This window comes from Microbulbifer taiwanensis, from assembly GCF_014904815.1.
Classification (GTDB): Bacteria; Pseudomonadota; Gammaproteobacteria; order Pseudomonadales; family Cellvibrionaceae; genus Microbulbifer; species Microbulbifer taiwanensis.
On the sequence record NZ_JACZFR010000021.1, the window covers coordinates 57,672 to 114,240 of the forward strand.

Consider the following 56,569-nt stretch of genomic DNA (forward strand, 5'->3'; position numbering starts at 1 on the left):
GGTGCTTGTCGGGTGCCCACAGGATCTTCTCGCCGTTGGCATCCAGGTAATCCACCACATCCAGCGCAATACTCGAGGTCACCACCCAGTCGGCGCGCGCCTTGACCGCAGCCGAAGTGTTCGCGTAGACCACCACGGTGCGGTCCGGGTGCTGGTCACAGAAAGCGGCGAACTCCTCCGGCGGACAACCCAGGTCCAGGGAGCAGGTGGCTTCCAGGGTCGGCATCAACACGCGCTTGTTCGGTGTCAGTATCTTGGCAGTCTCGCCCATGAATTTCACCCCGGCGACGATCAGGGTATCCGCCTGGTGCTCGGCGCCGAAGCGGGCCATCTCCAGGGAATCGGATACACAGCCGCCGGTCTCCTCCGCCAGGGCCTGGATCAGCGGGTCGGTATAGTAGTGAGCCACCAGCACCGCGTTCTGCTCTTTCAGCAGCCGCTTGATACGCTCGCGCCACAATTCCAGCTCCTCTTCGCTGTACTGGTGCACGGCGGGCTCCGCCAGGTGCGCCTGCACCAGCGAACGGGAATCAGGGGTCTCTGAGGCAACGGATTTCTGACTCATGACTTACTACCACTAGCGGAAAAGCGCGCATTATAGCCTATCGACCGCACTTCCATCGAAATGCCATTTCAATGTGGTCAGCTGTGCGGCTCTCACGGCGCCAACTGCCGATGCGCGGCAGATCGAAAACAAAAAAGGGCCACCTGGCGGCAGCCCTTTTCGGAAGATGGTGGGTCGTGCTGGACTCGAACCAGCGACCAATTGGTTAAAAGCCAACTGCTCTACCAACTGAGCTAACGACCCGGTAGAGAGGCGCGCATCATACCGATCCGCGCTAAAAACGCAAGTTGCATCACTTCCGCAAGGGAAGGCAACAACAAAACGGCGGGACTCCGTTTTGCACAGCCGAAGGCTTCCCGCAGGGTGAGCGGTTCGGCGTTCCGAGCCATGGACGGCCCGAATGAAAAGGGCCGCCTGCCGGCAGCCCTTTGCAATATGGTGGGTCGTGCTGGATTCGAACCAGCGACCAATTGGTTAAAAGCCAACTGCTCTACCAACTGAGCTAACGACCCTTAGATGCCTCAACCTGAGGAGCTGCGTATCTTACGGATCTATTTCAAAAAGACAATACCCATCGGCAAAAATATCTAAAGAATTGAAGGAGTTAGCACCTGCTCCTGCAGCTGGCGACTTCAACTCCCTCAATCGGCATAGACCGTGGGGTCCGCCAGGCCCGCCTCGATAAATCCCGCGGCGCGCAGGCGACAGCTGTCACAGCGACCACAGGCGGCGCCACTCGGCTGCGCCTGGTAACAGGACACAGTTAAACTGTAGTCCACACCCAGTTCGGTACCGCGGCGCACTATGTCCGCCTTGCTCATATGCATCAGCGGTGTGCGGATACTGAGTTTGTGGCCCTCGACACCGGCGCGGGTGGCGAGATTGGCCATCTTCTCGAAGGCCTCGATATATTCAGGGCGGCAGTCCGGGTAGCCCGAGTAGTCCACCGCATTGACACCGACGAAGATATCCCGGGCTCCGACCACTTCTGCCCAACCCAGGGCAATGGACAGGAAGACGGTGTTGCGCGCCGGCACATAGGTCACCGGTATGCCACCGGTATCCTCTTCCGGTACATCGATGCCGTCGTCAGTCAGGGCCGAGCCACCGATGGTGCGCAGGTCCAGCTTGACCGCCTTGTGTTCCCGCGCATCCAGGTCCGCCGCCACCCGCTGCGCGGCCATCAGCTCGGCGCTGCTGCGCTGGCCGTAGTCGAAACCCAGTGCGTAGCACTCGTAACCCTCGGCGCGGGCCATGGCCAGCACCGTGGTGGAATCCAGGCCCCCGGATAGCAGGACTACCGCTTTCTTAGTGGTCATAACATACCTGTTCAGTACTTGCGTAGGATGCGCCGTGCGCACCATTCAGCCCTTGGTGGTGCGCGCGGCGTGCGGTAAGGATGGGGTCAAACGCCGGGAATATCGCCCCACAGCAGCTTGTGCATCTGCATCTGCATGCGCACCGGCAGTCCGTCCGCCAGGATCCACTCCGCCAGCTGCCGCGGCTCCAGCTGCTCGTAGCTGGGGGAGAAGAGCACCTCCCCGACCCGCTCCGGCAGCCGGTACTGGTCCAGGGTGAACCTGGCCCAGTCGTAGTCGGCTCTATCGCAGATAACGAACTTGATCTGGTCGCGCTGGTTCAGGGCCTGGATATTGTCCATGCGGTTGCGGTGCTGTTCGCCGGATGCCGGGGTTTTCAGATCCACTACCCGGGATACACGCTCATCCACCTGCTCCACCGCCATGGCGCCGCTGGTTTCCAGGGACACCGAATAGCCGGCGTCGCACAGGGCCGCCAGCAGCGGCAGGCAGTTGGGCTGCGCCAGTGGCTCGCCGCCGCTCACACAGACATAGCGGGCGGGAAAGCCCTGCACCTTTTCCAGTATTTCAGCCAGCGTCATGCGCTCGCCGCCGTAGAAGGCGTACTCGGAGTCGCAGTAGGTACAGCGCAGAGGGCAACCGGTCAGGCGCACGAACACCGTCGGCAACCCGGACTCCCGCGCCTCACCCTGCAGGGAATAGAAGATCTCGCTGATACGCAGCGATTCTCCGTGAAAGCGCTGTGACTCTGAATTCAAGTCGGTCATATTCACCCGGCCAAAAAACACAAAAGCCCGGGCGGCAATTGCCACCCGGGCGCGGGATCATAGAGCTTTTGTGTTCAAAAAACCAGCGGCCGGTCCTGTATCAGGAACAGGCTCGCGGCCTCAGAAGTTCTCGTCCAGGTACTTCTTCGCCAGACCCGAAGCGCGGGCGTCGCTGCCGGCCACCTGCTCGAGCAGATCGCGGGCTTTCTGCTGATCGCCCAGCTGGTGGTAGACGGTACCCAGCTTGTAGCGGCCGTCCCACACCTTGGTGGAGTTGGGGTAGCCGTCGAGCAGCGCCACAAACCACTGACGCGCATCCTCAAGATTGCCCTGTACCAGCGCTATCTCACCCAGCCAGTAGTTGGCATTGGGTGCGTACTTGCCGTTGGGGTAGTCCTGTAGCAGGCGCTTGAACTCGGCACTGGCGCCGTCGTAGTCGCCGTTGCGGGCCAGGCCAAAACTGGCCTGGTAGCGGTCGCGCTCGTCCTCGCTGGCGGCGGGGGCGGGCTCACCGCCCTGGGCGGGTCGCGCTGCACCGGCGTCTTCGCCGCTGTCGGCACCGGCTGGCGGTTGTTGCGACGGCTCAGTGCCGGCCAGGCGGGCGATGCGCCGGTCCAGGTCCATATAATCGTCGGTGCGCTGCTGCTTGAGGCGCTTGACCTCGTGGCGCAGCTCCTCCACCGCACCGCGCAGCTCCTGGACTTCCTGCTGCAGCACCTGCATCTGGTAGTAGGCCTCGGCCTGAGGATTGGCCTGGCGCGGGGCGGAAATCGGCGCGCGCGCTATCTGGGTTTCCCGGTACGCGGGTTCAGAGTAGGCGGGCTCGGAATAGGAGGCATCCGGATACGAAGGCGCCGATTGCTCCGAACTGTCATTGGATAGGTCGACGATCGGCGCCTGGGAGAATACGGGCGATGCCGCAGCCATAAGGGCTGCGGCAATCGCGATCTTTCTAATCGTTAAAGCCATTGGCATCCATTGACGATTAGTTGATTACAACGCGACGGTTCATCTGGCGCGCGCTTTCGCTGGAGCCGTTCTGGGCCGGGCGCTCTTCACCGTAGCTGATCACTTCCAGAGTGGAGGCATCTACACCCTGCAGTACCAGGAAGTCACGCACGGCGTTGGCGCGGCGCTCACCCAGGGCCAGGTTGTACTCGCGGGTGCCCAGCTCGTCGGCATGGCCTTCCAGGCGCACGGTACCGGCGTTGCCACGCATGCGGTCGGCGTGCTGAATCAGCAGCTCGCGGGTGTCCGGCTTCAGCAGGGACTGGTCAAAGTCGAAGTAAACGACATTGTCCAGCGGCACTGCAGTTTCCTGAGCCGGGGTATCAATTACCGGTTCTTGAACCTGGGTCATCTGCTGCTGCGCGCTGTCGTCGGTGTCGGTGCTGGAACAGCCCGCCATTACCGCCATTACGCAGGCCAGGCCCAGGCCTGTTTTTACTGATTTCAACATAAGCTACTCCGCTTTTAGTGTTATCGAAAAATCCTGTAAGACTTTTATCTGGTCTAAATCAAAACCCGCTGCAAACAGATTGGCGGGCACCCCGTATAATCAATCAAAGTAAGGCGACCACGCCGGTTCGCGTACATCGCCCCGCTGGGACGGCAGGTTGTATTTCACCCCCGCATCCAGCGATACCGCCGCCAGAATACCCTTGCCCCCCCGCTTGGTAGCGTACATCAGCATAGCGCCATTGGGCGCGATACTGGGGGATTCGTCCAGGGTCGTCTCCGTGAGGACACGCATCCTGCCGGTATTGATATCCATCGTCGCAATCGTGAATACCCCCCTGCTGCGATGCACCACTACCAGCGTTTTCCCATCGGGTGACACACGCGGCCTTGCGTTGTAGTCGCCATCGAAGGTTAAGCGGTCTACTTGACCAGTGGCAAGAGTCAATTGGTAAATTTGTGGCTTACCTCCCCTATCGGAAGTGAAAACCAGCGATTTACCGTCCGGCATCCAGTTCGGCTCCGTATCAATGGAGAAGTGTCGGGTCATCCGGGTGAACTTCCGGGTGTTCAGGTCCAACACGTATATCTCCGGATTGCCGTCCTTGGAGAGCACCATTGCCAGTTTGGTTCCATCCGGCGACCAGGTGGGCGAGCTGTTGATCCCCTTGAAGTTGGTCAACTGCTGGCGCGCACCGGTGCGCAGATTCTCGCGGAAGATCGCCGGACGCCCGGTCTCGAAGGACACATAGGCCACCTCCTGCCCGTTCGGCGACCACATGGGCGACATCACCGGGGCGCTGAAGCGGCGGATTTCCTTCGCCCGCGCACCGTCGATATCCGCCTGCATCAGCGCGTAGCTGGGCCGGCCGCCGCGCGTGTCCTCCTGCACATAGATCATCTGCGTGGAGAAGGCACCGCGAATGCCGGTGATCGCCTCGAAGATCTCGTCCGCCGCACGGTGGGCAACGTCCCGCAGCTGCTGGCTGCCGCCGCTGACCTGCTTGGTGAACATTTTCTGTCGCCCGAAGATATTCACCAGGTCAAAGGTCAGCAGGTAACCGGCCGCCTGGGGTTCTATACGACCCGTCACCACGTATTCAGTTCCCAGAATGCGCCAATCCCTGAAAACCACTTCTTCCGGGTTCTTGGGGAAAGACAGCATGTCCTCCTTGGGCACCGGCGCAAACAGTCCGCTGCGGCGCAGGTCCGCGGAGATGATGCCGGAGACATCCTCCGCCAGCACGCCACTGCCGGACCAGCTGAAGGGCGATACCGCTATGGGGGTCGGGTCGTCGATACCGCTGGTGATATCCACCACCAGCTGGGCGCGGGCGCCCAGGCTGATCGATGCGACGGCGATGATGAAAGCTGTTTTCAGTAGGTTCTTTATCATTGGCGCAGATCTTCGACTCTAAAGTTCAACAGGGTTTTGCGCACTTCGCGCTCAAACAGGCTCGGCTCCTTGCGAGCCAACTCCGCCACCTCCGGGAATACCTCGACCCGACGGATGGCAGTCAATACCGAGCGGTCCAGGGCGGCATTGCCACTGCCCTCGACAATATTGGCCGCCACTACGCGACCGGTAGGCACAAAGTTGATTTGTACCACGGTGAGCATGCCGTTGCGCGCGCTGGGCGGGCGGCTCCACACGGATTCGATGCGCTGCTGTATCGCCTGCGCCACGGACATCACCGCCTGGGCGCCCTCGCGCGCATCCAGCAGTTCCTCCTCTTCCTCCAGAGCCTCATCGAAGGCGCTCTGGCGCTCGCGTTCCAGCTGCTCCTTACGCTCCTTCTCTTTGCGCTCCTTCTCGCGGCGAGACTTTTCCTCGGCCGCCTTTCTCTTGCGCTCCGCCTCAGCCTTGCGCTTCTTCTCGGCTTCCAGCTTCTTCTTGCGCTCGATGGCCGCGCGGCGTTTCTTCTCTGCCTCCGCCTTGCGCTGCTGCTCCAGCTCGCGCTGCTGGCGCTGCTGTATCTTGTCTACCTTGGGCGGCGCCGTTTTCTTCGGTGCCAGCGCGTCGGCGCTCACCAGCTTGGCCTGCACAAACTTCGGCATCGGTTTGCGCTCCGGCTGGCTGCTGGCCTCCCAACCGTAGGTGAGCACGGCGATCAGGGCCCCGTGAAACACGAGACTGATCACAACGGCCAGTGCGTAAGAGCCTCCAGTGTTTCTCATATCAGTACCGACACCCTACTCCTGCGGCGGTTCGGTCACCAGGCCGACGCTGGGCGCGCCTGCCTGCTGCAAATGGGTCATGGCACTGACGATCAGCCCGTAGCGGGCATCGGTATCGCCCCACACCAGCACCGGCGTCCTGGGTTTTTGACGCAAAACCTTGGCCACTGTGTCCTTGATCTCTGCCAGCGGCTTGGCCTCCTTCTCCTCCTCGCCCAGATTCAGGTAGTAGGTGCCATCGGCGCGCACCGAGACGATCAGAGGCTCGTCATCGGTATCCTCGATCGGCGCCGAGGGCGCATCCGGCAGGTCCACCTTGACCCCCTGCATCAGCAGCGGCGCGGTGACCATAAACACGATCAGCAGCACCAGCATCACGTCGATGTAGGGCACCACGTTGATCTCGGATACCAGCTTCTTCTTGGTTCCCTTGCGAAACACACTCATAGGGCTCGCCCGTTCACTCAGCTGGAGTGCACTTTGCGGTGCAGAATCGAGGAGAACTCCTCGGCGAAAGTCTCATAGCTGGACAGCAGCCACTCCGCCTTGGCCGAGTAGCGGTTGTAGGCCATCACCGCCGGAATCGCCGCGAACAGGCCCATGGCGGTGGCCACCAGGGCCTCGGAGATACCGGGGGCAACAGTGGCGATGGTGGCCTGGTGCATGGTGGCCAGGCCGCGGAAGGAGTTCATGATGCCCCAGACGGTGCCGAACAGGCCGATATAGGGGCTCACCGAGCCGACACTGGCCAGGAAAGGCAGGTTCATCTCCACCTTCTCCTGCTCCCGAGACATGGCCACGCGCATGGCCCGCTCGGTCCCCTCCATCACCGCCTCGGGGCCGCTGCGACCCTGCTGGCGCAGGCGGGTGAACTCGGTGAAACCGGAGCGGAACAGCGATTCGACGCCATCGGTCTTGCCGCGCTCCGAGCGCTCGTTGCCCTCGCGGAACAGCTGGTTCAGGTCGGCACCGGACCAGAAGCGGCGCTCGAAGTTGACCAGGGCCCGCCTGGCGCGGGACAGGTAGAGACCGCGCTGGATGATCATGACCCAGGAGATCACCGAGGCCAGCAGCAGGAGCAACATCACCAGCTGCACCAGCAGACTGGCATTCTGTATCAGCCCCCACAGGGAGAGTTGTTCACCGGTTTCCATCTTCTATATGGCTGCCTTTAATGCTGAGTAAATGGGTTCGGGTAGCGCGCAGGGCCTGCGGCTGGCGTCGTCGACGCAGGCGACTTTGACCACACCCTCGCAAATAATTTCATCATCGCGCCAGATTTTTTGCTCAAAGGTCACCGCGGCGCGCCCCAGTTTGCCAATCGCGGCGGTGGCCCGCAAATTGTCATCGAGCCGGGCCGAGCGGCGATACTGGATCTCCGCCGAGTGCACCACCAGCAGCAGGCCCCTCTCCGGCATGGCGGGCTTATCATAGCCGAGGGAGCGGACCAGTTCTGTGCGCGCGCGCTCCATATACTTCAAATAATTGACGTAATAGACGATTCCACCCGCGTCCGTATCCTCGATATAGACGCGGATGGGGATGCTGAAAGCTTCTTTCACCCCTGCCTCTTGTGCTGTTCTGAAACTCCAATCGCGGCCATGGGCCGCTCCTACAAGGGGCGATTCGCCCTGTAGGAGCGGCGGGGCGGCCATCCGCCGTTGGCCGATTGAGTGCTCCCTGCACAATCGGCATTCCCGCCATCCATGGCGGTCGCCGCGATCGAACTATCCGATTACTTGTTGTCCGGCTTGGGAATGCCGAAATGCTCGTAGGCCAGCGCCGTGACCACCCGCCCGCGCGGGGTGCGGGCAACATAGCCCTGCTGTATCAGGTAGGGCTCGAGCACGTCCTCGATGGTGTCCCGCTCCTCGCTGACTGCCGCCGCCAGGCTGTCCACGCCCACCGGGCCGCCGTCGAACTTCTCGATCATCGCCAGCAGCATGCGCCTGTCCAACTGGTCGAAGCCGCTGGCATCCACATTGAGCATATTCAGGGCGGCATCGGCGATGGCGCTGTCAACGCTGCCGTCGCCCTTTACCTCAGCGTAATCGCGCACGCGACGCAGCAGTCGGTTGGCGATACGTGGGGTACCGCGGGCGCGACGGGCCACTTCCAGGGCGCCGCCTTCGTCCATCTGCACCCCCATCAGGCCCGCGGAGCGCTGTACGATACTGGTCAGGTCCGCGACATTGTAGAACTCCAGCCGCTGCACTATGCCGAAGCGGTCCCGCAGCGGCGAGGTCAGCAGGCCGGCTCTGGTGGTCGCACCGACCAGGGTAAACGGAGGCAGATCCAGCTTGATCGAGCGGGCCGCCGGGCCCTCGCCGATCATGATGTCCAGCTGGTAGTCCTCCATCGCCGGATAGAGCACCTCCTCCACATGGGGGCTGAGGCGGTGTATCTCGTCGATAAACAGCACATCACCGGGCTCCAGATTGGTCATGATCGCGGCCAGGTCGCCGGCCTTCTCCAGCACAGGACCGGAGGTGGTCTTGATGGCCACATCCATCTCCGCGGCGATGATATTCGCCAGCGTGGTCTTGCCCAGCCCCGGGGGACCGAACACCAGCGTATGGTCCAGGGCCTCACCGCGCAGCCTGGCGGCCTGGATAAAGATCTCCATCTGCTCGCGCACCACCGGCTGGCCGACATAGTCCGCCAGGGATTTGGGGCGCACGGCGCGGTCGTACTGCTCCTCCTGGCCGGAGGGGCCTATGGGCTCGGGGGCTATCAGGCGGTCGGCTTCGATCACAGGGGGCTCCCAGAATGCGGAATGATGAATGCGGAATGCGGAATGCGCGGGCAGGCACATTGCCGGATTCGGGTCCAGCGCCCGCGTTCAGACATTGGTGCCAGGGCCGGTTTTGATCGCGGCCATGGGCGGATGGCCGCCCCGCCGCTCCTACAGGTCGCTCTCTGATAACTCATTCCGCATTCCGCTTTCATCATTCCGCATTCATCAAGCTGGTGCCATGCTCTTCAGGGCCAGGCGGATCAGGGTCGCGCTGTCGGCGTCAGGTTGTTCCTTGCTGGCCCTGGCCACCATCTTGGTGGCTTCGGTGGGCTTGTAGCCGAGCGCCGCCAGGGCGCTCTCGGCCTCGCCAGCATGGTCGACTTTCGGCACTGCGGCGGCCATCAGCGGTATATCGTTGCTGTCACCGAACTGCGGCGCCAGCTTGTCGCGCAACTCTATGATCAGGCGCTCGGCGGTCTTCTTGCCGACGCCTGGTACTTTTACCAGAGCGGCCACATTGTCCTCGGCCACACAGCGCGCAAGGGCCGCCCCGTCGAGACCGGACAGTATCGCCAGTGCCATCTTAGGGCCCACGCCGTTGACTTTGATCAGGGTGCGAAACAGCTGGCGGTCGGCGTCGCGGATAAAGCCGTACAGGGTTTGTGCGGTTTCAGAAACCGCCAGGTGAGTGTGCAACTGCACCGACTGCCCCAGGGCTGGCAGTTCGAAAATGGTGGTCATGGGGGCGAGCACTTCGTAGCCCACCCCCTGTACATCCACCAGCAATAGCGGTGGCTGCAAGGCGGCCAATGTGCCGCTCAGTCTTCCTATCATTCTTCTATCTCTTAATGGCCAACTGGCAGAGTGCTCGATGCGAAGGCACTGATGCCGGTACTCCCTTGCGAGACTGTCGGCCGGAGGGACCCGGCCGCCAAGCCTACAGGGATGTATTCACGGCGTGTCTCGCAAGGGAGTACCGGCAGCAGTGCCGCCCCCCCCACGTGAACGCCTTCAAGAAATACTCAGACGGCCGCGACGGAAATGGCTGCGCGCGCCGCCGGCGGTCTGCACCAGGGTCTGCATGGTGTGCATATGGCAGAGGGCCACCGCCAGCGCATCGGCGGCGTCCTCCTGCGGCGAGGCCGGTAGTGACAGCAGCGTCTTCACCATGTGCTGAACCTGCAGTTTGTCCGCTGCCCCGGTGCCCACCACCGCCTGCTTGACCTTGCGCGCCTCGTACTCGGCCACCGGCAGGTCCGCATTGGTGGCGGCGACTATGGCCGCGCCGCGGGCCTGGCCCAGCTTCAGGGCCGAGCCGGCGCTCTTGGACATAAATACATTCTCGATGGCCATCTGTCCGGGCGAATACTGCTGCGCTATCTGACTCACCGCGTCGAAGATGAGTTTGAGGCGCTCCGGCAGCGGGCCTTCGGGTATACGGATCACGCCGCTGGCCACATAGGTGGCCCTGTTGCGCTGCACATCGATCAGGCCGTAGCCGGTTTTGCGCGAGCCGGGATCTATGCCCAGGATTCGGGTCAAGGGCTGCTCCCTGGATCTGTACGTTTATATAGTGGCGGGGAGTGTCCCAAGGCGGGGGAGAGGCGTCAAGGGAGGCGGTGGAATGATGAATGATGAATGCGGAATGATGAACAGGCGGGGTGGCCCCTCCCCCGCAGGCAGGAGAGGGGATAAAGAGGCGGGATCAGGCGAGTTGCTCCATCACCTCATCGGGAATATCGGCGTTACTGTAGACGTTCTGTACATCGTCCAGGTCTTCCAGCATATCCACCAGCGCCATCACCTTCTCGGCGCCGTCCTTGTCCATCGGCACGGTGGTGGACGGGATCATGGCGATTTCGGCGTTGTCCGGCTTGAAACCGGCTTCGGTCAGTGCATCCTTCACGGACATATAGTCCTGGAACTCGGTGGTGACCTCGATACTGCCGTCGTCGTTGGTCTCGATATCCTCGGCACCCGCCTCCAGGGCCGCCTCCATCAGCGCATCCTCATCCGCGCCCGGCTCGTAGTAGAGCTGGCCCTTGCGGGAGAACAGATAGGCCACGGAACCATCGGTGCCCAGGTTGCCGCCGCGCTTGGTGAAGGCATGGCGCACTTCGGCGACGGTGCGGTTGCGGTTGTCGGTCAGGCACTCCACCAGGACGGCGACGCCGCCGACACCGTAACCCTCGTAAGTCACCGCCTCGTAGTTATCGCCGTCGGCATTGCCGGCGCCGCGGGCGATGGCCTTGTCGATGGTGTCGCGCTTCATGTTCGCACCCAGGGCCTTGTCGATGGTGGCGCGCAGGGTGGGATTGTCATCCGGGTTGGGACCCGCTTTCGCGGCCACGGTCAGCTCGCGAATGATCTTGGTGAAAATCTTACCGCGCTTGGCATCCTGGGCCGCCTTGCGGTGTTTGATATTGGCCCATTTACTATGTCCCGCCATCTGTATCTCCGGTATAGCTCCGTTGTGGCTTGAAAACTCTTTTGACTGTCGTCATCCCGGACTCGATCCGGGATCCATCTCACTCACTGGCACCTGGATTAGGTGGCGCTCCTGCGCCACGCCCTTTCGGGCCATTCGCTTCGCGAATACTCGCTACGGCATCCATGCCTACGCGGTCCGGCCTTCGCCGGAATGACGACTGAAACTGTTAACCGACCTGCTCTTCCTTGAGGCGCAGTCTAATACTCAACTCACGCAGCTGCTTGGCGTCCACACTGCCCGGGGCATCGGTCATCACATCGGCCGCGCTCTGGGTCTTCGGGAAGGCGATCACGTCGCGAATCGAGTCACAGCCGGTCATCAGCATCACCAGGCGGTCGAGGCCGAAGGCCAGGCCGCCGTGGGGCGGAGCGCCGTACTTGAGCGCGTCTAGCAGGAAGCCGAATTTCTCGCGCTGCTCCTGCTCATCGATGCCGAGAATGCGGAATACCGCCTGCTGCATCGCCTGGTCGTGGATACGCACGGAACCGCCGCCCAGCTCGGTGCCGTTCAGCACCATATCGTAGGCGCGGGACAGGGCGTCCAGCGGATTCGCCTCCAACTCCTCCGGGGAGCAGGAGGGGGCGGTGAAGGGGTGGTGCAGCGCGGTCAGGCTGCCGTCATCGTCTTCCTCGAACATCGGGAAGGCCACCACCCACAGGGGCGCCCAGTCACAGGTGTAGAGGTTCAGGTCGGCACCCAGCTTGCAGCGCAGCGCGCCCAGGGCCTCGGAGACAACCTTGGCCTTGTCGGCGCCGAAGAAGATCAGGTCACCGTTCTCGGCCTCGAGGCGATCGAGTATCGCCGCGCGCACCTCATTGGGCAGGAACTTGACGATCGGCGACTGCAATCCGTTCTCCAGGTCGGACTTGTCGTTGACCTTGATATAGGCCAGTCCCTTGGCGCCGTAGATACCGACAAACTTGCCGTAATCGTCGATCTGTTTGCGGGTCAGTTTGTCGTTGCCACCCGGCACCTTCAGCGCGGCCACGCGTCCCTTGGGATCATTGGCCGGGCCGGAGAAGACCTTGAACTCGACCTCGGTCAGCAGGTCCTTGATCTCCACCATCTCCAGCGGAATGCGCAGGTCCGGCTTGTCGGAGCCGTAGCGCAGCATCGCCTGGTAGTGGGACATGCGCGGGAACTCGCCCAGGTCCACACCCTTCAGCTCCTGGAACAGGCTGCGCACCATGCCCTCGGTGATCGCCATGATGGCCTCCTCGTCGAGGAAGGAGGTCTCGATATCGATCTGGGTAAATTCCGGCTGGCGATCCGCGCGCAGGTCCTCGTCGCGGAAGCACTTGGCGATCTGGTAGTAGCGGTCGAAGCCGGACACCATCAGCAGCTGCTTGAACAGCTGCGGCGACTGCGGCAGGGCGAAGAACTTGCCCTCGTGGGTGCGGCTCGGTACCAGGTAGTCGCGCGCGCCCTCGGGAGTGGCGCGGGTTAGGATCGGAGTCTCGATATCCAGGAAGCCCTGCTCGTCCAGATAGTTGCGGATCGCCGTGGTCAGCTTGGAGCGGAAGCGCAGGTTGCGCTGCATCTCGTTGCGGCGCAGGTCCAGGTAGCGATACTTGAGGCGCACGTCCTCGCCAACCGCGGTGTGCTCGTCCAGCTGGAAGGGCACGGTTTCGGCGGTATTGAGAATCTCCAGTTGTGTGCCGTACACCTCGATCTCGCCGGTCGCCATATTCGGGTTCACCGCTTCCGGCGCACGGGCGCGCACGCGGCCGGTGACCTTCAGCACATACTCGCTGCGCACCCGGTCGGCCCTCTCGAAGTGCTCCGCCGCGTCCGGATCGAACACCACCTGGGCGATGCCATCGCGGTCGCGCAGGTCGATAAAGATCACCCCACCGTGGTCGCGGCGGCGGTCAACCCAGCCACAGAGGGTTACTTCGCGGTCAATGTCGGCGGAACGGAGGGCGCCACAGTAGTCGCTGCGCATGGATGCTTTCCCGTGTTTTTACGTTAGACGTTATCGATAAGTATTGGGGGGCGCTATCCGGCGCCCCCCGGCTCAGCTGGCCTCGGCCTTCTTGGCCGCGGGCTTGTCCGATTTGGCCTTGGACGCGTCCCCGGCCAGGTTCTTCTTGCTGCCGGTCTTGAAGTCGGTCTCGTACCAGCCACCGCCCTTTAGGCGGAACCCAGCTGCGGAAATCTTCTTCTGCAGCCCGGCCTTGTCACAGGCCGGGCAGTCGGTCAGGGGAGCGTCACTCATGCGCTGCAGGGCCTCCATCTCGTGGCCGCAGGCACTGCACTGGTATTCGTAAATCGGCATTGCTCAATACCCGGTACATTAAGGGGCGCAGATTATACATGAGCCCCACAGAGGGAAGAAGCAGTGCCCGCGATAGGCAATGACCCGACCAAGATCTGAGCACGGGGTTATGCCCTGACCACAAAAAACATGGAAAAAAGCACTATTTTTCCTGTATTTTCCCGTGCGGGCGAACAAAAACTATATATACTTCCCCTCAACACCCGCAGCGAACCCCGGGTTTCCGGTGGTACAACGGGCGTACGAACACACTCTCACTGGAAAAACAACATATAGAAGGAAGCTACTCATGGCCGCACGTAAAGCCGCAGCTAAGAAAGCCCCCGCCAAGAAAACCGCAGCCAAGAAGGCTCCAGCCAAAAAGGCAGCAGCCAAGGCCGCTCCGGCCAAGAAAGTAACTGCGGTGAAAGAGAAGTACACCAAAACCCAGATCCTGAACCAGATCGCCGAGAACACCGAGCTGAGCCGCAAGCAGGTGCAGTCTGTTCTGGACGAGCTGAACGATATCATTCACGGCCACGTGAAGAAGCGCGCTGTGGGCGAATTCGCCCTGCCGGGCCTGCTGAAGATCACCACCGTGAAGAAGCCCGCCAAGAAGGCGCGCAAGGGCATCAACCCCTTCACCGGCGAAGAGACCATGTTCAAGGCCAAGCCGGCCAGCATCCAGGTCAAGGTGCGCCCGCTGAAGAAGCTGAAGGAAATGGCCGAGTCCTGATTCGCGCCCTTCCCACACGAAAAACCCCGCCCAGGCGGGGTTTTTTAATGGCCAACGGCCAGTGGCTGCCGCACATTCCACCCCCATCGCCGTCCACCCACCGCTGACCACTCACCTTCCCCCGCCCAAATGCCGTAAAATAACCACCCTCAAAGCAACACGAACAGAACACTATCCTATGCGCGCATCCCGCTACCTGATCGCCACCCAGAAAGAAACTCCAAGCGACGCAGTCGTAATCAGCCACCGGCTGATGCTGCGCGCCGGCATGATCCGCCGCCTGGCCTCCGGTCTCTACACCTGGCTGCCCACCGGCCTGCGCGTGCTGCGCAAGGTGGAGCGCATAGTGCGCGAGGAAATGGACCGCGCCGGCGCCCTGGAGGTGCTGATGCCGGTGGTACAGCCGGCGGAGCTGTGGGAGGAATCCGCTCGTTGGCAGCAGTACGGCCCGGAGCTACTGCGCATCAGGGATCGCCACGACAACGCCTTCTGCCTGGGCCCGACCCACGAGGAAGTCATCACCGACCTGATCCGCAACGAGATCAAGAGCTACAAGCAGCTGCCGGCCAACTTCTACCAGGTACAGACCAAGTTCCGCGACGAGATACGCCCCCGCTTCGGCGTGATGCGCGCGCGCGAGTTCACCATGAAGGACGCCTACTCCTTCCATGTCGACGCGGACTCCCTGCAGGAGACCTACGACGTAATGCACGGTGCCTACTGTCGCATCTTCGACCGTATCGGCCTGGACTACCGCCCGGTACTGGCCGACACCGGCTCCATCGGCGGCTCCCACTCCCACGAATTCCACGTGCTGGCAGAGAGTGGCGAGGACGATATCGCCTTCTCCACCGAGAGCCGCTACGCCGCCAATGTCGAGCTGGCGGAGGCGGTCGCGCCCGCCGGTGAGCGCGCCGCACCGACACAGAAGATGGAGGAAGTACACACCCCAGGCCAGAAAACCATCGCTGCGGTGAGCGAATTCCTGCAGTCGGATCCGGCCCACTCGGTCAAGACGCTGATAGTGCTGGGTGAATGTGAGGAGGGTGAGACGGCGCCGCTGGTGGCCCTGGTACTCAGAGGCGACCACGAGCTGAACGAACTGAAAGCGGAGAAGCTGCCGGGTATCGCCAGCCCACTGCAGTTCGCCCCGGAACAGCGCATCGCCGACGAGCTCGGCTGCGGCATCGGCTCACTGGGCCCGGTCGGAATGAAAATCGAGACCATCGTCGACCGCTCGGCGGCGCAGCTGGCGGACTTCGTCTGCGGCGCCAACCGGGACGACTACCACTACACCGGTGTCAACTGGGAGCGCGATGTGGAGACTGGCCGCGTCGAGGACCTGCGCAACGTGGTCGCCGGCGATGCCAGCCCGGATGGTGCCGGGACCCTCGAGATCAAGCGCGGTATCGAGGTTGGCCACATCTTCCAGCTGGGTGACAAGTACAGCCGCGCGATGAGCGCGACTGTACTGGACGAGAATGGCAAGGAGCAGGTGATGTCCATGGGCTGCTACGGTATCGGCGTATCGCGTATCGTCGCCGCCGCCATAGAGCAGAATCACGACGAGGCCGGCATCATCTGGCCCGATGCAATCGCGCCCTTCCAGCTGGCGATAGTGCCGATCAATATGCACAAGAGCGATGTGGTCAGGGAGAAGTGCGAGCACCTGTACGCATCCCTGCGGGACAAGGGCATCGATGTGCTGCTGATGGACGAAACCAAGGCGCGCCTCGGCGCCATGCTCGCCGATGTGGAGCTGCTGGGCATTCCGCACCGCATCGTCGTCGGCGATCGCGGCCTGGAGAAGGGCGTGGTGGAATACAAGGGCCGCGGCGATGCCGAGAGCCAGGAGTTTGCCGAATCGCAACTGGAGGAAGTGCTGCTGAAGCTGATTGGCCGGTAAGCATCCCCTGTCGTCATCCCGGGCTTGCCCCGGGATCCACAGTGCAAAGGTCGGCGAACGCCATCTGTCCTGACACTGGATACCGGCCTGCGCCGGTATGACGGCTGCGAGTCCCGACCCGCAGTTCGCAATTGCCGCTGCCCATCCTCCCCGCCTTTCCGTAAAATCCCCTGTCATGATAAGAAAAAGCCTGACCACACTGCTGCTCTGCCTGGCACTTGCCTTTTCCCAGGCCCGGGCCCAGGACAAGATCCCGGAGATAGACCCGCAGCTCAAGCTCGCCCTGCAGGAAGCGGTCACCCAGGCGGACAGTTTCGCGGACCGTTTCGATGCGGAGGTCTGGCTGATGTCAAAGTCCCAGCCGCTGGCCCGCTATATCAAGGATCCCCAGAAGCGCATGCACGTGCTCAAGGCAGTGCATCGCGAGGCCACCCTCGCCGGCCTGCGCCCGGAAATCGTCCTCGCCGTCATCCAGATAGAGAGCGCCTTCGATCCCTATGCGGTGTCCCGCGTCGGCGCCCAGGGCATGATGCAGGTAATGCCCTTCTGGAAAAACGAGATAGGTCGCCCGGACGACAACCTGATCGATATGGACACCAACCTGCGCTACGGCTGCACCATCCTCAAACACTATATCGGCAAGGCCAAAGGCAACCTGGCCAATGCCCTCGCCTATTACAACGGTAGCTACGGCCGCCACACCTACTCGAGCAAGGTACTGGACGCCTGGGCGACGCGCTGGAGGTAAGCGATGAGTGCCAGCTATGTATTTTTCACCGGCGCCGCCTGCGGCCTGTTGCTGCTGGCAGCGGCCAAACTGGCCATCAGCTATCGCCGCCAGGACGCCGCGCGCTGGCTGCTTCTACTGATTACCGGGGCCTTCTTCTACCTGCTGCGCCCGGTACTGCCGGAGCGGGGCCCGCTGCTCGACTTTCTCGTCGATGTCCCCACCGAACTGATTCCCGGCGCCTTCTGGCTCTTCAGCTACGCCCTGTGCAGCGAGTGCGAGCGTTTTCCGCGGCTCGGCTGGTCACTGATCGCGGTCAGTGTCGCGGTCGGCCTCGCCGCCGCCCATCTGGACGCCGAGCATTGGCCGGCATTGTGCCACTGGCTGTATCTGCTCAAGCAGCCACTGCAACTCGGCCTGATCGCCGCCGGCCTGGTGACACTGTTGCGCCAGTACCAGTCGGACTTGGTGGAATCCCGCCGCAACCTGCGCGCCTGCCTGTTGATTGCCATCGGCAGTTACATGCTGATCGTGGTCTGCGCCGAGTTCCTGTTCTCCAACCGGACGGTGCCCGCCGGAGTACCGACGCTGCACGCGGTACTGGCGAGCGGGCTGGCACTGGGCGCCTGCCTGTGGCTGCTCGCGGTATCGCCCCAGGCGCTGGCCGAATCCCTGCCGCGAGCGCCGGAGGCCGAAGCCGAGGAAGAAGTACCCGTAGTGGAGCCGCAACCGCTGGACGAGCAGCAGCGCCAACTGCTGGAAAAACTACAGTCCCATATGCAGGGCGGCGGCTACCGCCACACGGGCCTGACCATTCGCGAACTGGCGGAACAGCTGGACGCCCGCGAACACGTGCTGCGCGCGCTGATCAACCGCCACCTGGGCTATCGCAACTTCAACGAATACCTGAACCAGTTTCGCATCGACGAGGCCAGTGCGCGCCTGGCGGATCCGGACCAGGCTCACCTGCCGGTGCTCTCCATCGCCCTGGATATCGGCTACCGCTCCCTGAGCCCCTTCAACGCCGCCTTCAAGCGCCGCCACGAGCAGACGCCGACCGAGTACCGACGGGAAAAGCTGCCGGCCTGAATCGTCAGATTTTCGGAATCCGTCAGCTGTTTTTTCGCTTTCCGCAAGCACCGACGCCGCAATTCCTCCAGACTTGGCCACTACCACTTGTAGGAGCGGCGGGGCGGCCATCCGCCGGTGGCCGCTCCTACAGGGAGACATACCCGAGTAAAAGAATAAGAAGGTGAGACTATGGAATTCCTGTGGGAAATGGCCCAGAGCTGGGCCGAACATTTCCAGCGCGACCTGTTCCGCTACCTGCTCGCCGCCACAGCAGTCAGCCTGTCGGTCAGCTGGCTGTTCCGCGGCTGGATGAACCGCCGCCGCCTGCAGAAGCGCCGCGCCACCTGGAGAGACGTTCGCCGCGAAGTCGGCTTTTCCATGCTCACCCTGGGCGTCTTCGCCACCATCGGTATAGTCACCGAGACCCTGCGCGACTGGGGACTGGTGCAGATCTACTGGCAGTGGACCGACTACCCGCTGTGGTGGAACCTGGCCAGCCTGCCGGTGGTGATACTGCTGCACGACGCCTACTTCTACTGGGTGCACCGCGGCATGCACCACCCGAAACTGTTCAGGCATTTCCACCGGGTACACCACCTGTCCCGCACGCCCACTCCCTGGGCCGCCTATAGCTTCTCCGTTGGCGAAGGCTTCCTGATGGCCATTTTCTCACCGCTGATTCTGATGCTGCTGCCACTGCACCTGCTTATCTGGCTGTCATTTATCTTCGTGATGATCTTCCGCAACGCCATGCTGCACGCCGGCTGCGAATTCCACCCCCGCGGCTGGGTGGACGGGCCGCTGGATTTTATGACCACCACCACCCACCACGACTTGCACCACCAGCGCTTCCGGGGCAATTACGGTTTCTATTTCACCTGGTGGGATCGCTGGATGGGTACCGAATTCAAAAATTACAAAGTGATGTTTCGCCAGGCGGTAGACGGCGAATTCAGCGATGAGACGGCGCCCGCAAAAGTGCAGGCCGCCACCTAATTGCGGCTGATCGGCAGATGTCCGCATGTTGTTGCGCGGCCCCTGGGCCGCGCTTTTTTCGCCTCCCACGCCCTGCCCCCCAACCCCTGAGCCGGCTATGCTCAATGGTTAAGTCCACCCGGTAAATTTTGCACCGGCTGTGAAATTGCCTGCGCGATTCGGAGGTTCCTACATTGAAACACCTGCCCGCCATTTTCATCCTTGCGGTCCTGGCAGCCGCCTGCAATCCCGCCGACGACGCCGGCAGTAACCAGACTCCCCGGCCCGCACAGGAAACTGGAAAGGAACAGACCTCCCCACAGGCCCCCGAGCCCGAAGCCACTGATTCCCTGGCGGCAAGCCCCGGCGCAGACCGCTTCGAGGCCCTCGCCAGTATCCCCTTCGAAGAGAACCGCCCGACCACAGAGACAGCCAAAACCCTGAAGGAAGAACTGCTGTTCCAGCGCGCCACGCAGACCTACCTGTGGGCCATGCCGCTGATCAATACCATGGGAATGAAAGTGGGATCCGAGGAAAAATTCGGCGGCGGATACAATGTACTGCCCATCTGGAAAAAGCGCCTGGACGCCAAGACGCTGGTCACCACGCCAAATTCCGACGTGATCTATGCGATGGGCTATGTGGACCTGGGCGAGACAGGTCCTTTGGTGTACGAGGCGCCGCCGATGCTGCAGAGTATCCTGCTCGATTTCTGGCAACGCCCTATCCCGGTGGATGGCGGCGACTACTTTGGCGATATCGGCTTCTTCGGGCCCGATCAGGGCAAGGGCGGCAAATTCCTGATACTGCCGCCGGGCTACGACGGTGAAGTGCCGGATGGCTACTATGTCTACCGATCCGGTACCAACAACGTCTTCATCTTCCTCCGCTCCTTTTTCAAGGACCCGAAAGATCTGGCACCGGCGGTGGAGCTGCTGGAGCAGTCGAAGATTTATCCCCTGGGAAAAAAGGACAGTGCCAAGCCGATGGAATTCCCCGACGGATCGGGCCAATCGATCAATATGCTGCCGCGCAGCGACGCCAGCGCCTTCGATCAACTCAAGTACCTGGTGGACACCGAGGGCAGCAACCTGGCCGGCCCCGACTGGCTGGGCATGCTGGCGATGATTGGCATCGAAAAGGGCAAGCCATTCAGCCCCGATGCCCGCACGCGCGCCATTCTCGAGGCCGCAGCCAGGACGGCCTACAAGACCAGCCGCGTGATCGGGTTCGAGGACTCCCCCGGCGACATGTCGTTCCGGGTCTACCCCGACCGGCAGTGGCTCAACCCTTTTGCCGACGGAACACCCGAGAATCCCGGCGGGCACAAGGACGTCACCTGGATGCGCCCGAAGGAGGGCTATCGCGACCTGGACGCGCGCATCTGGATGTTCACCGACTACTACTCGCTCAGCCCCGGCATGATCTCGCAGACGCCGGGCAAGGGCGCCAAGTACATGATCGCCTTCACCGACAGTGACGGCGAGCCGCTTTCCGGCGCGTCCAACTATCGCCTGCACCTGCCCAAGGACGTCCCCGCGGCCAACTTCTGGTCGCTGACGCTCTACGAGGCGGAAAACGGCTCCGGCCTGGCCAACGGCCAGCCGCTGCCATCGCGCGGCTCACTCGACAAGCCGGCACAGAACCCGGACGGCTCCACCACCCTCTACCTGGGCCCCGAAGCGCCCGCCGGCAAGGAAGCCAACTGGCTCGCCACGCCAGCGGACAGGGGCTACTTCACGATACTGCGGCTCTACTCACCCACGGAACCCGCGATAGACAAGTCGTGGAAACCGGGCGATATCGAAAAAGGCTGGGACTCCGCGGGAGTTACACAGTAAATGCGGGACCAGGCAGAGGTGCCGCTGGGCAAGGCGTGGCTCCGCGGCGATCACGAGAACGGGGGGATAGCCATCACCCTGAAAGCCGCGGGCGACATTGGCTGGTTCGTGCGCCCGAAAGCCCCGCTTCGCGGGGCCGGCGCGCGCGGCGCTCAATCCTGGAACAACAGTTCCAATGGATAGCCGGTAAACGGCTTGGTCTTTTCGATCACCAGGTGGGAGGTCATGCGCGAGATGGCCGCGTCCTCGTTGGCCAACAGTTGTTCGGAGACGCGATTGAAGTCCGCTGCGTCCGGGCAGACAAAGCGCAGCATATAGTCGAATTCACCAGACATTTTCACGCAGGAGACGATCTGCGGAATATCGTTGATGGCGCGGCGGAAGTTCTCGCTGGTGCGGGCGTCCTGACGCTTCAGGGCCACGTTGACGTAGAACTCGGCGTGGCGCACCTTTTCCAGGTTCACCTCGGCCTGAAACTCGCGAATATAGCGCTCGCTGGTCAGGCGCTTGACCCGCGCCAGGCAGGCGCTCTCGGACAGTCCTATCTCTTCACTCAGTTTCAGGTTGCTGATGCGCGCATTGGTCTGCAGCGCCTGCAGAATACGCAGATTGTGCCGGTCGATTTTCACTTGGCTGTTCTTTTGATCTTGGAAAAGGGGCAAGGATAGCGGCATTCGGCTGCGGCCGAAACTGTGGGAGCCGGCCCTGCGGGCAATGCTCCCCGCCAATCATCATTTTCGTCGTTCCGGCGCAGGCCGGAACCCGGAACCCTGTAAGAGGCACTGGATTCCGGCCTGCGCCGGAATGACGAGCGAGGATATTTTAGCGGAGGTCAGCTGGCCTGGCGGCTGCCGGCGGTGACGAAGCGTTCAATGCGGTCCAGGGCGCGGGACAGTTCGGCCTCGTCGGCGGCCAGGGTCAGGCGCACATGGTTGACGGCACTGGCGCCGAAGGGCGCACCGGGCAGTACCGATACGCGCTCCGCATCCAACAGCGCCCCGGCAAAGGCCTCACCGGACTCGGCCACCTGGGAGACATCCACCATCACGAACATGCCCGCTTCCGGGGAGTAGCAGCTGAGGCCGGGGATACTGTTGATGCGCGGCACTATCAGGTCGCGGCGCTTCTCGTAGGCCTCGCGCATCTGCTTGACGAAGTAGGTGTCGAACTCCAGGGCGAAGGCCGCGGCCTCCTGGATAAATTGCGGGCAGCCGAAGATAGTGGCACCGGCGAACTCGATCAGGCGCTCCACCAGCGGTCCGCGAGCCACGGCCCAGCCGAGGCGCCAGCCGCTCATGGCGTGGGACTTGGACAGGCCGTCGATCACGACAATATTGTCCAGGTGCTCGGCGGCGGTGCGCAGGGAGGTGTGGCGGCGGGCGAAAGTGATCATCGAGTACATTTCGTCACACACCAGCCAGACGCCGCGCTCGCGGCAGAAGGCAGCCAGCTCGCGCAACTGTTCCGGGGTGGCCATGGCGCCGGTGGGGTTGACCGGGGTATTGATCATCACCGCGCGGGTGTCGTCGCCGATCGCGGCCTTGATGGCCTCCACGTCGAAGGCGAAATTATTCTCTGGCGGGCAGGCGACCTTTTTCACATCGAGGCGCAGGGAGTCACAAATAGGCACATAGCCGATATACATCGGCTCCGGAATCACGATTTCCTCGCCCGGGTTCAGCAGGCAGGCGAGCACCGCGTAGATGGCGTTGGTACCGCCGGGGAAGACCACCACATCATCGGGACTGCAGGGATGCGGGGATACCTTGCTCTCGATATCGGCGATGGCGCGGCGCAGCATCGGCTCTCCCGCGGCCGGGGAGTAGTGGGTCCGGCCAACACCGAGACGCGCACGGGCAAAGTCGAGAATCGGTTCCGGCGTATCGAAATTGGGGTCGCCCACACACAGGAAAATGACATCCTCGCCCTTGTCCGCCAGCTGGTGGGCGCGGTCACTGACCGCCCATACATCGGCATCGGCGCTGTTGAGGGCTTCACTCTGCAGGCTGAATCGGGGACTGAACATCGTCGCTCGCTATCCGGTAGTTATTCATACATCTAAGTTAACAACCGCGCGGATAATTGATGCGGCTATAGGGGCATGGATTTCGCATTCCCGCGCCCATTTAGTCGCCTTTGCCGCAGAAAATTCGGTGACATTGATGTGACGGATCGGAATGTGACCCGAGGGGTGAAATTTGTATTCACCCCGAAGATGATCAAAGACGTTAGAAGCGGTAATTCAGGTTCAGACCGCCGACGCTATCCTCAGGACGCACCAGGATATTGCCGGATAGCTGCAGTTTCTCGGTGAGATTGAGCCCCACCATGGCACCGACACCGTTCTGGAAGAATCCGGCATTCTGGCTGTCGTAGGCCGCCAGGTAGGCGCTGTTGCCGGGGATGGATTTGATTCCGACACCCACCTTGGCGACATCGTCGCCGCCGTTGTACTCCATCCAGACTTCACCGAACCAGCGCCAGTCGTCGCCCTCGGGCCCGTTGTAAAAGAAGCCGGCGCGCAGCCGGTAGTATTCGCGGTCCTGATGGCGCACGCGGAGCCCCAGGGGATCCAGGACTTCGCCATTGCTGCCGATATAGGTCAGGTCGCGGTCGGTGGACTCGCGGAAACTGTTCACATCCACTTGGGTCCAGGCCGCGGAGACGAAGGGGCCCAGCTGGCACGGCAACGCCGGCACGCTGTCATAGCCGCCGCGGGCAAAAATACTGGCGGCGCTGCCATCGGTATCACCCTTGATCCACTTCTCGAAACGGTTGCCCAACTCGATGCGTCTGTCGACCTCGTGGTAGTCGATCCAGCTATAGGTCGCCCCGCCGTCGACAAACCAGCGTTCGTTGTCCCAGCGCCCCAGGGCGGAGAAATTCCAGTTGCGCGCTTTCAGCGACAGGCCGCTGGGATCGTAATCGCTGCCGGCGTAGGAGAGGGCCAGGGCCCATTCGAAGTGGTCCGCCGCCGCGAAACTGAAGCCAAATAAGCCATCCCAGCCGTAGTCCTCCCGGTTGGGCGCCGGTCCCTGGCCGAAATCGGTGTAACCCAGGGCGCCGCCAAAGAACACCGTGGTAGTCGGGTCGCGAAAGCGCTGCGCCACCAGGTGGTGGTCGACATTGGTCTGGTGCAGGCGCGTATTCTGGTAACCGAGATCCGCCAGCATGCCGAAGCCAATCGGCGCATTCAGGACGGAATAATAGTAATCGCCCAGTACCTGCTGCGCGGCCAGGGTCGGGTGTACACCGTCATTGAAATACAGCCGGTCGGCATCGGGCGCACTGCCGGTTTCACTGTAGACGGGGTCAGGGTTGGCACAGGCGCCCGCCGCATAACAGGTGGCGGCCTGGTCGATATCGGCAAACCCGAACAGGCCTGGCTTGTCCAGCGCCAGGGCTGCCATGCCCTCGGTATCCAGTATCAGCACATTGCCAACAAAGTTCAGCTGCACGCGCAGGTCGTTGTTGAACAGCGCCGTACCGGTATTGGCCGCGCTGACCGCAGCCGCTCCCAGGTCGTTCATCAGTGGCGTATTGCCCACTCGCGGCGCATTGGAGACCACCACATAGCGGGCGCCGGCGTTGCGCAGTTCGCGCGCGGCAGTGGCGAGAAATGTCGCCGAGCGCTGCATGCTGTCCGGTGAAATGGTGCCGGCGATGGTGCCACCGATAATGTCATTGCCGCCGCCATTCAGGTAATAGAGGGAATCCCTGGCAACGCCATTCTGCGGCAGGTAGCCCTGGCCTGTGCCAAAGGGCACACCGGTGAGGGTGATATTGTTGTTCGGGTCATCCACCAGTGCCTGCAGCGCCGCCGGATCGCCGAAGGCAGCGACCGCCTCCTGGACTTCCGCCGGTGACAGGTAGGGACTCTCGCCGGCGGCGGGATCGCAGACGCCGTCGGCGCCGCAGCGCGTCGAGTCCGGCAATATCGTCGTCAGCTCGTTGTGGTCGGCGACGGTGGTATTGGGGAACAGCTGGCGAAAGCGCTGCGGGCCCACCAAATCCAGCAATACATCGGCGGTGTGATTGCCACCAACGGCCCAGTTACTGCCGTTGGCAAGCACCGAAGACGCTACCTGCTGGAACTGCTGCTGCGGCGTACCCGCCGCCGGCGCGCAGGGAATGGCGCCGCCAGAAGCAGGGCCCAGGCCGGTACAGGAGGGCACCAGCGGCGTCAGCCCCAGATCCTGTGCGGTGAAACTGATTGCCGGCTGCTTCGGCAGAACGCCGTCAGGATCGCTGCTGGTAAAAACGCCGGCGTTGCCACTGTCCGACAGGCTGTCACCGAAGACGACGATATTGCGATACAGCAGTGAGCTGCTGCCATCGGCGAAGGCGGCGGAAGCGGTGGCGAATGCCACTGCGGCACAGACAGATTTGACGGTAAACCCCATTGCGCACTCCATTGCGGTATTGGCCAGGTCGGGATGGGGCAAGTATAGACACGCCTTTTGATAGGAAAGCTCAAGGGAGCGCTATCACTCGATGCGGTGAGGCTGGTGGTCGAAGCCTATCGGACAGACTTCCAGCGACTCGCTGCCGCCATCCAGCTGATCGATAAAGGGAATCACCACACCGCTGATCACTGCGGCCAGGGGCGCCCAACTCACAGACAGAATCAGCATCGACTCCCAGGGTGTCCTGCCCCAGTCCGCCGGACCGAAATACACGCTGTTGGTGTAGACAATCGGCGCCAGTACCAGGCCGGCGGCAAATGCCAACAGTGGCCGCCCGACCAATACAGAGAGGCTGTAGCGCAAGGTGGTGGCGAGCATGGCCCACATGCAGATAACCCAGGCCGGCGGCAGGTTGGAGCCGTAATCCAGTACACCGGACGCCATATAGACCCACTCCATGGCGAAGCCGGCGAAAATAAAGAACAGCACCACGAATATATCCCGCTGGTCGCGCCAAAGGGCAAAGTGGGACACAAGGATTACAAAGAGCGCGACCAGTGCCATGGCGTTGCCGCCGAGAATGGCGATCCACCAGCCGCAGAAGTACATCGAGAAATTGAGTACCAGTTTCATGAATCCCGCTCGCTTTATTCTGCCGGGAAAAACCTGTCCCTGAATTCCCCCAAAATATAGACCAGCCCAGTACCGCGAGAAGTGTGACCTACTTCAAACCGGAGAAAACGGCGATCGCGTGCTTGCGGCTTTGCGCCACATCACAGATTGGCAAAGGATAGCCCGCCAGTTGCGGCGGGCAGTGAATGGCATCCCTGTCGAGATGACGTAGCTCCGGCACAAATTGGCGGATGAATTCGCCATCCCTGTCGAACCTTTTCGACTGGCTGTAGGGATTGAACACACGGAAATAGGGCACAGCATCGGTGCCGGTGGAGGCCGCCCACTGCCAACCGCCGTTGTTGGCGGCGAGGTCCGCATCCAGCAGGTGTCGCATAAAGTAGCGCTCGCCCCAACGCCAGTCGATCAACAGGTTCTTGGTCAGGAAGGAGGCCACCACCATGCGCAGGCGATTGTGCATCCAGCCACAGGTATTCAGCTGGCGCATCGCCGCATCCACTATCGGTACTCCGGTCTGGCCCGCGTACCACTGCCGGAACCTGTCGCGGTCGCTGGACCAGGGCACCCGGTCGGTCTCCGGCTTGAACGGTTTGTGCATGCTGAGCCGCGGGAAGGCAGCGATCAGGTGCGTGTAAAATTCGCGCCACAGCAGCTCACCCAACCAGCAACTGACCCCGTCGTTGCCGCCCACCCAGTGTCCACTGCTTCGCGCCAGCGCCATCTGCACACACTGGCGAACAGAGACGGCACCGCAATTCAGGTAAGGGGAAAGGTGTGAAGTGGCGTCCAGCCCTGGAAAATCGCGCTGGTCCGCATAGTTTTCGATTTCTCCGCGGAAGGCGCGCAGGCGACGCGCCCCGGCTTTTTCTCCCGGCGTCCAGCCGTACAGCCTGCCAGCCCCGTCCGGCAATAATCCGTATCCCTGCAGGCGTTCGGGAATTGTCCGCACCAGATTGTTCCCGCCCTGCACCTGAATCCACTTTGGCCAATCTGCCTCGTCGTTCATTTTCCGCGGTAGCGGCAGTGGCGCAAAGTCGTCGCCACCGCAGCGGGCGATAAACGCGCGCTTGAACGGGGTGAACACCTTGTAGGCTTCCCCGCCGGCAGTCTTGAGTGCCCCCGGCGGCAACAGGGTGCGGTCGGTGCTGTATTCCACCGGCACTCGCAACCCTTTCAACGCGGCGCGTACGGCGGCGTCGCGATGCCGCTCATTGAGGGGATATTCGGCGTTGGCAAAGAGCGCATCGATTTCCAGCTTCCCGGCTATCTGCACCAGCGCCCGCGGCACCTGCGCAAATGTCTGCAGTTCGAGGAAATAGAGCGGAATATTGTGCGCTGCCAGGCTCTGCTGCAGTTCGCGCAGACAGGCGAGGCGAAAGGCGACTACCGGCTCACCGTCGTCGTGACTTTGCCAGGTCTGGGGGCAGGTGATATAGATTGCCGCCAGTGCACCGCAGCTTTTCGCCGCGCGGTAGAGTGCCGTGTTGTCGCGCAGGCGCAGGTCGTTGCGCAACCAGACCAGGCCGCGACGGAAAGGGTGGGTGCGACTCACTGTAAAGGCTCCCGCCGTTGCAGCAAGATCCGGCTCGTCGACTTCGGCTTATCCACGCTTCCTCAACGAAAATCACACAGGCCCAGCTCTGCCGGTTCGGCAGCGAGCAGCACCTGGCTGTGGATAAACGGGTTCGGGCTGCGGGGCAGATAGTGACGCAACATGGTCAGCACGGCGGACAATGGCTTCAATCCGCGCTGGAAATCTGCAATCAACTGAGTCAGCTCCGCCCTCTCCTCTTTATTCAGGAACTCATTCAGGTGCCCCTGGCTATGCATCAGGGCGTTGGTCCTGTCCTCCCGGCTCGCGGTATGGGCGAGAATCTCCATGATTCTGCCCCGCACCTCACAGGCGAACTGTTGCGGCTCGCACTGGCCGGCGTCCGCGAGCAGCCGTCCCAAATCGCGGGTCAGGGGCTGGCTGTGGGCAAGCAGCAGGTACTTGTAGGCGGTGTAAAACTCGATGACCCGCGCCGGGCGAGGATCGGGATCCACATAGCGATACCAGGCGTCGTAGGCGAAGACACGGGTGAGGAAATTTTCGCGAATATCACTGGCATTCAGCCGCCCCACCTCTTCGATGGGAAGGTGTGGAAAATGCTCGCGCAGGCGGGCGGCAAACAGGCCGGCTCCGTGAGCCAGAGGCATCGAGCCGTCCGCCTTGTAGTGGGGCACTGTGCGCACCCCGCAGCTGGGCGACTTCTGCATCAGGATAAAACCGCGCAACTGCGCCGCTTTCGGCACCAGCCTGTCCGCGTAGCCCTCGAGGGCCTCGGTCACATCAATACCCGGATCGTCGCGCCCCACGGCGCGCAGCCGGTCGCTGGCGACCAGGCGAATTGGCGGTCGCGGCACGCCGAGTCCTATGGCGACTTCGGGGCAGAAGGGCTGTAACTCCAGACATTGACTGAGCAGTTGGGTGCAGACTTTGCTCAGTTTATGTCCACCGTCATAGCGCACCGGGTCACCCAGGGCGCACTGGCTGATTCCAACAGGGATTTTCTCTGTCAGCAGTTGGATATGCATTTCTGTGTTAAAAGTCGGGCCTGGTGCACAATGTTTATAGCCTGCCGCCATATACGGGACAAGGTTTGACAGCGAGATGGTCCGGCCCACTGCACTTGCGGCTTGCGCAAACAGGTGCCACGGCTACAATGCCAGACCCTCCCGAGAGCGATGGATTTAGCCCCATGATTCCAGCACTGCGCGAAGTCGACGAGGTACAGGCGCTCTACCTGCAGTTTCTACAGGCTCTGGCGGACGCCGGATTTCGCGGCGATTTGAGCCCCAGCTACGCCAGCCGCACCGTGCTGGCCACGGACAACTCCATCTACCAGGTACTGCCCCAGGCGGTGGTCTACCCGCGAGACACCCGCGACCTGCAGCTTCTGGCCGAACTGGCGGAGCGCGAGGACTTCCATCGGGTAGCGCTCTCCCCCCGCGGCGGCGGTACCGGTACCAACGGCCAGTCCCTGACCGACGGCCTGGTGGTGGATATCTCCCGCCATATGAACCGCATCCTCGAAATCAATGCCGGGGAGCGCTGGGTGCGGGTGCAGGCGGGGGTGGTCAAGGACCAGCTGAACGCGGCCCTGAAACCTCATGGCCTCTTCTTCGCGCCGGAGCTGTCCACCAGCAACCGCGCCACCATCGGCGGCATGATCAACACCGACGCCTCCGGCCAGGGTTCCTGTGTCTACGGCAAGACCCGCGACCATGTGCTGCAACTGTCGACAGTGCTGCTGGGCGGCGAGCTGTGGCAATCCGCACCAGTCGATAATGAACAGCTGCAGGAAATCAGCGGGCGCGACGACCGCGCCGGCAGGGTACACCGGGTCTGCGACGAGATAGCGCGCGACAAAGCGACGCTGATCGAGCAGAGATTCCCCAAGCTGAACCGCTGCCTGACCGGCTACGACCTGGCCCACCTGCGCCGGGGCGAGCAATTCAACCTGAACAGCGTGCTCTGCGGCTCCGAGGGCACCCTCGGCTTTATCGCCGAGGCCAAACTGAACCTGCTGCCGATCCCGAAGTGCGCGGCGCTGGTCAACCTGAAATACGACCACTTCCAGGATGCCCTGCGCGACGCCGCGGACCTGATGCGCGGCGGCCCCATGTCTATCGAGACGGTGGACAGCCGGGTATTGCAGCTGGCGATGGAAGATATCGTCTGGCACAGCGTCAGCGAGTTTTTCCCCGATGACGATCGCCCGGTCAAGGGCATCAACCTGGCGGAATTCACCGCCGATTCGGACGCGGAGCTGGATGAGGCACTGCAGAAATTTACCGCGCATATCGACGCCCTGACAGGCCAAGCCGGTAAGAGCTTCGGCTACACCATCGCCCGCGGCCACGCCGAGGTGAACCGTATCTGGGGTATGCGCAAGCGCGCCGTGGGCCTGCTCGGCAATGTGCAGGGGGAGAAGCGCCCCATCCCGTTTGTCGAGGACACGGCGGTGCCGCCGGAAAACCTGGCGGACTTTATCGCCGAGTTCCGCGCGGTGCTCGATGACGCCGGCCTCAGCTACGGCATGTTCGGCCATGTGGACGCCGGCGTACTGCACGTGCGCCCGGCCATCGATATGAAGGATCCCGAACAGGCGGCGCAAATACGCCCCATTACCGACAAGGTGGTGGCGCTGACGCAGAAATACAAAGGCCTGCTGTGGGGCGAGCACGGCAAGGGCGTGCGCTCGGAATACGCACCGGAATTCTTCGGCGAACTCTACCCGGAGCTGCAGAAGATCAAGGCCGCCTTCGACCCGCGCAACCAGCTGAACCCGGGCAAGATCGCCACGCCCAGCCGCGCCTCCACCCTGCTGAAGATCGACGAGGTCGGCACCCGCGGCGACCTGGACCGGCAGATTCCGGTGCAGGTCTGGGACGGCTATGAGGAGGGGGTCCACTGCAATGGCAACGGCGCCTGCTTCAACTGGAATCCGGACGACGCCATGTGCCCGTCCTACAAGGCCACCCGCGAGCGCATCCACTCCCCCAAGGGGCGCGCCTCGCTGATGCGCGAGTGGCTGCGGCTGTTGAGCCAGCGCAATGTGGACGCGGTGGAGACAGCACGCAAGGTGCGCGAGCAGTCCTTCTTTGTCGGCCTGCCACGGCGCATCGTCAACTCACTGGCCAAGGCCCGCGGTGAATATGATTTCAACCATGAAGTGAATGAAGCCATGCAGGGCTGCCTCGGCTGCAAGTCCTGCGTGGGCCAGTGCCCGGTCAAGGTCGATGTGCCGGAATTCCGCAGCAAGTTTCTCGAGCTCTACTACAGCCGCTACCTGCGTCCACTGAAGGACTATTTCGTCGGCAGCCTCGAGTTCGTCATGCCGCATCTGGCCAGGCTGCCGCAGCTGTACAACTTGCCCCTGGGCCTGAAGCCGGTGCGCTGGTTGCTGGAACGCGGCCTGGGGCTGGCGGACAGCCCGCTGCTGGCCCGGAAAACGCTGCGCGCGACCATGGAAGAGCTGGGCGTGCCCTACGCCAGCCCCGCCTGCCTGGCGGCCCTGGGACCGGAACAGCGCAACCGCGCGGTGATCATAGTGCAGGACGCCTTCACCAGCTATTTCGACGCCGGCGTGGTCGGCGACACCCTGCGCCTGCTGAAGCAGCTGGACTTTGTCCCGCTGGTGGCGCCCTTCAGGGCCAACGGCAAGCCGCTGCATGTGCACGGCTTCCTGCGCCAGTTCCGGCGCGTGGCCCAGGGCAACAGCGACATGCTGAACGAGCTGGCCGCCAGCGGCGTGCCGCTGGTGGGAGTGGACCCTTCCATGACCCTGACCTACCGCGCCGAATACCGGAAACTGCTCGGCGAAGGCGCGCCCAGGGTACAGCTGCTGCAGGAGTGGCTGGCCGGGCAACTGGAGCAGCTGCAACAGCAGCGCCCGCGCCTGAACCCCGCCCGCTTCCAGCTGTTGCCCCACTGCAGCGAGCAGACCAACGCCACCGCGTCCCTGCGCGACTGGCAGAGCATCTTCGAGGCCCTGGGCCTGGAGCTGCACACCGAGAGCCTCGGCTGCTGCGGCATGGCCGGTACCTACGGCCACGAAACCGCGCACAAAGAGACGTCCCGCACCATCTTCCAGCAATCCTGGGCACCGCACCTCTCTCGAAACAGTGGCCGGGATAAAGCCGACGGAGACGGCAATCTGCTGGCCAGCGGCTACTCCTGCCGCTGTCAGACAAAACGCTTTGCAGGTGTGACTCTGCGCCATCCATTGCAGGGAGTGCTGGCGCAACTGCGGGTTGAGGGGTGATACTGGGAGTTACCGGGACTTCGTAGGGTGCGCCGTGCGCACCATTGCGACCAACGGTGCGCACGGCGCACCCTACCTTAACCACAGGAAGGGCCGATGTACCAAAGCCTGACCAGACTGCTGCTTCTTACCACGCTGATTGCGCCGGGCCCCGCTTTCGCCGAGCCGGCGCCGCAACAGCTGGTCACCGAGGCCGAGGAGCGCGCCCTCGCAGGCGATTTCGACGCCGCACTGCCCCTCTACGAGAAAGCCATTTCCGCCCTGGCGCCCAAACCCGGGCAGCAGCAGGCCCTGCGCTATCGCTATGGCATGGTGTTGAACGCCCTCGGCGCGCGGGCGCGGCCGGAGCTCTACCCGCTGGCGCGGGCCCAGTTCGAATCGGTGCTGGACTACCTGGACGGCGGCGCCTCCCTCGAACATTCGGCCGCGCGGGTGCGCTCGGCGCTGGCGCACACCTACCACCAGCAGTCCGCCAGCGAAGAGGACCCGGTCCAGAAGGCCCACTTGCTGCGCACCGCCTACCTGCTCTACAGCGGCGCAGCCCGCGACCTGGCCCGACAGCGCGAGTGGCACAACCTGGCCATCACCTATTTCAACCTCGGTCAGGTGTGCGAATGGCAGGGCAATCTGGAGGAAGCCATCGACTGGGTGGAGAAGGCCGTCGAGCTGGATGCCCGCCACGGCTTTGCCGACCTCGAAGAGGACCGCGACTATCTGCTGGGGCTGCGCCGCCAGGTCAATCCCCCCGCCCGGGCCAGCACCACATCCCTCTGACCCGGATATCCGTCCTACTGACACAGGATATCCACTCTCCCGGGATGCGATATCTCCCCCATAAGCGCCATTTCACGCCGAAACCCACTTTTCGGACCATCGGTCACAAATAATTGAAGAGAAACTTTTTACTTTCCTGTCCCGGGTTAGGAGCAGTTTCCCGGATAGGAATTGCATCACCATTAGAATGACATCGCTGTCACCCAGTACCTGAGCAAAGAAATCAATTACTCAGTGTTCCCGGCGGCCCCCGTGCACCCGTTTGCAAAAATTCCAATTGCAGGCACTTCATTCCATTTGCAAGCAGATCTTTGGCACAGGTGGCTAGGCACAGAAGAAAACCAGCCAATGCGTACGGCTTCCTATCGATTGAGCAGAAAAAGTTGATCAGGGTTCACCGGCCTGTAATATAGCGACCACTGATTAAATATTAATCAGTTATTCCCGAAGGCACTTACTGCAAGCACTTTTGGGAAATTTCACAAGCAACCCTTTGGCTTGTGACCCATTGAATCCTGGAGGTATCGGGACATGATGAAACAGACTCTGCGCAACTCCGTATTTTTTATGATCGCTTTTTTCGCGGCAGCGGTGAGCCTGAACGCATCTGCCAAAGTGCAAAAGTCGATGACGGTTGACGCCACCGCCTACAACTCGGTGCCGGGACAGACCGACGACGATCCCTGGGTAGCGGCCTGGAACAACCGCCTGCGCCCGGGCCAGAAGGTGATCGCTGTGTCCCGCGACCTGGAAAAACACGGCCTGACCAATGGCGCCAAGGTAAAGATTGAGGGCCTGCCCGGCACCTATACCGTGCGCGACCGCATGAACAAGCGCTTCAAGAACCGCATCGATGTGTGGATGGAAAAAGACATCAAGAAAGCCCGTCAGTGGGGCAAGAAGAAGCTGAAGATTTCCTGGGTGCGCCCGAAGAAGAAATAACAGCGCCACCAGTCAGATACACGCAAAAATCGCGGCTACGACCGCGACCCTTTCAGCCCCGCCCTCCAGCGGGGCTTTTTTGTATTCGCTGTGAATCTCAGGGTTCGGTCTCCGCAGTAATACCCGGCAATTCCACACAGAGACTGTTTTCAATATAAAAAATACTCGGCTGCCGATCTTCGTTGTAACGATGTTCCAGGCCATCCTCTCCCAGCAGGACCAGGTATTCGGACTTGATCCAGCCGCCCCGGTCGCGATACTCGCTCAGCCACAACAGGGCCGGCTGGTCCTCGTAGCAGCGGCCGTAGAACATGCGCGTTTTCTCCACCAGTTCCTTGCTCTCGTAATCGAGATACCGGCCGGGATAGGTATAGCGGTCAGCGCTGCCCGGGTCCCCTGCCTCGCCATTGACGCCGTTACCCGGCCGCGCAATCTTGTGGATGTAGATAGCTGTATTCTCATCGCAATCCACACAGCTGCGCCCGGCTACAATCGCGTAACCGTGAATTTCCGAGATCAAACGGGCTTCCTTCAGGTCGGTTCTGAGAATTCGCTGGTCGGAGAGCTGCAGCGTTTCGGCACCAGCCACACAGCTCAACAGCAGAAGGGGAATACAAAGCGCTTTCATGGAGAGGGAATCTGCCCGCGAACATCAGGTCGCACCGCCGGAGACAATCATTCCGTGGTCGTCTCGCGACGGTGCTGTGATTGGGTTGTGTGCTGTCACACTGTCGCGATTCCCTTCTAAAGATAACCATAGCAGCTGTGGCGCCGTTGGCAGCTAATCAGGCAGGGAAAAGATAGGGAACAGAAAGGCGACGCCGGTCATTGCACCGGCGCCGTTGAAATGCGGTTCTTGTGGAGGAAACTAAGCGGTCGGTCTACCAGCTCTCGTCAGTCTCCTGTACCGGTCCAACGAAGGTTCCTATGCCCTCCTCACGCAGGGCATCCAGGGCCTCTTCCAACGCCTCCTGCTCGGTATCGAACGAATCCTCCCAGACCGTGGAGTTGTTGTTCTCGTCGACTATCTCCAGTAGCCAACCACCCTCGCCGTCCTCATAGATATCGATATGAACGGAAACCTCGCCATCGCGATAGGCCTGGCTCAACTCCGACTCTTTGGGTGCAAACTGTTCATCCATGGGATTCGCCTCTCTGTAGTGTGGCCGAACTGTGACAATAGTGTGGTGTAAGGTGCTAAATGCGGTTATCAGCGGGCCGCTAAGCGGCCAGATGCAAGGCGCTTTTGCGCCGGCATAGTAGCTCTATGTCAAGCAAATGCAACGCAGCAGATGGCTGCTTAGCGGCCCGCCCGAAGGGAGCCCCCCAAAATGCCCACAGCGGCGTTGCCACTCTTGAAAAGGGCTAGCCATTCCCTGCGAGTGGCGCCTTGCTGTGAACATTTTGGGGGGCTCTGATAACCGCATTTAGCACCTTACACCACACTAGTGGCCCGCCGGTCAATCAATTGTTTCCGCATCCCGGCATTACTGCCTGATAAATGTACGACATTCGCCGCCGTCTGCGATAAAATGCGCGGCGATTTTTGCCCCCACTGCTCCGGAATTACGCTCCGGCCCGCAAAGAGGAAAATACCATGCAAAACCAGGCTGTCGTCTGCGCGCTCTACAAGTTCATCGCACTGGACGATTTCGAAACCCTGCGCGATCCGCTACTCAATGTCATGCTGGAAAACCGCGTGCGCGGCACCCTGCTGCTGGCCCGCGAGGGCATCAACGGCACAGTGGCCGGTTCCCGCGAGGGAATAGACACACTACTCACTTACCTGAAGTCCGACCCGCGCCTGGCGGAACTGGACTACAAGGAATCCTACACCGACTCGGTCCCCTTCCTGCGCAGCAAGGTGAAGCTGAAGCGCGAAATAGTCACTATGGGCGTGGAGGGCATAGACCCGCGGCGCTCCGTGGGCACCTACGTGAAACCCGCCGACTGGAACCACCTGATCAGCGACCCGGAAGTGCTGCTGATCGACACCCGCAACGACTACGAGTGCCGAGTCGGTAGCTTCCGCAATGCGGTAAACCCGAACACCGACAGCTTTCGCGAGTTTCCGCAGTATGTGCGCGACAACCTGGACCCGGCCAAGCACAAGAAGGTGGCCATGTTCTGCACCGGAGGCATCCGCTGTGAGAAGTCCACCGCCTACCTGAAGGAACAGGGCTTCGAAGATGTCTACCACCTGCAGGGCGGCATACTCAAATACCTGGAGGAGGTGCCGAAAGAGGAGACTCTGTGGGAGGGCGAGTGCTTCGTCTTCGACGAACGGGTGACCGTGAATCACGATCTCCAGCGCGGCGACTACGACCAGTGCAACGCCTGCCGTATGCCGGTGACCCGGGAGGAAAAACAGTCGCCCCGGTTCGAACAGGGGGTCAGCTGCCCACACTGTTTTGACCAGGTCTCCGAGGCGGACAGGGCCAGATTCCGCGAGCGGGAAAAACAGATTCAGTTGGCGAAGCAGCGCGGCGAGGAGCATATAGGCCAGGAGGCGCGGGAGGTGACCGCAACGCGGCGCCGCCAGAAACAGGAAGAGCGCCGCCGCCAGGGGGAATCCCGGAGCGCCTGAAGCCAGTCAAAGTGCCAGGGACGGCATCGCTTCGTTTTTTGCCTGCAGCAACCAGGCCTCGGCCTCAGCCTCCACGAAGAACTGCCGCATGTCGTGTCCGCGAGACCTGGCTTCGCTGGCAACCATCTGCGAAGGATAGCGGTCACAGGGATGCAATACGGCTATGCGCGCCGCTCCCAGCACCGGATGTTCGGCCAGGAAGCGGCCGAACTGGCGCTGCTCCTCCGGCGAAATCGACTGCGCGAAGCGATGATCCACCAGGATGCGCAGCGGCGACCGGTGGCGATAGCTTTCCGCCAGCATCGACGCTGCTGCCATACGCTCGACCAGACTCATCGGACCGTAGTGCAGCACCCGCACTATGCCCGTGTCGGGTCTGTAGGTGATGTGAAAATTCATCGTTGTAGTGTGGGTCCTGTGCGGCTGGATTTATTGTTTTTCCACAGCCAGATCACACCAAAAATGTGAACCGCATCACCAGTATAAGTGGGCACAGTTCAAACGCTACAAAAATCGATAATTTTCGACTAAATGGAATCCCTGCGACGCATTTTCTGGCATCGCGCGACAACCACCACTCTGGACACACTTCACCGCCCCTGCTTTCGACTCCGCAACCAGGCCAGCGCCTCAGACTCCACCAGAAACTGCCGGGTGTTGCCGGCGCGCTGGGCAATACGGCTGGCGGTCAGCGCTACCGGACTGTCGCCGCTGCGGAAAAGCACTGCAATACGCGCGCGCCGCAACACCGGGTGCTGGCGGATAAACTCGGCGAAGCGACGCTGCTCGGCGGTCGACATGGTGGTCTCCGCATAGCGGGTATCGACCAGCAGGCGCAGCGGGTTCAAATGGCGGTACCTGCCCACCACCTGCCCGGCGACCTGCAGCCGCTCGGCAAGCCCGACCCGGCCGATAAAATGAATGCGGACTATGCGCCCGCCGGTGAGATAGCGAATCTTGAAATTTGGGGACATCCAGGTTTCCGCGCAAACTGCCAGTGCGCCCTACTGCAATGCATCCCAGCTGGCGCAAAATTCTCTCGCCACAATATATTTGGAATCATTTCCCCAAAAAAAGAAAAAAATGAAAAAATTAACCCGACTGTGACCCTGTTCGCGGGCCGGGCTCAGTCGATTTCAATTTCCGGCAATTCCTCTTCACCGGCATTGAGCCAGATCTGCGCCGCCGCGCGTCGGGCTATCTCCCGGTAGAAGCCGGCGATCTCCCCGTCCGGTGCCGCCGCCACACTGGGGAGGCCGCTGTCGGTGCCCTCGCGGATCGCCATATTCAGCGGCAACTGGCCCAGCAGCCGCGTGTCGTAATCGGCGGCGATGCGCTCGCCGCCGCCGCTGCCGAAGACCGGTTCGCTGTGGCCGCAGTTTGGGCAGGTGTGCAGGGGCATGTTCTCCACTATGCCCAGTACCGGCACCGACACCTTGCGGAACATCTCCACACCCTTGATCGCGTCCTTCAAGGCCAGGCCCTGGGGCGTGGTGACAATCACCGCGCCGGCCAGGGTGGTTTTCTGCGCCAGGGTCAGCTGGATATCGCCGGTGCCCGGAGGCATATCCACCACCAGGTAATCCAGCTCGCCCCCCTCTTCACACCAGATTGTCTGGGTCAGTATCTGGTTCAGCGCGCCGCTGGCCATGGGGCCACGCCACACCGCAGGAGTCTCTTCTGTCATCAGGTAACCGAGAGACATGGTCCTCAGCCCCTGCACCTCTACCGGCAGGAAGAACTTCTGCTCCCGCACCTGCGGGCGCGCCCCCTCTGTACCGAGCATGGTGGGCAGGCTGGGGCCGTAGATATCCGCATCCAGCAGGCCGACACTGGCCCCCTCGGCGGCCAGCGCCAGGGCCAGGTTGACCGCGGTGGTGGACTTGCCCACGCCACCCTTGCCAGAGGCCACGGCGACAATGTTCTTTACCCGCTGCAACGGCTCGGGTGCATCTGCCACCGGCGTCGCCGGGATATCGCTGAACAGCTCGAACTGCAGATGTGCGTCGCCCAGTGGACCGCCCTTGAGGGTTGGCAGGCAGGCTTCGTGTACCCGTCCGCTCCAGCTGTCCGCCAGGCTCGCGCAGGGGTAGCCGAGCGTCAGGCCGACAAACACGGTGCCATCGTCGAAGCCGACTTCAATTTCGGCATCCAGCTCGTCCAGCGGCAGCCCTGTGGCCGGGTCGTGCAGCTGGCCCATGCACTCTGCCAGGCGCTCCAGTTCGGCCTGCACCTCTTCGGACACCTCTTCAAGGTGATGGTCGTGATCGTGGTCGTGCTGGTGATCGCTCACTGTGTTTTCCTCTCGGCGAATCCTCAATGGCCGGCATTGTGGAGGATGAGCCCGGGCAACGCCAGCCGGCCGCCGGCGCCCTCCCTGCTACAGCGCAAATCTGCTATATTCCGCGGTCTTTTGACGAAGTCCGGCCACACGTTCCGCAACCCTGGCCACAACCCCTCAGCCGATGGAAGAACCGATGTCCGAAACGCGCAAGATCCTCGTAACCAGCGCACTCCCCTATGCCAATGGCTCCCTGCACCTGGGCCATGTGCTCGAATATATCCAGACCGACATCTGGGCGCGCTTCCAGCGCGCGCGCGGCAACGACTGCCTGTACATGTGCGCCGACGACGCCCATGGCACCGCCATCATGCTGAAGGCCGAACAGCTGGGCCTGACGCCGGAACAGCACATCGCCAATATGCAGGCGGAACACGAGCGCGACTTCGCCGACTTCCTGATTGGCGTGGACAACTACCACTCCACCCACTCGGAGGAGAACCGCGAGCTGTCGGCAATGATCTATCAGCGCCTCAGTGACAACGGCCATATCGCCTCGCGCACCATCACCCAGGCCTTCGATCCGGAGAAGCAGCTGTTCCTGGCCGACCGCTATATCAAGGGCACCTGCCCGCGCTGCAGCACCCCGGACCAATACGGTGACAACTGCGAGGCCTGCGGGGCCACCTACAGCCCCACCGAGCTGATCGATCCGGTGTCCGCCATCTCCGGCGTTGCGCCGATCGAGAAGGAATCCGAACACTTCTTCTTCACCCTGCCCGCCTTCACCGAATTCCTGCGCGACTGGACCCGCTCCGGCACCCTGCAGGGCGAGGTGGCCAACAAGCTGGCGGAGTGGCTGGAAGAGGGCCTGCAGGAGTGGGATATCTCCCGCGATGCGCCCTACTTCGGCTTCGAGATCCCCGACGCGCCGGGCAAGTTTTTCTACGTGTGGCTGGACGCCCCCATCGGCTATATGGCCAGCCTGAAAAACTACTGCGACGAGAAAGGTCTCGACTGGAAGGACTACTGGAAAAAAGACAGCGATGCCGAGGTGTATCACTTTATCGGCAAGGACATCGTCAACTTCCACGCCCTCTTCTGGCCGGCGATGCTGGATTCCGCGGACTTCCGCACGCCGACCAAGGTGTGCGTACACGGCTTCCTGACCGTCAACGGCAAGAAAATGTCCAAGTCCCGCGGCACCTTTATCAATGCGCGCAACTACCTCGACCACCTGAATCCCGAGTACCTGCGCTACTACTTCGCCGCCAAGCTGACCGCCGGCGTCGACGACCTGGACCTGAATCTGGATGACTTTATTGCCAAGGTAAACTCGGACCTGGTGGGCAAGGTAGTGAATATCGCCTCGCGCACCGCCAAGTTCGTCAGCAAGTCCGGCGGCGAGCTGGCCGCAGAGCTGGCTGACGAAAAACTCTGGCAACAGTTCGTCGAGGCCGCGCCGCGTATCGCCGACAATTACGAGCAGCGTGAATACGCCCGCGCCATGCGCGACATCATGGGCCTCGCCGATGCCGCCAACGCCTGGATCGCCGACAAGGCGCCCTGGTCCCAGGCGAAAGAGGAAGGCAAGGAAGCGGAAGTGCTGGCCATCTGCTCCCAGGGCGTGAACATGTTCCGCGCCCTGATCACCTGGCTGGCGCCGGTACTGCCCAGCACCTCCGCCAAGGCGGCAGAATTCCTGAACTGCGAACTGGACTGGACCGCGGCCACCACGCCGCTGGCTGGCCACAGGATCGACAAGTTCAAGCCGCTGCTGCAGCGGGTGGAAAAGACCCAGGTGGACGCGGTGATGGAAGCGGCCAAGGAATCCCTGGCGCAGCTGCAGGCGGAGGCCAAGCCTGCCAGCGGTCCCCTGGCCGAGGATCCGATCGCCGAAGAGATCCAATTCGATGACTTCGCCAAGGTGGACCTGCGTATCGCGCTGATCGCCAGGGCGGAACATGTCGAGGGCGCCGGCAAGCTGCTGAAGCTGACCCTGGACCTGGGCGGTGAGACGCGCCAGGTGTTCGCCGGCATCAAGAGCGCCTACAAGCCGGAAGACCTGGAGGGCAAGCACACCGTCATGGTCGCCAACCTGGCGCCGCGCAAGATGCGCTTCGGCGTCAGCGAGGGCATGGTGCTGGCCGCCGGCCCCGGCGGCAGGGACCTGTGGATCCTCGAACCCCACGAAGGCGCCCAGCCTGGCATGCGGGTGATGTAAGGTCTTCCCTCGTCGCACCGGCCTGCGCCGGTGGGACGGCATATCACTACACCCGCCTCCCCTCAAACCACCTCCCCAACCGGCCCGCAACCACTCCCGGGCTATCCTACTGTTCGCGGCAGCAAACAGCCCGGAAACCGCCCGATGAAAAACCTGCCCCTGCAACAGCGCATCGCCCGGATCGACTGGTCCCGGGTAGCCACCGACCTGGACAGCGACGGCTGGGCACTGCTCGACCGGCTGCTCACCACCGCGGAATGCGACAGCCTGGCGGCCCTCTACCCACAGGACGAACACTTCCGCCGCCGCATAGTAATGGCCAACCACAACTTTGGCCGCGGCGAGTACAAGTACTTCGTCTACCCGCTGCCTGTACTGGTCGCCGAACTGCGCAGCGCCCTCTACCGGCCCCTGGTCACCGTCGCCAACCGCTGGAACCGGTGCCTGGGCGCAGGCAGCCACTACCCCGAAGAACACAGCGACTACCTGGCACTCTGCCACCGCGCCGGCCAGACCCGCCCCACGCCGCTGCTGCTGCAGTATGGCAAGGGCGACTTCAACTGCCTGCACCAGGATTTATACGGCGAGCAGGTGTTTCCGCTGCAGGCTGTCCTCATGCTCTCCGACCCCGAAATGGATTTCAGCGGCGGCGAATTCGTGCTCACCGAACAGCGCCCGCGCATGCAGTCCCGCGCCCAGGTGGTGCCGCTGCGCAAGGGCAGCGCGGTGATCTTCGCCGTGCACCAGCGCCCGCAGAAGGGCAGCCGCGGCTACTACCGGGTCAACATGCGCCACGGCGTCAGGCGCCTGCACAGCGGGCGGGGGCGGGCCGCCGGGAATATCTTCCCCCGTGCCACCTGATCTTGTTTTAACCGCGCTCCCTTGTAGGATGGCAAAGGAGCGCAGCGACGTGCCATCACCTGGCGCCCAGATGGGCACGCTGCGCTTTGCCCATCCTACGAAGCATTCTTTGTAGGGACCTGCTCACTGCTGAAGGATCTGAATCAATGCGCGGTGTATTTCTGGACGCACTGACCATGAAGCTGGAGGAACTGGATACCTCCGCCCTGGAAAAGAGCCTGGACCACTGGGACTTTTATGACACCACAACCGCGGATGAAATCGCCGAGCACATCGCGGGTGCGGATGTGGTCATCACCAACAAGGTGGTCCTCGACCGCGGGATTATCGACAAGGCGCCGAATCTCAAACTGATCTGCGTCTGCGCCACCGGCACCAACAATATCGATATGGGTGCGGCGCAGGAGCGCAGAATCCCGGTGCGCAATGTGCAGGGCTACGCCGGCGCCTCTGTACCGCAGCACGCCCTCGCCCTGATACTGGCGCTGGCCAATCGCTGGCACGATTACCACAATGACGTCATGTCCGGCCGCTGGAGCCAGTCGCCGATATTCTGCCTGCTGGATCACCCGGTAATGGAGCTGGCCGGCAAGAATCTGGGTATTATCGGCTACGGCGACCTGGGGCAGAGAGCCGCACAGCTGGGTCGCGCGCTGGATATGAATATCCTGGTGGCGGAATCCTTCGTCGGCCACAGACAGGAGGGGCGCGTTCCGCTGCGGCGGCTGCTGGCCGAGTCGGATGTAATCAGCCTGCACTGCCCGCTCAGCGAACACACGGAACGACTGGTAAACAGGGCGTTTCTCACCGCGATGAAGCCCGGCGCGCTGCTGGTCAATACCGCCCGCGGCGGCCTGGTGGATGAACAGGCGCTCGCCGATGCACTGCGGAGCGGCCACCTCGGCGGCGCGGCCCTGGATGTACTGAGCGAGGAACCGCCATCGGCGGATCACCCGCTGCTGGCGAAGGGCATCCCCAACCTGATCATCACGCCGCACAATGCCTGGATCAGCCGCGAGAGTCGCCAGCGACTGCTGGACGGCGTGGTGCAAAATATCCGCGATTGGCGCACTTCGACTTAGGGCCTGTGCACACTGGGATCGCCAGCCGCGCTGCTGGCTTTACAGGCCCTAATGGGTCGTGCGAGAAATTCGGCAACTAAAGCACACAGGCTTCGGTGTTGCCCTGGAGCCTGTGACGAAGTGATCGGTTACAGAATTTGCCGCATGGACCACTAGTCTACGGATTCTTCCGCGGTCGCCTCGTTGTCGATGATGGCTGGTTCGGTGCAATGCCAGCCCCAAGCCGCCTGTTTCTCGGCGAAAGCTTTCGCCCTGGCCTCGCAGTAGCCGATTTCGTGCTCAGAGCGCCACAGAATCTGCACCCCTTCCGACTTGGTGTAGCTCACCTCGCAGGGCACCCTGCCCGGTGGGCTGGCGTAGAGCACCTCGATCACCCTTTCGCTGCTCCCGAGCCTGCATACATAGCGGTCCTGCGCCACAGCGGTGCAGATACACAGCCCCGCCAGCGCCGCACAAAGGATTCGAGATTTCACCACAGCCCTCCCTTTTCGCCGATACCTGCAGGCGAAATGTAATGTGCAGGGCCTCCACTTGGCGATCGGTTTCCTATTGCCCCGGCCGCCTCAGTAGCGACAAGTGACTACCGCTCCACTGAAATACGAGCCCCCGAGCCCTCCCCTCCACCATTTCGCAACAAAACCCACCAGTTCTGCACCGTCTTTTCGAACCCTCCGCCCGTGGTGTTTGGCGACCGCGACTATAGGATAGGGGGACAGGTAAATCCCCTGAGAAGGAGAGTTTTATGGCAACCGCAAAAGCACTTCACAACAGTCAGGATAAACTGAAGCAGGCCTATCATCTCGCCGGTGAGGCAGCACAGGAGACGGCACAGAGCCTGAGGGCGCGTGCGACTTCTTCTCTCAATACGAGCAAGAAACGCGCAACTGATTTGGAACAAAGGGCGGAAGCCTCCATCAAGGCGCACCCGGTTCTGAGTGTAACTTGCGCCTTTGCCGCGGGATGGGTCATTGCAAAGCTGTTGAAATAGCGCGACTCACAGCGTCACTTCTGTGGGGAGCCTGACCAATGGCGCGCACAACGAAACCTCAGTCTCATGACGAGACACCCGAACCGGCTGCACAGCACCGCAGCCGGTTCGATGCATCTGAGTCACCTGAAAATGAAGATGACAGCCAGGCACTGGCGCGGGCCGATGCCACTGTGACACTGCTGACCGCGTGGCTGGCCAACCTGCAGTCGCTGGTTCGGCTGGAATTCAGTCGCACCCTGGCGGCCAGCAAACGGATCATCGCCCTGCAATTGCTGCTTTTGCCACTGGTCCTGGCACTGGTGCTGAGTCTCTGTGGCGGCGCCGGCTTGATCGGCTACTACTACTCCCAGTCGCTCTATATCGGTTTTTCCGTCTTTGTATTGACGCAGCTGTTGATCCTGATCGGAATCCTGCTCTACCAGAGAAAATTGAGTTCCATGATTGGGTTTGGCGAATCCAAACGGCAGGCAAAAGAGGCACTGAGCGATGTCTTTGAAAGCTTTAAGTGAAGATATCCAGCGCCGCAGCCGCGAGATGGATCGACAGCGCTCTTCGGCCCTGGTGTTGCTGAAACGGCAAAAATGCGAACTGCAACAGCAGGTGCAGAAAATTCCTCTCCCGGTCATGATTGGCCTGGCGCTGGTGGGGGGATTCCTGACGCAGCGGCTGTTTCGCACCAGGGTGCCGTCCCGCGCCTTCCGCCTCTTCCTTCGGTGGCGGAAACTGTAATCCACTGGCGTTATCCTAGGGCCAGTTGACACTAGGATTCCCACCAACTGTTTCCACCGCCATGACGCTCGACCACACAATTTCGCCCGGGCCCACGCAGGCCCCTCTCTCCACGGAGGCCGCCGCCGAGCGGCTGGCCACCTTTATCCAGCGTCACCCGCGCCTGATGATCCTGACCGGCGCCGGCGTCAGCACCGACTCGGGAATCCCGGACTACCGCGACACCGACGGCGCCTGGAAACGCAAGCAGCCGGTACAACATCGGGAGTTTTTGGGCAGCCTGAGCAGCCGCCAGCGCTATTGGGGGCGCAGCCTGATCGGTTGGCCGGTGTTGCGCAATTCCAGGCCCAATCCGGCCCACCGGCACCTGGCCGAGCTTGAGCAGCGGGAACATGCGCATTTACTGGTTACACAGAATGTGGACCGGCTGCACCAGCGCGCGGGCAGCCGGCGCGTGCTCGACCTGCACGGCCGGGCCGACGAGGTGGTCTGTATGGACTGCGGCTATCGCTGCGATCGCCAACTGGTGCACGAACGGTGTTTCGCGTTGAATCCCGGATTCCTTCGCAGCGGGGCCCCGCAAACCACTGTGGCGCCGGACGGTGACGCCGAACTGGAAGTCGATTTCAGCGCTTTCCAGGTCGCCGACTGCCCCCACTGCGGCGGCATACTGAAGCCGGACGTGGTCTTCTTCGGCGATAGTGTGCCCAGTGCCCGGGTGCAGCAGGCACTGGATGCACTGCGGACCAGCGACGGCCTACTGGTAATCGGCTCATCGCTGATGGTCTATTCCGGCTATCGCTTCTGCCGCTACGCGCGGGAATGGCACAAGCCGATGGCGGCGCTGAACCTGGGGCGCACCCGCGCGGACGACATCATCGATTTGAAGCTGAATGCCCGCATTGGCGAAACACTCGGTGCCGCCCTGGCACAACTCTCATCGCGATAACCTCAAGAATCCGACTCGCCCAGCTTGTCCTGTGTGCGGGTTTCGAAATCGCTGGCATCGTGGCGCTCATGCAGTTGTGTTGCCGGATCTCCCCAGGTGCGGTTGACCATGCGACCGCGCTTCACCGCCGGCCGCCGGGCGATTTCCTCGGTCCAGCGCATCACATGTTTGTAAGTGTGGCCCTCGAGAAACTCCGCCGCCTCGTAGACCTTGTTCTTGACCAGGGCGCCGTACCAGGGCCAGATCGCCATATCGGCAATGGTGTACTCCTGCCCGGCGATATAGGGGTGATCGGCCAGCTGCCGGTCCAGCACATCCAGCTGGCGCTTCACTTCCATCGCGAAGCGGTTGATCGGGTATTCGTATTTCTCCGGCGCATAGGCGTAGAAGTGACCGAAGCCACCACCGAGGTAAGGGGCACTGCCCATCTGCCAGAAGAGCCAGTTCAGGGTCTCGGTGCGCCCGGCCGGTGTGTGCGGCAGGAAGGCACCGAACTTTTCCGCCAGGTAGAGCAGGATGGAACCCGACTCGAAAACCCGGATCGGCGGATGCATGCTGCAGTCGACCAGGGCCGGTATCTTGGAGTTGGGGTTGATATTGACAAAACCGCTACCAAACTGGTCGCCCTCGCTGATATCGATCAGGTGCGCGTTATACTCGGCCCCCTCCTGTCCCAGCGCCAACAGCTCCTCGAGCATGATGGTCACCTTGACGCCGTTGGGCGTCCCCAGGGAATAGAGCTGCAGCGGGTGCCTGCCGACCGGCAGCGCTTTCTCGTGGGTGGCGCCGGCGATGGGGCGGTTTATATTGGCGAATTGGCCACCACTCTCCGAATCCCACTTCCAGACTCTGGGCGGTGTATAGGTGCTGTCCGACATGCGTTGACTCCGCTGTGCAATTTTTTGTTGGCGGTGAGATCCGCAGGTTAGCGCGAAGCGCCGACCGCCGTCACTGCCCAAAGCTGGCGGAATATTGCCGAGGGCTGCAGTTCCAGGGCGGGCGTCTCGCCGGTTACTGTCGCCGCCGCATGTTTTCCGCCAGGAACTCCACCGCGGCGCGTACCCCGGGCAGTAGTCCGCGCCTGTGGGGCATCACTATCGTTGTGGTTACACTGCCACAGTTCCAACCCGGCAGTACCCGAACCAACCGCCCGGATTCCAGTTCGGCGCGGCACAACATCTCCGGCAGGCAGGTGACACCCAGTCCCGCCGCCGCAGAGGCCGCCAGCACCGCCGATTCGTTGGCCGTCATTCGCGGCAGCGGCGCCACCCTCTCTTCCCCTCCCGCGGTGTCACGCAACGCCCAAGTGCCGTTGCGGGGGCCGGTGATCAATCCGTGGTGCTTTTGCAGGTCCCGCGGACAGTCCAGGCACCCGTGCCGGTCGAGGTACGCCGGCGCCGCCACCAGGATGATCGGCTCCTCCATGATCTTGCGCTGCACCAACCCGGAGTCAGGAAGCGGTGCAAAGTGGCTGCGAATGGCAAAATCAAACCCCTCCTGTACCAGATCCACATAGCGGTCCGACACATCCACCAGCAGGTGCAATCTGGGAAACCTCTGCGCAATCTGGGGCAGATACGCGGCCAGATACACCTGCGCCACCGGCACTGATGTGCTGATGCGCACGGTGCCACTGGGCTCGGACGCGCGGCTGCGCACCACTGCCTCGGCGGTCTCGGACTCGATCAGCGCGGCGCGCGCGTGCTCGAAAAAATCCCGCCCCAGGTCCGTGAGCGTAAAGCTGCGCGAAGTGCGGTGAATCAGTCGCGTATCCAGATCCGCTTCCAGTTCCGCGACCCGTTTGCTGATGGTCGATTTGGGAATACCCAGACTGCGCGCGGCGGCGGCAAAACCACCATGCTCCACAGCGCGCACAAAGAAAAACAGGTCGTTGAGGTTCAGCATAAAAGACAAAGTACACATGTATAGACTTTAAAACCGATATTTACAGTCTACTCAAACAAAGTCCACGGAAATACAGTGGCGCCACCCGATCAACGGGCCCAACCCAGAATACGGACAAATGGAGAATCCTATGACCCCTGTACTTTTCTACGGCGTACCTTCGGGCTGCTCCTTCGGTTCCATCGTCGCCCTCGAATGGCTCGGCAAACCCTACCAGTTGTGCCGGGTGGAAATGCCTGAAGCCGCGACCAGTGACAGCTACCGTCGTATCAACCCCCTGGCGGAAACCCCATCACTGCTGACCGGCGCGGGCGACACCATCAGCGAAAGCATGGCAATCCTCGGCCATATAGGTGCGCGGGGTATAGAACAGAAACTCGGTTTCGCCCAGGGCACAGCAGAATCCGACCGCCTGAACCAGATGCTCGCCTTCCTCAATACCACTTTCTTCGCCGCCTATGCACCCCTGTGGTATGCATACGAGCATGACGTCGAGGTCAGAGAGAGGGAAGCGCTCAGGAATTACGGTCGCCATAACGTAGAGCACGCCCACGCCGCCCTCGAATCCATGCTGGGCGACAGTGAATGGCTCCTCGGTAACAACCGCACCCTGGCGGACGCCTACTTTATCGGCATAGCCCGCTGGAACGAGTATCACCAGGCAGTGGACCGCCGTGACTATCCCAATCTGCACCGGCTCTACGAAAAACTGCAGGCCGACCCAGGGGTGATCTTTGCCCATGCGATAGAACAACAGCGGCCCGCGGCAAGCAGTGGCGGCTTTCTAGGCGAGATCGATCTGCAGCAGGCCCTTGCACGGCTCACGCAAGTCGCATGACCCTGCACACCCGCTCCCAGTGGGCGGGTGCTCTTTCCCGACCAGTTCCACTTCCATACCCGATTCAGCCAAGGTCTCAGGCAGTAGCCGCACTGCACAGCCGCCGAGAACCCACTGGTCCGCTACCCTTCCGCGAGAGTACACTGCCGCTGCGGCACCGGCCGCAAATCCCCCCAGAGGTGCCCGGGCAAAAACAAAAAAAGCCAATCGACCTGAGGGTCCAATAATGTCTTATTTCGAAGGTATGAAACGCCTGCCCGGCGTTCCCGTCGGCCGCGCCGCCTACAGTGACCGCATGGCCTATATCGGCGCCGAACTCTCGCGCCTCGTCTACGAACCCTTCACCCCGGATGCCAGCCTCACCGATATCCTGAAAGAACTCGGCAAGGCAAAGAACGACACAGAGCGCAAGGAGCTGCTGGGCGCCTGGAGCAACCACCTGCAGAGCGCCAACTGCCAGCTCGCGGACGGCATCCGCACGATCCTGCGGGAAAACCACTTCGAACCCATTGCCTTTTACGACAGATCGGAGACCCAGGCCTTTCTCGCTCGCATGGACGAAGGGGCCGGGCGCAAGGTGCTGACTCTCTGCTTCCGCGGCACCGAGATGAATCCCTGGGATATCGCCGCCAACCTGAAATTCACCCTGGAGCCCTCGGGAGACCAGGGCCGCGTGCACGCGGGTTTCAAGCAGGCCTTCGAGTATATTCGCGGGGATCTGGAGCGGGATCTCGACCGGCACCCGGACCACCCGCTATACAGCTTCGGCCACAGCCTGGGCGGCGCCCTGGCCCTGATCTGCACTCGCGAGCTGAATGCCAGGGGCCACGGCGCCACCTATGTGTACGGCGCACCGCGCACCGGCGACCGGCTGTATTTCAGCTCAGTGAAGACGCCCATCTATCGCCTGGAGATCGGCGGCGACCCAGTGCCTATGGTGCCCTTCGGCTACGGCTTCAACGGCCTTCTCGCCCTGTTAAAGCTGATTCCGATCAACGGCACCCTGCAGATCGCCCGCTGGCTGCAGAGCCGATTTCTGGGCTACTACCACACAGGCTTTCGCGTGTTTATCAAGCACGCCGCCAACCGGCCCGACTCGCACAAAATCGGCTTCAGGAATATGCGCGTGGACCAGTCGGTGAATATCTTCTGGCGCATCAACTGTATCTGGCGCGCATGGCTGGGCAGCTTCCCGAACTTCAAGCAGATCGCCAGCTTTCACTCCATCAAGTTATACAGCGATATGCTGCAGGCGCATATGTTCCGGCGCAATCTGGATCAATTACTGGACGCGGCCGATGGGGCCCTGGAGCCGCCGCGCGCAACCGCGCAACCGCAGCCCGAGCGGGAGACGGAGCTCGAAGGCGTGTAGACAGGAGGAGCGAGTCGGCCGGAGCCGGCCGACTCGATTACAGGTCAGGAAAAGAGGCGCGGCTCGCTGTCGTCACCGGCCAGGTCCATGGCAATGGTCAACGGGTAATCGGAAAGCGGGTTCGCCGCCCTGACCAGCAGCCCCATAAAGGCGATGGTCCTTGCGGAAACCTGGTCGTCCGGCAGAAACAGGAATAATTGCTTCACCTTCAGCCATCTGTGCAGGCAGAAGGCCATCAGCTCGTTGTGCCTTTCCATCTGCTGCGCATTCGCCGTACCCGCATCCATGTTGTAAATCTCGTGCAGCTTGCGCATCAGCAGCACCCAGGACTTGGCGTGGAAGTGAATCGCACGGGCGTTGCGCAGACCGCGGGAGTCGACACTGCTGACGGCCGGGTGAGCGCCGGTATCGGCAAAGGGCTGGTCGAAGAATGCGCGGCGCCCTTTCAACGGCCGGTCGCCGCTGCGCATGCCCACATTAAAAGCCGCGAACAGATCGACGGGATTGTTGTAATACCGATACTTCCTGGAATAGGCGCGCACACTGCTGCAGGCCCTGTCGACTGAGGACTCACCGAATACCCCGTACTGCTGCAGCGCAGCCAGTACATCCGCGATCATGTCATCCTCGCTGCGGCTGCCGGCGTAGTCGAGCAGATTGTCCAGGCGCTCGCCGTCGATCTGCAGCAATACCTCGACGCGGGCGTCTATATGCCGGTTGCCGGCACTCTCCTGCCAGCTGTGGTAGAGCTCCAGCGCATTCGCCCTGGCTTTCGGGGACAACAGCCCGCTGTCGGCCAAGCTGCACAGGAAATCATCCAGCTCATCCAGTTCGAGCCGCTCGTCTTCCTGGGTCACCGTCAGGTTGAGGGGCAGGCTGCGACTGCGCTTGAGCAGATCCAGGTTCAGGTGCGAGACAAAGCCGGCGGACTGCACCTCGCGGATGCCGTCAAGGATGCGCTTCACTTCCAGTCGCGACTGTATGGCGATATTGCCAGCGGCGTCTTTCTGTATCTGCACATTGCTGTCGACAATCGAAGAGGCCCCGAGGGACAACCCCAACAGGGACAGCTCGGTGCCGGTGGTATAAGTGCGCCCGAACAGCTCGCTGGCACTGCCCTCGATAATCTCGACGCCAGCCACCGGGGACTGCATCAGCTCTTCGAGGGCATCGAGGTTGCCGGACACCAGGGAGTGATAGAAATCCCGCGCCGACTCGCTGCTGCCATCCAGGTCCAGGCGCATGCTCACCTCCCGCTCGCGCAGGATTTTTTCCGTGGACAGTATGCGCAACTTGATCTTGCGCGCCGCAGCCTCCTCCAGCTTGGCGACGATGCTGTGGATGCGCTCGTCGATTTCCGCCAGCGCCTCGCGCGCACCGGCGAAGGCCTTGTCCAGCGAATCGCTGGCGCCGTCGATGGCATCCTTTACGCGCTGGTTCAACTCGCCGAGCTCGGTCACCAGCGCGCCGCTGGCGGTGTCGGCGCGCTGCTGCACCGCCTCCTTCAGCTTCTCCTGCAGGGACTCGATCAGCCCGCGCACCTCGCTGTCGATCTTGTCGCGCACACGCTGCGGCAGGCCGGTGGGCAGTAGGTCGCCCAGCCTGGCCGCGGCGTTCTGGGGCAGCTCCGCGGACGTGGCGCGGCTGTAGATACCGACACCGCCATTGAACCAGTTCACCAGCCTCGCGGCGATTTCCCGCTGCAGCTGCGCGGCGTCCACCTCCTGCCCCAGCGCCAGGCGCAGGGCCGACTGCAACTGGGCGTCTTCACTGAGTCGTTCCGCCGCCTGCGACAGCGCCTCGTTGCACTGCTGCTCCAGCAAAGTGCCGGGACTCAGGTAGGGCTTGAACTTTTCGTAGACGCCCTCGTACCTGCCAAGGTGGGGCTCTATTACCTTCTCGCGCACCTGCTCGGCGGCGCGGGCGATATCCAGCTGCACGCCCAGGCCGACGCTGCTATTGATCTCGCGACCGCGGCCGCGCTTTATCTGCACGGCGATTTTTTCGCTGCCCTGCGCCTGGCGCCAGGCGCTGAGTTCGAACTGGCGACTGGCCTGGTAGCTGGCGGCAATCTCGATGCCGGCACTGGTACCGATCGATGTACTGATATGGGCCCCGCCATCAAAAATGCTGTACTCGATGCTGACTGACGCCTTACCGCTGGCGGCCATCGTCAGCTGCAGCCCCTGCAGTCCCTGCCCGGCCGCGCCGTTGATCGACGCCAGTGAGAATGGCGACGGCAGATTGCGCAGGCCGTCGGCCGCGGCGCTGGCGAAGAGATCCTGTCCGGAAGCCGCAAACCAGTAGTCGAGACGCCCGTCGGCGCCCGCCTCCAGGCCGAGTGCCGCCCCGCGGGCACTGGCCGTGGCGGCACCGGCCAGGCTGCCGGCAAAGCCGATGCGCAGCAAATGCTCCGCCGCGGCCACGGGTGCCGACGGCAGGTCGCCGGCCTCCAGGTCAATCTGCGCGAGTCCCGGGCCTTTCAGGGAAAAGGTCAGCTCGTCTGCGGAAACCAACTCCCGGTCCCCTTTTGCATCGTACAGCTTCCAGCGCACCAGGCCCGGATCCCTCGCGTCCTCGGTCTCGCGGAAGGAAGCCAGCTCACGCAGCAGCTTCTGCAGCGGCTCCGGTACCTCGTCCGCATAGGCCTTGCGGAACTTGCGGCCGAGTTTTTTCAAAACCTCGAGATTGATATCCAGGCTCTCCAGCAGCGGGCGCTGCTGTTCCAGGTGGTCCTCGAAAGAGGCCAGGTAGTCCAGCGCCGACTCCGCGGGACTCGCGTCGCGCAGGGTGGTCCAGTGTTTACAGAGATTGGCAATGGTTTCGAGCAGCTCTACTTCATCATCGAGCCCGACCCGGGCCAGTGATTGGCGGGATAGGAATTCCATACAGCGCTCCTTGCGGTGGCTTGGTTGCTTTCAGTTATTTTTTTGATACAACCCCGGGAGCATAAATCAGCGCATGTTACAAAAGCCACTGCGCACGGCGGTGCAAGTTGAACCCCCCTGGCGACTCAACCATAATACCGTCCCTGCGCGGCGCCCCCTCCCACAGCCCCTCTCCAGTTGCCGGAGAGGGAAGCAATTGTGCCAGTGCTAGGCTTTTGCCAATAGACCCGACCCCGGAGTTCCATGACCGAATTCGCCGTCATCCTGCTCAGTACCATCCTGGTCAACAACTATGTGTTGGTGCAGTTTCTCGGCCTGTGTCCGTTTATGGGGGTTTCCAACAAGCTGGAGACCGCCGTGGGCATGGCGGGGGCGACCACCTTTGTGCTGACGCTGGCGTCCATCTGCTCCTACCTCGTGAACACCTACCTGCTGGAGCCCTTCGGTATCGAATACCTGCGCACCATCTCCTTTATATTGGTGATCGCGGTGGTGGTGCAGTTCGCGCGCATGTTTATCGAGAAGACCAGCCCTCTGATGTACAAGGTGCTGGGGGTCTTCCTGCCGCTGATCACCACCAACTGCGCGGTGCTGGGTGTCGCGCTGCAGAACACCATGAAGGCGCACACCTTCGTGCAGTCCACCCTCTACGGCTTTGGCGCCGCGGTGGGTTTCTCCCTGGTGCTGATCCTGTTCTCCTCCATGCGCGAGCGGCTGTTCGCGGCGGACGTGCCGGTACCCTTCAAGGGCGCGGCCATCGGCATGATCACCGCCGGACTGATGTCGCTGGCGTTTATGGGCTTTGGCGGTCTGGTATAGGGTTAGGCGATGCTGGACTGGTTCTCCGAAGTTTCCACTCCCCTGATGATCCTCGGCGGCATGGCGCTGGCCTTCGGCGCGCTGCTGGGTTTTGCCGCAGTGCGCTTCAGGGTCGAGGGCGACCCCCTGGTCGAGCAGGTCGACGAACTGCTGCCGCAGACCCAGTGCGGCCAGTGCGGATATCCCGGCTGCCGCCCCTACGCCGAGGCGATAGTGCACGGCGACGCCATCAACAAGTGCCCCCCCGGCGGCCAGACCACCATCAATGAGCTGGCCAATCTGCTGGATATGGAGCCCATGCCGCTGGACGCCGAGCACGGCGTCGAGGACGTAAAGAAGGTCGCCTTTATCCGCGAGGCAGAGTGCATCGGCTGCACCAAGTGCATCCAGGCCTGCCCGGTGGACGCCATTGCCGGCGCGGCCAAGTATATGCACACGGTGATCGTCGACGAGTGCACCGGCTGCGACCTGTGTGTGGAGCCCTGTCCGGTGGACTGTATCGATATGGTACCGCTGGAATCGTCGCTGCAGCAGTGGCACCCGGAGAAGCCCCGGGAGGGCATCCAACTGATCGCCAGCGATCGCCCGCAACAGGGCACCAGCAGGAGGGATGTGGCTTGAGCCCTGTGCCAGAAAGAGAATCCGCCAGCGAGCGCCGCGCCGCCCGCGAGGCACAGCTGATCGCCAGCGACAGGGCGCGGGAAAAGGCGCGCGAACTGCGCCCGAATGACTTTCCCGGCGGCGTCTATCCGCCGGAGAACAAGCGCCAGTCCACCGGTGAACCCATCGGCAGCATCCCGCTGGCCGACGAGCTGGTGATTCCCCTGAGCCAGCATGTGGGCGGCAGCGCACTGCCGCTGGTCAAGCTGGGCGACACCGTCTTGAAAGGCCAGAAGATCGCCGAAGCAGACGGGCTGATCAGCTGCCCGGTACACGCGCCCAGTTCCGGCAGGGTAATGGCGATAGAGCCGGCCCCGGTGCCGCACCCGTCCGGATTGCCGGCGGACTGCATCACCCTCCGCACCGACGGCGAGGAGCGCTGGTGCCAGCTGGAGCCCTGCGAGGATTTCCGCACACTGGCACCGATGGACCTGCTGGAGAAGATCCGCGACTGCGGCATCGCCGGTATGGGCGGCGCCGGCTTCCCCACAGCGGTCAAGCTGGATCCCCACGGCGGTGCCGAGATAGACACGCTGATCATCAACGGCACCGAGTGCGAGCCCTATATCACCGCTGACGATATGCTGATGCGCGAGCGCGCGGAGGAGATTGTCGCCGGCGTGGAGATACTCGCCTATATCCTCGACGAGCCGGAGCGGGTGCTGATCGGTATAGAGGACAACAAGCCGGAAGCGATAGAGGCCATGCGCGCAGCGGTGGCGGGCACTCGCTTCGATGTCGTCGTCTTCCCGACCAAATACCCGTCCGGCGGTGAGAAGCAGTTGATCCAGATACTCACCGGGCGCGAGGTACCCAACAGGGGGCTGCCGGCCAATGTGGGTATCGTGTGCCAGAACGTGGGCACGGTGCGCGCCGTCTACCGCGCAGTGCGCTTCGGCGAGCCCCTGATCAGTCGCGTGACCACCGTGGTGGGCGAGGCACTGGAGCGGCAGCGCAATATCGAGGTGCCCATCGGCACCCCGATCAGGCATATCCTCAAGCAACACGGCGCCCATCGCGGGCTGATGCAGAAAGTCGTGATCGGCGGCCCCATGATGGGCTACACCATTGACGACGAGCGCGCGCCGGTCATCAAGACCACCAACTGCCTGCTGGTTCCCAGCCGCAAGGAGCTGCCCCCGGCGCCACCGGCACAGGCCTGTATCCGCTGCGGCTTCTGCGCCGAGGCCTGTCCGGCATCGCTGCTGCCGCAGCAACTCTACTGGTACGCGCGCGCCGACGACCGCGAGAAGCTGGAGGCCTACAACCTGTTCGACTGTATCGAGTGCGGCTGCTGCTCCTATGTGTGTCCCAGCAGTATTCCGCTGGTGCAGTACTACCGCGCCGCCAAGGGCGACATCCGCCTCGCCGAGGCGGAGAAGGAGAAGTCCGACCGCGCCCGCGACCGCTTCGAGTTCCGAAAACTGCGCCTGGAAAAGGCGGAGAGGGAAAAGGAAGCCAAACGCAAGGCGCGCCGCGAGGCCGCCGAGCTGGCGCGCCAGCAGCGCGAGCAGGCCGCCGCCAGCGGCGAAGAAACGCCGGCGACGGAAGCCGCACAGAAGGAAGCAGACGTAGTGGCCGCCGCACTGGCGCGGGTCAAGGCCAAGCAGGCATCCCCAGAGCAGCAGCTGGCTCGCGCCCAGCGCTCTGTGGCCAGTGCCGAGAGCCGCGTGGAACGGATGCAGCAGAAGCTGCAGGCCGCAGAGGAGAGCCAGCGCGACCAGCTGTCGGCACAGCTGAAGGCCGCCGAACTGAAATTGCAGGAGGCCCGGCAGAAATTGGCCGAGGCAGAGCACAAGGCCGAGGCCACCCCCGCAGCAGAAGAAGAGCCGGTGGTGCCGGATAAGGCCAAGGCGCAGAGCGCGATAGAGAAAGCCAAGGCCGCCGCCGCGGCCCGCGCCAACATGAGCCCGGAGGAAAAGCTGGCCGCCGAAATCACCGCCCTCAAGGCGCGGGTGGAAAAGGCCCGGGTGCGCCTTGAGAAAGCCTGTTCCGCCGGGGACGCCAATATAGAGGCCTTCGAGACGGCGCTGAAAAACCTTCAGAACAAACTGGATGACAAGATGCGCGAGCAGCAGAAACTGACAGGTGGGGATCACTGATGGCTCTGATGCGCGCCTCCTCGCCCCATGCCCGCTCCGGTGACAGCACTTCCAAGGTGATGTTGCAGGTGGCGGCCGCCACCATTCCCGGCGTGCTGGCGCTGGTGCTCTACTTCGGCATAGGCGTGCTGGTCAATATTGCGCTCTGCACCGTCACAGCGGTCGCCTGCGAGGCGGCGGTAATGAAGCTGCGCAATCGCCCGATTGGCTTCTACCTGAAGGACTACAGTGCCTTTGTCACCGCCCTGTTGCTGGGTATCGCCCTGCCCCCCTACTGCGCCTGGTGGCTGCCGGTGGTGGGCACAGCCTCCGCCATGGTACTGGCCAAGCACCTCTACGGCGGTATGGGCTACAACCCCTTCAACCCGGCCATGGTGGGCTATGTGGTGCTGCTGATCAGTTTCCCGGTGGACATGACCCGCTGGGTGGGTCCGGCGGAAATCATTGCCGGCGCCCCCAGCCTGGGCGAGGCCTTCGGACTGATATTCGGTTTCGGCAACTACAGCGTGGACGGTTTTACCCGCGCCACGCCGCTGGAGATAGTGCGACTGAACGAGTCGGTGCTGCTGTCGCAGCTTTACGAGATGGAGCCGGTGCTGAACAAGGGCGCTGTTGCAGGTTTCGGCTGGGAGACCGCCAATTTCGGCTTCCTCGTGGGCGGCCTCTTCCTGCTGTTCCGGCGCATCAT

General features: G+C 62.4%; 54 protein-coding genes and 2 tRNA genes (2 of these 56 only partly in view). 23 read left to right on the plus strand and 33 right to left on the minus strand.

All coding sequences use genetic code 11. The features are described 5' to 3' along the window. The 18 genes from nadA to IG627_RS07260 all read right to left on the minus strand — a co-directional run. Positions 1-565, minus strand: the 5' portion of a protein-coding gene (nadA, locus tag IG627_RS07175; protein WP_193191657.1) for a quinolinate synthase NadA. The gene continues 494 nt to the left of window position 1, outside the view; the window shows 565 of its 1,059 coding nt (coding positions 1-565); it begins with the start codon at positions 563-565; its stop codon lies off the left edge, out of view. Positions 566-732: 167 nt separating this feature from the next. Then, a tRNA-Lys gene (locus IG627_RS07180) sits at positions 733-808 on the minus strand. A 193-nt stretch (positions 809-1,001) separates the two neighbouring features. After that, a tRNA-Lys gene (locus IG627_RS07185) sits at positions 1,002-1,077 on the minus strand. Between the two features lie 129 nt (positions 1,078-1,206). Then, positions 1,207-1,884, minus strand: a complete 678-nt coding sequence (gene queC, locus IG627_RS07190) for a 7-cyano-7-deazaguanine synthase QueC (RefSeq protein WP_193191666.1) — start codon at positions 1,882-1,884, stop codon at positions 1,207-1,209. Between the two features lie 86 nt (positions 1,885-1,970). Beyond that, a complete protein-coding gene (gene queE, locus IG627_RS07195; protein ID WP_193191668.1) occupies positions 1,971-2,651 on the minus strand; it encodes a 7-carboxy-7-deazaguanine synthase QueE in 681 nt (226 codons plus the stop codon). 120 nt (positions 2,652-2,771) lie between these two features. Further along, positions 2,772-3,578, minus strand: a complete 807-nt coding sequence (gene ybgF, locus IG627_RS07200; RefSeq protein ID WP_226864810.1) for a tol-pal system protein YbgF — start codon at positions 3,576-3,578, stop codon at positions 2,772-2,774. A gap of 58 nt (positions 3,579-3,636) precedes the next feature. After that, a complete protein-coding gene (locus IG627_RS07205; protein WP_193191671.1) occupies positions 3,637-4,110 on the minus strand; it encodes an OmpA family protein in 474 nt (157 codons plus the stop codon). Positions 4,111-4,209: 99 nt separating this feature from the next. Then, positions 4,210-5,505: a Tol-Pal system beta propeller repeat protein TolB gene (tolB, locus tag IG627_RS07210; protein WP_193191673.1), complete on the minus strand. Its 1,296-nt coding sequence runs from the start codon at positions 5,503-5,505 to the stop codon at positions 4,210-4,212. Beyond that, positions 5,502-6,287 (minus strand): cell envelope integrity protein TolA, encoded by a 786-nt coding sequence (gene tolA, locus IG627_RS07215; protein WP_193191675.1) that lies wholly within the window; start codon positions 6,285-6,287, stop codon positions 5,502-5,504. Before tolA ends, tolB begins: the two co-directional genes overlap by 4 nt. Before the next feature lie 15 nt (positions 6,288-6,302). Beyond that, positions 6,303-6,734, minus strand: a complete 432-nt coding sequence (gene tolR, locus IG627_RS07220) for a protein TolR (protein ID WP_193191677.1) — start codon at positions 6,732-6,734, stop codon at positions 6,303-6,305. Positions 6,735-6,751: 17 nt separating this feature from the next. After that, positions 6,752-7,441 carry a protein TolQ gene (gene tolQ, locus IG627_RS07225; RefSeq protein WP_193191678.1) on the minus strand — a complete coding sequence of 230 codons (690 nt, stop codon included), beginning with the start codon at positions 7,439-7,441 and terminating at the stop codon, positions 6,752-6,754. A gap of 3 nt (positions 7,442-7,444) precedes the next feature. Continuing rightward, entirely contained in the window at positions 7,445-7,849 is a 405-nt protein-coding gene (ybgC, locus tag IG627_RS07230; protein WP_193191679.1) for a tol-pal system-associated acyl-CoA thioesterase, read from the minus strand. Positions 7,850-8,022: 173 nt separating this feature from the next. After that, positions 8,023-9,042 (minus strand): Holliday junction branch migration DNA helicase RuvB, encoded by a 1,020-nt coding sequence (ruvB, locus tag IG627_RS07235; protein ID WP_193191680.1) that lies wholly within the window; start codon positions 9,040-9,042, stop codon positions 8,023-8,025. 207 nt (positions 9,043-9,249) lie between these two features. Next, positions 9,250-9,858, minus strand: coding sequence for a Holliday junction branch migration protein RuvA (ruvA, locus tag IG627_RS07240; protein ID WP_193191681.1), 609 nt, complete (start codon positions 9,856-9,858; stop codon positions 9,250-9,252). Positions 9,859-10,035: 177 nt separating this feature from the next. After that, the gene (gene ruvC, locus IG627_RS07245) at positions 10,036-10,566 is read right to left on the minus strand and encodes a crossover junction endodeoxyribonuclease RuvC (protein ID WP_193191682.1); all 531 of its coding nucleotides are present in this window, start codon (positions 10,564-10,566) and stop codon (positions 10,036-10,038) included. Between the two features lie 163 nt (positions 10,567-10,729). After that, positions 10,730-11,473: a YebC/PmpR family DNA-binding transcriptional regulator gene (locus IG627_RS07250; RefSeq protein ID WP_193191683.1), complete on the minus strand. Its 744-nt coding sequence runs from the start codon at positions 11,471-11,473 to the stop codon at positions 10,730-10,732. A 208-nt stretch (positions 11,474-11,681) separates the two neighbouring features. Further along, positions 11,682-13,460 (minus strand): aspartate--tRNA ligase, encoded by a 1,779-nt coding sequence (aspS, locus tag IG627_RS07255; RefSeq protein WP_193191684.1) that lies wholly within the window; start codon positions 13,458-13,460, stop codon positions 11,682-11,684. Positions 13,461-13,532: 72 nt separating this feature from the next. Then, on the minus strand, positions 13,533-13,793 hold the full coding sequence (locus tag IG627_RS07260) for an FmdB family zinc ribbon protein (RefSeq protein ID WP_193191685.1): 261 nt from the start codon (positions 13,791-13,793) through the stop codon (positions 13,533-13,535). A gap of 289 nt (positions 13,794-14,082) precedes the next feature. Here IG627_RS07260 and IG627_RS07265 point away from each other — a divergent pair, with 289 nt between their 5' ends. The 6 genes from IG627_RS07265 to IG627_RS07290 all read left to right on the plus strand — a co-directional run bounded on the left by IG627_RS07265 (position 14,083) and on the right by IG627_RS07290 (position 21,028). Then, positions 14,083-14,508 carry an HU family DNA-binding protein gene (locus IG627_RS07265; protein ID WP_193191686.1) on the plus strand — a complete coding sequence of 142 codons (426 nt, stop codon included), beginning with the start codon at positions 14,083-14,085 and terminating at the stop codon, positions 14,506-14,508. 178 nt (positions 14,509-14,686) lie between these two features. Next, entirely contained in the window at positions 14,687-16,414 is a 1,728-nt protein-coding gene (locus IG627_RS07270) for a proline--tRNA ligase (RefSeq protein ID WP_193191687.1), read from the plus strand. A 175-nt stretch (positions 16,415-16,589) separates the two neighbouring features. Further along, on the plus strand, positions 16,590-17,162 hold the full coding sequence (locus IG627_RS07275; RefSeq protein WP_193191688.1) for a lytic transglycosylase domain-containing protein: 573 nt from the start codon (positions 16,590-16,592) through the stop codon (positions 17,160-17,162). Between the two features lie 3 nt (positions 17,163-17,165). Beyond that, on the plus strand, positions 17,166-18,230 hold the full coding sequence (locus IG627_RS07280; protein WP_193191689.1) for a helix-turn-helix transcriptional regulator: 1,065 nt from the start codon (positions 17,166-17,168) through the stop codon (positions 18,228-18,230). 171 nt (positions 18,231-18,401) lie between these two features. Beyond that, positions 18,402-19,208 (plus strand): sterol desaturase family protein, encoded by an 807-nt coding sequence (locus IG627_RS07285; protein WP_193191690.1) that lies wholly within the window; start codon positions 18,402-18,404, stop codon positions 19,206-19,208. 173 nt (positions 19,209-19,381) lie between these two features. Further along, on the plus strand, positions 19,382-21,028 hold the full coding sequence (locus IG627_RS07290) for a DUF1254 domain-containing protein (protein ID WP_226864811.1): 1,647 nt from the start codon (positions 19,382-19,384) through the stop codon (positions 21,026-21,028). 152 nt (positions 21,029-21,180) lie between these two features. Here IG627_RS07290 and IG627_RS07295 read toward each other — a convergent pair whose 3' ends face one another. From IG627_RS07295 to IG627_RS07320, 6 genes are all read right to left on the minus strand, one after another. After that, positions 21,181-21,657, minus strand: a complete 477-nt coding sequence (locus IG627_RS07295; protein WP_193191691.1) for an Lrp/AsnC family transcriptional regulator — start codon at positions 21,655-21,657, stop codon at positions 21,181-21,183. A gap of 203 nt (positions 21,658-21,860) precedes the next feature. Next, positions 21,861-23,054, minus strand: coding sequence for a pyridoxal phosphate-dependent aminotransferase (locus IG627_RS07300; protein ID WP_193191692.1), 1,194 nt, complete (start codon positions 23,052-23,054; stop codon positions 21,861-21,863). A gap of 202 nt (positions 23,055-23,256) precedes the next feature. Beyond that, the gene (locus tag IG627_RS07305; protein WP_193191693.1) at positions 23,257-25,431 is read right to left on the minus strand and encodes an autotransporter outer membrane beta-barrel domain-containing protein; all 2,175 of its coding nucleotides are present in this window, start codon (positions 25,429-25,431) and stop codon (positions 23,257-23,259) included. Between the two features lie 84 nt (positions 25,432-25,515). After that, entirely contained in the window at positions 25,516-26,067 is a 552-nt protein-coding gene (locus tag IG627_RS07310) for a DUF2878 domain-containing protein (RefSeq protein ID WP_193191694.1), read from the minus strand. An 88-nt stretch (positions 26,068-26,155) separates the two neighbouring features. Beyond that, positions 26,156-27,619 carry a cryptochrome/photolyase family protein gene (locus tag IG627_RS07315; RefSeq protein ID WP_193191695.1) on the minus strand — a complete coding sequence of 488 codons (1,464 nt, stop codon included), beginning with the start codon at positions 27,617-27,619 and terminating at the stop codon, positions 26,156-26,158. A 62-nt stretch (positions 27,620-27,681) separates the two neighbouring features. Further along, complete coding sequence (locus tag IG627_RS07320; protein WP_193191696.1) at positions 27,682-28,644, minus strand: DUF523 and DUF1722 domain-containing protein; 963 nt, start codon at positions 28,642-28,644, stop codon at positions 27,682-27,684. A gap of 164 nt (positions 28,645-28,808) precedes the next feature. Between IG627_RS07320 and ydiJ the strand changes: the two genes are divergently transcribed. From ydiJ to IG627_RS07335, 3 genes are all read left to right on the plus strand, one after another. Beyond that, entirely contained in the window at positions 28,809-31,877 is a 3,069-nt protein-coding gene (ydiJ, locus tag IG627_RS07325) for a D-2-hydroxyglutarate dehydrogenase YdiJ (protein WP_193191697.1), read from the plus strand. 96 nt (positions 31,878-31,973) lie between these two features. Next, entirely contained in the window at positions 31,974-32,651 is a 678-nt protein-coding gene (locus IG627_RS07330) for a tetratricopeptide repeat protein (protein ID WP_193191698.1), read from the plus strand. Positions 32,652-33,182: 531 nt separating this feature from the next. Beyond that, positions 33,183-33,593: a 3D domain-containing protein gene (locus IG627_RS07335; RefSeq protein ID WP_226864812.1), complete on the plus strand. Its 411-nt coding sequence runs from the start codon at positions 33,183-33,185 to the stop codon at positions 33,591-33,593. Between the two features lie 97 nt (positions 33,594-33,690). Here the strand turns inward: IG627_RS07335 and IG627_RS07340 are convergent, their stop codons facing one another. Further along, positions 33,691-34,221: a hypothetical protein gene (locus IG627_RS07340; RefSeq protein WP_193191699.1), complete on the minus strand. Its 531-nt coding sequence runs from the start codon at positions 34,219-34,221 to the stop codon at positions 33,691-33,693. 253 nt (positions 34,222-34,474) lie between these two features. Continuing rightward, entirely contained in the window at positions 34,475-34,735 is a 261-nt protein-coding gene (locus IG627_RS07345) for a hypothetical protein (RefSeq protein ID WP_193191700.1), read from the minus strand. A 455-nt stretch (positions 34,736-35,190) separates the two neighbouring features. On the opposite strand from IG627_RS07345, the gene trhO reads away from it, so the two are divergent. Continuing rightward, positions 35,191-36,180: an oxygen-dependent tRNA uridine(34) hydroxylase TrhO gene (trhO, locus tag IG627_RS07350; RefSeq protein ID WP_193191701.1), complete on the plus strand. Its 990-nt coding sequence runs from the start codon at positions 35,191-35,193 to the stop codon at positions 36,178-36,180. Positions 36,181-36,186: 6 nt separating this feature from the next. On the opposite strand, the gene IG627_RS07355 is transcribed toward trhO, so the two are convergent. The 3 genes from IG627_RS07355 to apbC form a co-directional block, all read right to left on the minus strand. After that, entirely contained in the window at positions 36,187-36,579 is a 393-nt protein-coding gene (locus IG627_RS07355) for a hypothetical protein (protein WP_193191702.1), read from the minus strand. Positions 36,580-36,770: 191 nt separating this feature from the next. Then, positions 36,771-37,154 (minus strand): hypothetical protein, encoded by a 384-nt coding sequence (locus tag IG627_RS07360; RefSeq protein WP_193191703.1) that lies wholly within the window; start codon positions 37,152-37,154, stop codon positions 36,771-36,773. A 152-nt stretch (positions 37,155-37,306) separates the two neighbouring features. Then, entirely contained in the window at positions 37,307-38,473 is a 1,167-nt protein-coding gene (gene apbC / locus IG627_RS07365) for an iron-sulfur cluster carrier protein ApbC (protein WP_193191704.1), read from the minus strand. Between the two features lie 184 nt (positions 38,474-38,657). On the opposite strand from apbC, the gene metG reads away from it, so the two are divergent. The 3 genes from metG to IG627_RS07380 all read left to right on the plus strand — a co-directional run bounded on the left by metG (position 38,658) and on the right by IG627_RS07380 (position 42,628). Next, positions 38,658-40,685, plus strand: coding sequence for a methionine--tRNA ligase (gene metG, locus IG627_RS07370; protein ID WP_193191705.1), 2,028 nt, complete (start codon positions 38,658-38,660; stop codon positions 40,683-40,685). Positions 40,686-40,829: 144 nt separating this feature from the next. Beyond that, complete coding sequence (locus IG627_RS07375) at positions 40,830-41,546, plus strand: 2OG-Fe(II) oxygenase (RefSeq protein ID WP_193191706.1); 717 nt, start codon at positions 40,830-40,832, stop codon at positions 41,544-41,546. 146 nt (positions 41,547-41,692) lie between these two features. Beyond that, on the plus strand, positions 41,693-42,628 hold the full coding sequence (locus tag IG627_RS07380) for a D-2-hydroxyacid dehydrogenase (protein WP_193191707.1): 936 nt from the start codon (positions 41,693-41,695) through the stop codon (positions 42,626-42,628). A 152-nt stretch (positions 42,629-42,780) separates the two neighbouring features. Here the strand turns inward: IG627_RS07380 and IG627_RS07385 are convergent, their stop codons facing one another. After that, entirely contained in the window at positions 42,781-43,101 is a 321-nt protein-coding gene (locus IG627_RS07385; RefSeq protein WP_193191708.1) for a hypothetical protein, read from the minus strand. Positions 43,102-43,370: 269 nt separating this feature from the next. On the opposite strand from IG627_RS07385, the gene IG627_RS07390 reads away from it, so the two are divergent. From IG627_RS07390 to IG627_RS07405, 4 genes are all read left to right on the plus strand, one after another. Then, entirely contained in the window at positions 43,371-43,616 is a 246-nt protein-coding gene (locus IG627_RS07390; protein ID WP_193191709.1) for a hypothetical protein, read from the plus strand. Between the two features lie 38 nt (positions 43,617-43,654). Beyond that, the gene (locus IG627_RS07395; RefSeq protein WP_193191710.1) at positions 43,655-44,128 is read left to right on the plus strand and encodes a hypothetical protein; all 474 of its coding nucleotides are present in this window, start codon (positions 43,655-43,657) and stop codon (positions 44,126-44,128) included. Then, entirely contained in the window at positions 44,106-44,348 is a 243-nt protein-coding gene (locus tag IG627_RS07400; RefSeq protein WP_226864813.1) for a hypothetical protein, read from the plus strand. The genes IG627_RS07395 and IG627_RS07400 overlap by 23 nt, the downstream gene beginning before the upstream one ends. Before the next feature lie 61 nt (positions 44,349-44,409). Next, entirely contained in the window at positions 44,410-45,297 is an 888-nt protein-coding gene (locus IG627_RS07405) for an NAD-dependent protein deacetylase (protein ID WP_193191712.1), read from the plus strand. Between the two features lie 2 nt (positions 45,298-45,299). Here IG627_RS07405 and yghU read toward each other — a convergent pair whose 3' ends face one another. Both yghU and IG627_RS07415 read right to left on the minus strand, forming a co-directional pair. Then, positions 45,300-46,175: a glutathione-dependent disulfide-bond oxidoreductase gene (gene yghU, locus IG627_RS07410; protein ID WP_193191713.1), complete on the minus strand. Its 876-nt coding sequence runs from the start codon at positions 46,173-46,175 to the stop codon at positions 45,300-45,302. Between the two features lie 133 nt (positions 46,176-46,308). Beyond that, positions 46,309-47,202: a LysR substrate-binding domain-containing protein gene (locus tag IG627_RS07415; RefSeq protein ID WP_193191751.1), complete on the minus strand. Its 894-nt coding sequence runs from the start codon at positions 47,200-47,202 to the stop codon at positions 46,309-46,311. A gap of 130 nt (positions 47,203-47,332) precedes the next feature. On the opposite strand from IG627_RS07415, the gene IG627_RS07420 reads away from it, so the two are divergent. Together IG627_RS07420 and IG627_RS07425 are read left to right on the plus strand one after the other, a co-directional pair. Then, complete coding sequence (locus tag IG627_RS07420) at positions 47,333-48,040, plus strand: glutathione S-transferase family protein (protein WP_193191714.1); 708 nt, start codon at positions 47,333-47,335, stop codon at positions 48,038-48,040. 226 nt (positions 48,041-48,266) lie between these two features. Beyond that, a complete protein-coding gene (locus tag IG627_RS07425) occupies positions 48,267-49,412 on the plus strand; it encodes a lipase family protein (protein WP_193191715.1) in 1,146 nt (381 codons plus the stop codon). A gap of 44 nt (positions 49,413-49,456) precedes the next feature. Here the strand turns inward: IG627_RS07425 and IG627_RS07430 are convergent, their stop codons facing one another. After that, positions 49,457-52,300: a hypothetical protein gene (locus IG627_RS07430; RefSeq protein WP_193191716.1), complete on the minus strand. Its 2,844-nt coding sequence runs from the start codon at positions 52,298-52,300 to the stop codon at positions 49,457-49,459. Positions 52,301-52,543: 243 nt separating this feature from the next. Between IG627_RS07430 and rsxA the strand changes: the two genes are divergently transcribed. The 4 genes in view from rsxA to rsxD are tightly spaced (at most 56 nt apart) and all read left to right on the plus strand, a layout consistent with a single transcriptional unit that may run on beyond the window. Then, complete coding sequence (rsxA, locus tag IG627_RS07435) at positions 52,544-53,119, plus strand: electron transport complex subunit RsxA (protein ID WP_193191717.1); 576 nt, start codon at positions 52,544-52,546, stop codon at positions 53,117-53,119. Between the two features lie 9 nt (positions 53,120-53,128). Then, positions 53,129-53,740 carry an electron transport complex subunit RsxB gene (gene rsxB, locus IG627_RS07440; protein WP_193191718.1) on the plus strand — a complete coding sequence of 204 codons (612 nt, stop codon included), beginning with the start codon at positions 53,129-53,131 and terminating at the stop codon, positions 53,738-53,740. A gap of 56 nt (positions 53,741-53,796) precedes the next feature. Continuing rightward, positions 53,797-55,881, plus strand: coding sequence for an electron transport complex subunit RsxC (gene rsxC / locus IG627_RS07445; protein WP_226864823.1), 2,085 nt, complete (start codon positions 53,797-53,799; stop codon positions 55,879-55,881). After that, a protein-coding gene (gene rsxD / locus IG627_RS07450) for an electron transport complex subunit RsxD (protein WP_193191720.1) crosses the window boundary here: on the plus strand, positions 55,881-56,569 show its 5' portion. Its footprint extends 370 nt past the window's final position; the window shows 689 of its 1,059 coding nt (coding positions 1-689); the start codon lies at positions 55,881-55,883; its stop codon lies off the right edge, out of view. The genes rsxC and rsxD overlap by 1 nt, the downstream gene beginning before the upstream one ends.

Bases quoted from the DNA above. Each gene is read 5' to 3' on its own strand.
- IG627_RS07355 (WP_193191702.1), bottom strand. From the start codon at position 36,579: ATGAATTTTCACATCACCTACAGACCCGACACGGGCATAGTGCGGGTG.
- IG627_RS07300 (WP_193191692.1), bottom strand. From the start codon at position 23,054: ATGTTCAGTCCCCGATTCAGCCTGCAGAGTGAAGCCCTCAACAGCGCC.
- IG627_RS07260 (WP_193191685.1), bottom strand. From the start codon at position 13,793: ATGCCGATTTACGAATACCAGTGCAGTGCCTGCGGCCACGAGATGGAG.
- tolR (WP_193191677.1), bottom strand. From the start codon at position 6,734: ATGAGTGTGTTTCGCAAGGGAACCAAGAAGAAGCTGGTATCCGAGATC.
- IG627_RS07285 (WP_193191690.1), top strand. From the start codon at position 18,402: ATGGAATTCCTGTGGGAAATGGCCCAGAGCTGGGCCGAACATTTCCAG.
- IG627_RS07280 (WP_193191689.1), top strand. From the start codon at position 17,166: ATGAGTGCCAGCTATGTATTTTTCACCGGCGCCGCCTGCGGCCTGTTG.
- IG627_RS07340 (WP_193191699.1), bottom strand. From the start codon at position 34,221: ATGAAAGCGCTTTGTATTCCCCTTCTGCTGTTGAGCTGTGTGGCTGGT.
- IG627_RS07250 (WP_193191683.1), bottom strand. From the start codon at position 11,473: ATGGCGGGACATAGTAAATGGGCCAATATCAAACACCGCAAGGCGGCC.
- IG627_RS07345 (WP_193191700.1), bottom strand. From the start codon at position 34,735: ATGGATGAACAGTTTGCACCCAAAGAGTCGGAGTTGAGCCAGGCCTAT.
- metG (WP_193191705.1), top strand. From the start codon at position 38,658: ATGTCCGAAACGCGCAAGATCCTCGTAACCAGCGCACTCCCCTATGCC.
- IG627_RS07265 (WP_193191686.1), top strand. From the start codon at position 14,083: ATGGCCGCACGTAAAGCCGCAGCTAAGAAAGCCCCCGCCAAGAAAACC.
- tolQ (WP_193191678.1), bottom strand. From the start codon at position 7,441: ATGGAAACCGGTGAACAACTCTCCCTGTGGGGGCTGATACAGAATGCC.
- IG627_RS07330 (WP_193191698.1), top strand. From the start codon at position 31,974: ATGTACCAAAGCCTGACCAGACTGCTGCTTCTTACCACGCTGATTGCG.
- ybgF (WP_226864810.1), bottom strand. From the start codon at position 3,578: ATGGCTGCGGCATCGCCCGTATTCTCCCAGGCGCCGATCGTCGACCTA.
- IG627_RS07275 (WP_193191688.1), top strand. From the start codon at position 16,590: ATGATAAGAAAAAGCCTGACCACACTGCTGCTCTGCCTGGCACTTGCC.
- IG627_RS07310 (WP_193191694.1), bottom strand. From the start codon at position 26,067: ATGAAACTGGTACTCAATTTCTCGATGTACTTCTGCGGCTGGTGGATC.
- tolB (WP_193191673.1), bottom strand. From the start codon at position 5,505: ATGATAAAGAACCTACTGAAAACAGCTTTCATCATCGCCGTCGCATCG.
- IG627_RS07405 (WP_193191712.1), top strand. From the start codon at position 44,410: ATGACGCTCGACCACACAATTTCGCCCGGGCCCACGCAGGCCCCTCTC.
- ruvA (WP_193191681.1), bottom strand. From the start codon at position 9,858: ATGATAGGAAGACTGAGCGGCACATTGGCCGCCTTGCAGCCACCGCTA.
- IG627_RS07430 (WP_193191716.1), bottom strand. From the start codon at position 52,300: ATGGAATTCCTATCCCGCCAATCACTGGCCCGGGTCGGGCTCGATGAT.
- tolA (WP_193191675.1), bottom strand. From the start codon at position 6,287: ATGAGAAACACTGGAGGCTCTTACGCACTGGCCGTTGTGATCAGTCTC.
- IG627_RS07375 (WP_193191706.1), top strand. From the start codon at position 40,830: ATGAAAAACCTGCCCCTGCAACAGCGCATCGCCCGGATCGACTGGTCC.
- IG627_RS07390 (WP_193191709.1), top strand. From the start codon at position 43,371: ATGGCAACCGCAAAAGCACTTCACAACAGTCAGGATAAACTGAAGCAG.
- IG627_RS07420 (WP_193191714.1), top strand. From the start codon at position 47,333: ATGACCCCTGTACTTTTCTACGGCGTACCTTCGGGCTGCTCCTTCGGT.
- rsxA (WP_193191717.1), top strand. From the start codon at position 52,544: ATGACCGAATTCGCCGTCATCCTGCTCAGTACCATCCTGGTCAACAAC.
- IG627_RS07305 (WP_193191693.1), bottom strand. From the start codon at position 25,431: ATGGGGTTTACCGTCAAATCTGTCTGTGCCGCAGTGGCATTCGCCACC.
- IG627_RS07320 (WP_193191696.1), bottom strand. From the start codon at position 28,644: ATGCATATCCAACTGCTGACAGAGAAAATCCCTGTTGGAATCAGCCAG.
- IG627_RS07400 (WP_226864813.1), top strand. From the start codon at position 44,106: ATGTCTTTGAAAGCTTTAAGTGAAGATATCCAGCGCCGCAGCCGCGAG.
- IG627_RS07335 (WP_226864812.1), top strand. From the start codon at position 33,183: ATGATGAAACAGACTCTGCGCAACTCCGTATTTTTTATGATCGCTTTT.
- IG627_RS07205 (WP_193191671.1), bottom strand. From the start codon at position 4,110: ATGTTGAAATCAGTAAAAACAGGCCTGGGCCTGGCCTGCGTAATGGCG.
- rsxB (WP_193191718.1), top strand. From the start codon at position 53,129: ATGCTGGACTGGTTCTCCGAAGTTTCCACTCCCCTGATGATCCTCGGC.
- IG627_RS07425 (WP_193191715.1), top strand. From the start codon at position 48,267: ATGTCTTATTTCGAAGGTATGAAACGCCTGCCCGGCGTTCCCGTCGGC.
- aspS (WP_193191684.1), bottom strand. From the start codon at position 13,460: ATGCGCAGCGACTACTGTGGCGCCCTCCGTTCCGCCGACATTGACCGC.
- yghU (WP_193191713.1), bottom strand. From the start codon at position 46,175: ATGTCGGACAGCACCTATACACCGCCCAGAGTCTGGAAGTGGGATTCG.
- IG627_RS07360 (WP_193191703.1), bottom strand. From the start codon at position 37,154: ATGTCCCCAAATTTCAAGATTCGCTATCTCACCGGCGGGCGCATAGTC.
- queE (WP_193191668.1), bottom strand. From the start codon at position 2,651: ATGACCGACTTGAATTCAGAGTCACAGCGCTTTCACGGAGAATCGCTG.
- IG627_RS07380 (WP_193191707.1), top strand. From the start codon at position 41,693: ATGCGCGGTGTATTTCTGGACGCACTGACCATGAAGCTGGAGGAACTG.
- IG627_RS07270 (WP_193191687.1), top strand. From the start codon at position 14,687: ATGCGCGCATCCCGCTACCTGATCGCCACCCAGAAAGAAACTCCAAGC.
- trhO (WP_193191701.1), top strand. From the start codon at position 35,191: ATGCAAAACCAGGCTGTCGTCTGCGCGCTCTACAAGTTCATCGCACTG.
- queC (WP_193191666.1), bottom strand. From the start codon at position 1,884: ATGACCACTAAGAAAGCGGTAGTCCTGCTATCCGGGGGCCTGGATTCC.
- ydiJ (WP_193191697.1), top strand. From the start codon at position 28,809: ATGATTCCAGCACTGCGCGAAGTCGACGAGGTACAGGCGCTCTACCTG.
- IG627_RS07415 (WP_193191751.1), bottom strand. From the start codon at position 47,202: ATGCTGAACCTCAACGACCTGTTTTTCTTTGTGCGCGCTGTGGAGCAT.
- IG627_RS07395 (WP_193191710.1), top strand. From the start codon at position 43,655: ATGGCGCGCACAACGAAACCTCAGTCTCATGACGAGACACCCGAACCG.